Annotated in this window: 41 protein-coding genes; 11 read left to right on the top strand and 30 right to left on the bottom strand. The window is 64.0% G+C overall.

Features of this window, described 5'->3' with window-relative positions:
• On the bottom strand, nt 1–944 hold a 944-nt coding region (gene mltG / locus YH64_RS26325; protein ID WP_143215549.1), incomplete at its 3' end, for an endolytic transglycosylase MltG.
• Nucleotides 945–1,098: 154 nt separating this feature from the next.
• On the opposite strand from mltG, the gene YH64_RS26320 reads away from it, so the two are divergent.
• Nucleotides 1,099–2,127, top strand: a complete 1,029-nt coding sequence (locus YH64_RS26320; protein ID WP_046807160.1) for a folate-binding protein YgfZ — start codon at nt 1,099–1,101, stop codon at nt 2,125–2,127.
• A 211-nt stretch (nt 2,128–2,338) separates the two neighbouring features.
• Here the strand turns inward: YH64_RS26320 and YH64_RS26315 are convergent, their stop codons facing one another.
• The 7 genes from YH64_RS26315 to YH64_RS26285 all read right to left on the bottom strand — a co-directional run bounded on the left by YH64_RS26315 (nt 2,339) and on the right by YH64_RS26285 (nt 8,014).
• Complete coding sequence (locus YH64_RS26315) at nt 2,339–3,028, bottom strand: VIT family protein (RefSeq protein WP_046807161.1); 690 nt, start codon at nt 3,026–3,028, stop codon at nt 2,339–2,341.
• Between the two features lie 79 nt (nt 3,029–3,107).
• Nucleotides 3,108–3,545: a PaaI family thioesterase gene (locus tag YH64_RS26310; protein ID WP_046807162.1), complete on the bottom strand. Its 438-nt coding sequence runs from the start codon at nt 3,543–3,545 to the stop codon at nt 3,108–3,110.
• Between the two features lies 1 nt (nt 3,546).
• Nucleotides 3,547–4,437, bottom strand: a complete 891-nt coding sequence (mmsB, locus tag YH64_RS26305; RefSeq protein WP_046807163.1) for a 3-hydroxyisobutyrate dehydrogenase — start codon at nt 4,435–4,437, stop codon at nt 3,547–3,549.
• Between the two features lie 190 nt (nt 4,438–4,627).
• Entirely contained in the window at nt 4,628–5,803 is a 1,176-nt protein-coding gene (locus tag YH64_RS26300; RefSeq protein WP_046807164.1) for an enoyl-CoA hydratase/isomerase family protein, read from the bottom strand.
• A complete protein-coding gene (locus tag YH64_RS26295; protein ID WP_046807165.1) occupies nt 5,800–6,954 on the bottom strand; it encodes an acyl-CoA dehydrogenase family protein in 1,155 nt (384 codons plus the stop codon). The genes YH64_RS26300 and YH64_RS26295 overlap by 4 nt, the downstream gene beginning before the upstream one ends.
• 288 nt (nt 6,955–7,242) lie before the next feature.
• The gene (locus tag YH64_RS26290; protein WP_046807166.1) at nt 7,243–7,590 is read right to left on the bottom strand and encodes an RnfH family protein; all 348 of its coding nucleotides are present in this window, start codon (nt 7,588–7,590) and stop codon (nt 7,243–7,245) included.
• On the bottom strand, nt 7,580–8,014 hold the full coding sequence (locus YH64_RS26285; RefSeq protein WP_046807167.1) for a type II toxin-antitoxin system RatA family toxin: 435 nt from the start codon (nt 8,012–8,014) through the stop codon (nt 7,580–7,582). The genes YH64_RS26290 and YH64_RS26285 overlap by 11 nt, the downstream gene beginning before the upstream one ends.
• Before the next feature lie 69 nt (nt 8,015–8,083).
• On the opposite strand from YH64_RS26285, the gene smpB reads away from it, so the two are divergent.
• A complete protein-coding gene (smpB, locus tag YH64_RS26280) occupies nt 8,084–8,614 on the top strand; it encodes an SsrA-binding protein SmpB (protein WP_255444759.1) in 531 nt (176 codons plus the stop codon).
• Nucleotide 8,615: 1 nt separating this feature from the next.
• Here the strand turns inward: smpB and YH64_RS26275 are convergent, their stop codons facing one another.
• The 3 genes from YH64_RS26275 to YH64_RS26265 all read right to left on the bottom strand — a co-directional run bounded on the left by YH64_RS26275 (nt 8,616) and on the right by YH64_RS26265 (nt 11,280).
• Nucleotides 8,616–9,803 carry a GGDEF domain-containing protein gene (locus tag YH64_RS26275; RefSeq protein WP_046807168.1) on the bottom strand — a complete coding sequence of 396 codons (1,188 nt, stop codon included), beginning with the start codon at nt 9,801–9,803 and terminating at the stop codon, nt 8,616–8,618.
• A 25-nt stretch (nt 9,804–9,828) separates the two neighbouring features.
• Nucleotides 9,829–10,755, bottom strand: a complete 927-nt coding sequence (locus tag YH64_RS26270; RefSeq protein WP_046807169.1) for an SPFH domain-containing protein — start codon at nt 10,753–10,755, stop codon at nt 9,829–9,831.
• Between the two features lie 87 nt (nt 10,756–10,842).
• Complete coding sequence (locus tag YH64_RS26265) at nt 10,843–11,280, bottom strand: NfeD family protein (RefSeq protein ID WP_046807170.1); 438 nt, start codon at nt 11,278–11,280, stop codon at nt 10,843–10,845.
• A gap of 169 nt (nt 11,281–11,449) precedes the next feature.
• On the opposite strand from YH64_RS26265, the gene YH64_RS26260 reads away from it, so the two are divergent.
• Both YH64_RS26260 and YH64_RS26255 read left to right on the top strand, forming a co-directional pair.
• Nucleotides 11,450–12,187, top strand: coding sequence for a glutamine amidotransferase (locus tag YH64_RS26260; protein WP_046807171.1), 738 nt, complete (start codon nt 11,450–11,452; stop codon nt 12,185–12,187).
• A gap of 94 nt (nt 12,188–12,281) precedes the next feature.
• The gene (locus tag YH64_RS26255; protein ID WP_052946116.1) at nt 12,282–13,175 is read left to right on the top strand and encodes a bifunctional transcriptional activator/DNA repair enzyme AdaA; all 894 of its coding nucleotides are present in this window, start codon (nt 12,282–12,284) and stop codon (nt 13,173–13,175) included.
• Nucleotides 13,176–13,260: 85 nt separating this feature from the next.
• On the opposite strand, the gene ppsA is transcribed toward YH64_RS26255, so the two are convergent.
• Complete coding sequence (gene ppsA, locus YH64_RS26250; protein ID WP_046807172.1) at nt 13,261–15,627, bottom strand: phosphoenolpyruvate synthase; 2,367 nt, start codon at nt 15,625–15,627, stop codon at nt 13,261–13,263.
• A 181-nt stretch (nt 15,628–15,808) separates the two neighbouring features.
• Here ppsA and YH64_RS26245 point away from each other — a divergent pair, with 181 nt between their 5' ends.
• The gene (locus tag YH64_RS26245; RefSeq protein ID WP_046807173.1) at nt 15,809–16,636 is read left to right on the top strand and encodes a pyruvate, water dikinase regulatory protein; all 828 of its coding nucleotides are present in this window, start codon (nt 15,809–15,811) and stop codon (nt 16,634–16,636) included.
• A gap of 61 nt (nt 16,637–16,697) precedes the next feature.
• On the opposite strand, the gene YH64_RS26240 is transcribed toward YH64_RS26245, so the two are convergent.
• From YH64_RS26240 to rpsB, 18 genes are all read right to left on the bottom strand, one after another.
• Nucleotides 16,698–17,168: a DUF2846 domain-containing protein gene (locus YH64_RS26240; RefSeq protein WP_046807174.1), complete on the bottom strand. Its 471-nt coding sequence runs from the start codon at nt 17,166–17,168 to the stop codon at nt 16,698–16,700.
• On the bottom strand, nt 17,165–17,533 hold the full coding sequence (locus YH64_RS26235) for a hypothetical protein (protein WP_255444757.1): 369 nt from the start codon (nt 17,531–17,533) through the stop codon (nt 17,165–17,167). The genes YH64_RS26240 and YH64_RS26235 overlap by 4 nt, the downstream gene beginning before the upstream one ends.
• A gap of 387 nt (nt 17,534–17,920) precedes the next feature.
• Nucleotides 17,921–18,709, bottom strand: coding sequence for an RNA methyltransferase (locus YH64_RS26230; RefSeq protein ID WP_046807175.1), 789 nt, complete (start codon nt 18,707–18,709; stop codon nt 17,921–17,923).
• Entirely contained in the window at nt 18,706–19,314 is a 609-nt protein-coding gene (rnhB, locus tag YH64_RS26225; protein ID WP_046807176.1) for a ribonuclease HII, read from the bottom strand. The genes YH64_RS26230 and rnhB overlap by 4 nt, the downstream gene beginning before the upstream one ends.
• Nucleotides 19,301–20,497, bottom strand: coding sequence for a lipid-A-disaccharide synthase (gene lpxB, locus YH64_RS26220; protein WP_046807177.1), 1,197 nt, complete (start codon nt 20,495–20,497; stop codon nt 19,301–19,303). Before lpxB ends, rnhB begins: the two co-directional genes overlap by 14 nt.
• The gene (gene lpxA / locus YH64_RS26215; protein ID WP_046807178.1) at nt 20,494–21,288 is read right to left on the bottom strand and encodes an acyl-ACP--UDP-N-acetylglucosamine O-acyltransferase; all 795 of its coding nucleotides are present in this window, start codon (nt 21,286–21,288) and stop codon (nt 20,494–20,496) included. Before lpxA ends, lpxB begins: the two co-directional genes overlap by 4 nt.
• Nucleotides 21,289–21,744 (bottom strand): 3-hydroxyacyl-ACP dehydratase FabZ, encoded by a 456-nt coding sequence (gene fabZ / locus YH64_RS26210; protein ID WP_006219108.1) that lies wholly within the window; start codon nt 21,742–21,744, stop codon nt 21,289–21,291.
• Between the two features lie 67 nt (nt 21,745–21,811).
• Nucleotides 21,812–22,909 (bottom strand): UDP-3-O-(3-hydroxymyristoyl)glucosamine N-acyltransferase, encoded by a 1,098-nt coding sequence (gene lpxD, locus YH64_RS26205; protein ID WP_046807179.1) that lies wholly within the window; start codon nt 22,907–22,909, stop codon nt 21,812–21,814.
• 17 nt (nt 22,910–22,926) lie between these two features.
• Nucleotides 22,927–23,487: an OmpH family outer membrane protein gene (locus tag YH64_RS26200; protein WP_046807180.1), complete on the bottom strand. Its 561-nt coding sequence runs from the start codon at nt 23,485–23,487 to the stop codon at nt 22,927–22,929.
• A 109-nt stretch (nt 23,488–23,596) separates the two neighbouring features.
• Entirely contained in the window at nt 23,597–25,930 is a 2,334-nt protein-coding gene (gene bamA / locus YH64_RS26195) for an outer membrane protein assembly factor BamA (protein WP_046807181.1), read from the bottom strand.
• A 53-nt stretch (nt 25,931–25,983) separates the two neighbouring features.
• A complete protein-coding gene (gene rseP / locus YH64_RS26190) occupies nt 25,984–27,315 on the bottom strand; it encodes an RIP metalloprotease RseP (RefSeq protein WP_046807182.1) in 1,332 nt (443 codons plus the stop codon).
• A 43-nt stretch (nt 27,316–27,358) separates the two neighbouring features.
• Nucleotides 27,359–28,558 carry a 1-deoxy-D-xylulose-5-phosphate reductoisomerase gene (locus tag YH64_RS26185; protein WP_046807183.1) on the bottom strand — a complete coding sequence of 400 codons (1,200 nt, stop codon included), beginning with the start codon at nt 28,556–28,558 and terminating at the stop codon, nt 27,359–27,361.
• A complete protein-coding gene (locus YH64_RS26180; RefSeq protein WP_046807184.1) occupies nt 28,555–29,412 on the bottom strand; it encodes a phosphatidate cytidylyltransferase in 858 nt (285 codons plus the stop codon). Before YH64_RS26180 ends, YH64_RS26185 begins: the two co-directional genes overlap by 4 nt.
• A 52-nt stretch (nt 29,413–29,464) precedes the next feature.
• Nucleotides 29,465–30,229 (bottom strand): polyprenyl diphosphate synthase, encoded by a 765-nt coding sequence (gene uppS, locus YH64_RS26175; protein ID WP_046807185.1) that lies wholly within the window; start codon nt 30,227–30,229, stop codon nt 29,465–29,467.
• Nucleotides 30,230–30,408: 179 nt separating this feature from the next.
• A complete protein-coding gene (gene frr / locus YH64_RS26170) occupies nt 30,409–30,969 on the bottom strand; it encodes a ribosome recycling factor (RefSeq protein ID WP_046807186.1) in 561 nt (186 codons plus the stop codon).
• A 15-nt stretch (nt 30,970–30,984) separates the two neighbouring features.
• Entirely contained in the window at nt 30,985–31,701 is a 717-nt protein-coding gene (gene pyrH / locus YH64_RS26165) for a UMP kinase (protein WP_046807187.1), read from the bottom strand.
• 175 nt (nt 31,702–31,876) lie between these two features.
• A complete protein-coding gene (gene tsf / locus YH64_RS26160; RefSeq protein WP_046807188.1) occupies nt 31,877–32,755 on the bottom strand; it encodes a translation elongation factor Ts in 879 nt (292 codons plus the stop codon).
• A gap of 179 nt (nt 32,756–32,934) precedes the next feature.
• Complete coding sequence (rpsB, locus tag YH64_RS26155; RefSeq protein WP_046807189.1) at nt 32,935–33,684, bottom strand: 30S ribosomal protein S2; 750 nt, start codon at nt 33,682–33,684, stop codon at nt 32,935–32,937.
• A gap of 850 nt (nt 33,685–34,534) precedes the next feature.
• On the opposite strand from rpsB, the gene map reads away from it, so the two are divergent.
• The 6 genes from map to lldR form a co-directional block, all read left to right on the top strand.
• Nucleotides 34,535–35,356, top strand: a complete 822-nt coding sequence (gene map / locus YH64_RS26150; RefSeq protein ID WP_046807190.1) for a type I methionyl aminopeptidase — start codon at nt 34,535–34,537, stop codon at nt 35,354–35,356.
• 17 nt (nt 35,357–35,373) lie between these two features.
• Nucleotides 35,374–37,980, top strand: a complete 2,607-nt coding sequence (locus YH64_RS26145; RefSeq protein ID WP_046807191.1) for a [protein-PII] uridylyltransferase — start codon at nt 35,374–35,376, stop codon at nt 37,978–37,980.
• 80 nt (nt 37,981–38,060) lie between these two features.
• A complete protein-coding gene (locus tag YH64_RS26140) occupies nt 38,061–38,774 on the top strand; it encodes a MarC family protein (RefSeq protein ID WP_046807192.1) in 714 nt (237 codons plus the stop codon).
• Nucleotides 38,775–38,828: 54 nt separating this feature from the next.
• Nucleotides 38,829–39,323, top strand: a complete 495-nt coding sequence (locus tag YH64_RS26135) for a disulfide bond formation protein B (protein WP_046807197.1) — start codon at nt 38,829–38,831, stop codon at nt 39,321–39,323.
• Complete coding sequence (locus YH64_RS26130) at nt 39,320–39,841, top strand: M48 family metallopeptidase (RefSeq protein WP_046807193.1); 522 nt, start codon at nt 39,320–39,322, stop codon at nt 39,839–39,841. Before YH64_RS26135 ends, YH64_RS26130 begins: the two co-directional genes overlap by 4 nt.
• Before the next feature lie 179 nt (nt 39,842–40,020).
• The coding region (gene lldR, locus YH64_RS26125; protein WP_143215548.1) for a transcriptional regulator LldR at nt 40,021–40,703 on the top strand (683 nt) is incomplete at its 3' end.

The raw sequence follows: 40,703 nt of genomic DNA, 5'->3' as shown, positions 1-40,703 counted from the left end.
CTGGTGCCATTGCCGCGCGACACGAAGAACAGATACTTGTGTTGCTCGGGCTGCACCGCCGCCAGCAGCGCCGCCCTGCCCGCCGCCGCGATGGGCGTGGGCGGCAGGCCGGGTCGCGTGTAGGTATTCCACGGCGTATCGGTCTGCAAATCACGCTTGCGGATACGGCCCTGGTAGGCGTCGCCCATGCCGTAGATCACAGTGGGGTCGGTTTGCAACAGCATGCCGATCTTCAGGCGGTTGGTGAACACGCCGGACACACGGCGGCGGTCCGGCCCGTGCCCCGTTTCCTTTTCGATGATGGACGCCAGCACCAGGGCCTCGTAAGGCGTGGCGACCGGCAGGTCCGCCTGCCGCTTGGCCCAGGTGTCCTGCAAAATGCGCTGGCCTTCCTGATAGGAACGGCGCAGCAGGTCGTAGTCGGTGCTGCCCGGGGTAAAGATGTAGGTGTCGGGAAAGAACAGCCCTTCGGGATGCTTGATGTCGGAACCCAGGCGCGTCATCAACTCTTCGTCGCTGACTTCGCCCAGCGTCTGCTTGACGTCGGGGTGCTCGCGCAGCGCCTGGCGGATCTGGCGGAACGTCCAGCCCTCAAGAAAGGTGATCTGGCGCTGGGTCATGTCGCCCCGCGCCATGCGTTCCAGCAGTTGCCAGGGCGAGTCGCCATTGATGGCCTGATAGCCGCCGGCCTTCAGCAGTTTGTCCTGCTCGGACAGGCGCGCCATCCAGACAAAGCCGGGCTCCCAGATGGGCACGCCCACGGCGTTCAGCGCGCGCGCGACCGTGCGCGGGCTACTGCCCGGGTCCACCACAAAGTCGATTCTGTCGGCGGGTAGATGCATGGGTCGATGCATCCAGCTCCAGGCGGCGCCAACCGCTGCGGCGGCGGCGATCACGATCAGCAGGAATGACCACAAGACGTAAAAACGGAGTCGCTTCTTCATAAGTCCCAGAAGTTTAATGGATCGCGCGGACCTGTCGTGGCAAAACCGGGGCCAGACGTTACGGGGCGGCCCTTTGCGCGGCGTGGGCAAGGGGCCAATGACGCGGTGAAGGCGGCTATCATCTGCACTTTGATGACGTGATCACACCGCCGCCATGCACGCTTTCTATTCTTCGATTCCTGCCAGCGCCGAAGGTTGCGCGACGGGTGCCCCGTCCGCTCCGTGCGCGCCGCTGGATGATTTTCTGGTCTTCAGCGCGTCCGGCGCCGACGCACTTCCTTTCCTGCACGGCCAACTGACGCAAGACGTTACCGGCCTGCCGCTGGACACCGCCCGCCTGGCGGGCTACTGCACGGCCAAGGGCCGCCTTCTGGCCACCCTGGTCATGTGGCGCGCCGCCCCCGGCGCCGACGACGCCCCGCAACTGTATGGGCTGGTCCGCCGCGACCTTTCCGAAGCGTTGCTCAAGCGCCTGTCCATGTTCGTGCTGCGCGCCAAGGTCAAGCTGGCCGCAACCGCCTTGAACGTGGCGGGTGTGCAGGCCACCACCGAACAAGCTGCCGCCCTGGAAGCCGTAACTGGCGCCCTGCCGCGAGCGCCGTGGCAGCGCGTGGACCTGCCGTCGGGCACCTGGATCGCCGCCCCGTCGGCCGATACCCGCCTGCGCTGGTGGTGGATTGCTTCGGACGAACAACTGGCCCAGTCTTCGGCATTGGCCGGCGCGCTAAGCCTGGCGCCCGCTACGCATTGGCAGGTGGCTGATCTTGCCGCGGGCATTCCGTGGATTGCCTCGGCGACGCAGGACGTATTCATCCCGCAGACCGTCAACCTGGAGCTGGTTCAGGGCGTGAGCTTCACCAAGGGCTGTTACCCGGGCCAGGAAGTGGTGGCGCGCAGCCATTACCGTGGCACCGTGAAGCGGCGCATGGCGTACGGCACCATTGATCAGGCCGGCGAGCAAGCGGGCGGGCAAAGCGCGGCGCTGGCCGGCGTGGACGTGTTCGACGCCACCCAGCCGGGCGAGCCCATCGGCCGCGTCGTGGATGCCGCCAGCGAAGCCGGCGTGGCTTCAGTGCTGTTCGAAACCACGCTTGCCGCGCTGCCCCAGGGGGACCTGCGCCTGGGCGCCGAGGACGGCCCGCGCATCAACGTTGGGCCGCTGCCGTATTCCATTACGCCGTGAGTTAAGGCGGACGCGTTAAGGCGGACGCGGACGCGCGCCAGCGCCGGCGGCGCGTTGCTGCAATACGCCGTGGCAACCGGACGCGGGCGCGCTTTGCGCCGTGGCTACCGGAAGCGGGCGTGCTTTGCGCCGCAGCAACTGGACGCGGCGTGCTTTGCGCCGCGGGAACCGGACGCGGCGTGCTTTGCGCCGCCGCGTGTCCCACATAACGTCAGACCGCCACCCCAAACAGCGCGCCGACGCCTGCCGTTGCCGCCATTGCAAAAGCGCCCAACAGCGTCACGCGTAGCGCGGCGGGCCCCTTGGGCGCCCCGCCCGCCTGCGCGGCCAGCGTGCCCAAGCCGGCCAGACAGAGCACCGACGCGCCGATTACCCAGCCGATCAGTTGCGGCACCGGCGCCACCACGGCCACGACCAAGGGCAGCGCCGCGCCGCCCGCGAACGACGCGGCGGACGCCACGGCCGCCTGCACGGGCCGCGCGCGGTTATGAACGGAAATGCCTAGCTCATCGCGCGCATGCGCGTCCAGCGCGTCATGGCGGGTCAGTTGCCGCGCCACCTGCGTCGCCAGCTGCCGGGTCAAGCCCCGGTCCACATAGATATCGATCAGTTCGGCAAGCTCTTCTTCCGAGTTGCCCTTCAGCGAGCGCTGTTCCATCCGCAGGTCGGCCGCTTCGGTGTCGGCCTGTGACCGGACGGACACGTATTCGCCGGCCGCCATCGATAAGGCGCCGGCCACCAGCCCCGCCAGGCCCGACGTCAGGATCGCGCCATGCGAGGCCTGCGCGGCGGCCACCCCGGTGATCAGGCTGGCGGTGGACACGATGCCGTCATTGGCGCCCAGCACGGCGGCGCGCAGCCAGTTGCTGCGGAAAATTCGGTGATGTTCTTTGGCTGGCATTACCCGGTACCCATGCAACGTGTGACAAGCGCGACACGCACCTGCCCCATGAAAGGGCCAGGCGCGTGGCGCGCCGGAGTCATCGCGGTGTCACGCGCACCGCGGTGAGCAAGCCTATCACGCAAAGCGTGGCTTGCTCACCTTCGTAGGCATGTACTTCCACCTGGCAGATCGACAGACGTTTGCCCGGCTTGACCACGCGGCCGCTTGCCACGTAGCGGTCGCCCTTGGCGGGCGCCAGGAAGTTCATCTTGAACTCCGAGGTCAGTACGTCTTCACCCGGGCCAAACAGCGTGTAGGCGGCGTAACCGCCCGCGCTGTCGGCAATTGTGGTGGAAATGCCGGCGTGCAGAAAGCCGTTTTGCTGGCAAAGGTCGGCCCGGTAAGGCAGCCCGATGTCCACCCTGCCCGGCTCCACCACATCCAGCCGCGCGCCCAGCAGCCGCATGACGGTCTGCTGGTCGAAGCTGGCCTTGACCCGCGCGGCGGGATCAGCCGACGCTTGCGGCGCGACCATGTCAGTCTTGCTCGCGCTTGACCAGGTTGACGATGCTGGAGAAATCCAGCTTGCCCGAGCCGCCCGCGCTATGCAGCGAATACAGGTTGCGGGCCAGCTCGCCCAGCGGGATTGAGGCGCGCGTGGACAGCGCGGCCTCGGCGGCCAGGCCCAGGTCCTTCAGCATCAGGTCCACGCCGAAACCGCCGGCGTAGCCCTTGGACGCGGGCGCATGGTCCATCACGCCCGGCCAGGGGTTGTAGAGTTCGGTCGCCCAGTTGCGGCCCGAGCTCTTGGCGATGATGTCCGACAGCACCTTGGGGTCCAGCCCGTTGGCCACGCCCAGCGCCAGGGCCTCGGACGTACCGGCCATCAGGATGCCGAGCAGCATGTTGTTGCAGATCTTGGCCACCTGGCCCGCGCCGCCGGGGCCGGCATGAAAGATGTTCTTGCCCATTTTTTCCAGCACGGGCCGGGCGCGCTCCAGCGCGGCCGCGGGGCCGCCCACAATGAACGTCAACGTGCCCGCCGCCGCGCCCGCCGTGCCGCCGGAGACCGGCGCGTCGATCATGGCAATGCCACGCGCCTCGGCGGCCTGCGCCACCTTGCGGGCCGTGTCCGGCGCGATGGTGCTGCAATCGATGACCAGTGCGCTGGCCGAAATCTTGCCCAGCAGGTCGTGGTCCAGGTACAGCCCTTCGACGTGCTTGCTGGCGGGCAGCATGGTCACGACGACGTCCGCGCCCTTGACCGCTTCCGCCGCCGATGCCGCGGCGCTGGCGCCGGCATCGGTCAGCAGCTTCACCGCTGCCGGCACCAGGTCAAAGACCGTCAGGCTATGTCCGGCCTTGATCAGATTCAATGCCATGGGCGCGCCCATGTTGCCCAAACCGATAAACGCGATACTGCTCATGATGTTTTGTCTCCTGGTGCTATGGCTATGGCTATGGCTATGGCTTGCTATTGCTATTGCTATTGCTGTTGTTCTTGCTAGACGGGCGCGGCTCGTCTATCGGGATACGCGGGTACGCGAGGCTACGCGGAGGTTCCTCGGCGGGGTATGCGCGGCACGCCGACCCGCGCGTACGGGCCGGCCGAGGCAATCAGCGCCCTTCCTGTCCCAGGTCGGCCAAGGGATGCGGCTCGCCCTCGCGCCAGGGTTCCTCGAAAAACTTTTGCACCCAGGCGTCGGTTGCAACGTCGATCACTGCGGGGTTCCAGCGCGGCTTCTTGTCCTTGTCGATCAGCAAGGCGCGGATGCCCTCGGCAAAATCACCATGGGCTGTGCACGCCAGCGCCGCGATGTATTCGGCGCGGAACACGTCGTCCAGCGAGCGCAGGCGCATGCGCTGCTGCAAGGCGAAGGCCAGGCGTACCGAACCGGGGGAACCGGCCAACATGGTCGTCGCGGCGCGCGCCAGCCACGGGTCTTCATGGTCTTTCAGCAGCGCCAGCTCTTCGTAGATCTCGTCCAGCCGGTTGCCCGTGCACAGGTTGTTGATCAGGAACGAATGCTGGCGCAGGTGGCCGGGTTCCAGCGGCGTTTGCGGTTCCAGCGCGGTAAGCGCGCGGCGCAGCAGGCCGTCGTTGATGGAGCGCGGCGCCATGGCCTCGTCCGAGGCGCCGGCCGGCTTGCCCGCCCACGGCTGTTCTTCCAGCGACGCCAGCAGGCGCGGCCAGTCGGCGTGGTTCAGGCGGAAGTCCGCCAGGCCCGCAAAGAACGCGTCCGCCGTGTTCATCTGCGCGCCGGTCAGCGCCAGGAACAGGCCGATGCGGCCCGGCATGCGGTTCAGCAGCCAGCTGCCGCCCACGTCCGGGAACAGGCCGATCGAGACTTCCGGCATCGCCAGGCGCGAACTTTCGCTGACAACGCGATGGCTGGCGCCCATCATCAGGCCGATGCCGCCGCCCATGACGATGCCGTGGCCCCAGCACAGCACGGGTTTCGGATACGTGTGAATGCGGTAGTCCAGCCGGTATTCGTGCTCGAAGAAGCGGCGCGCGTAGGCGTTGCTCCAGCCGCTTTTACCCGCGTTTTCGGTCATGCTGCGGTACAGGCCGTGCAGGTCGCCGCCCGCGCAGAAGGCCTTTTCGCCCGCGCCTTGCAAGACCACCAGGGCCACGCCCGGATCGCGCGCCCATTGGTCCAGGCGCTCTGCCAGCAAGTCCACCATTTCCAGCGACAGGCCGTTCAGGGTCTGCGGCGCGTTCAGCGTCGCAATCCCGAACCGCATGCCGTTCGCCGCGCTTCTTTCTTCGAACAACACCGGTGCATTCATCTTATGTCGGCTCCTTTTTCCAACAATTGGCGGGCAATGATCACGCGCATGATCTCGTTGGTGCCCTCCAGAATCTGATGAACGCGAGTATCGCGCACCAGACGCTCCAAGGGATAGTCCTTCAAGTATCCGTAACCGCCATGAATCTGTTGCGCGTCCAGGCAGATCTGGAAGCCCATGTCGGTAGCGAAGCGCTTGGCCATGGCGCAATAGGTGGCCGCGTCCGGCGCGCCGCCGTCCAGCTTGCAGGCCGCCAGCCGCACCATCTGGCGTGCCGCCACCAGGTGGGTGGCCATGTCCGCCAGCTTGAATTGCAGCGCCTGGAATTCCGCCAGGCGGCGGTTGAACTGCCGGCGTTCGTCCATGTAGCGGCGGGCCGCGTCCAGCGCGCCCTGAGCCGCGCCCACCGAGCAAGTGCCAATATTGATGCGTCCGCCGTCCAGGCCCTTCATGGCGATCTTGAAGCCTTCGCCTTCCTGGCCCAGCAGGTTGGCGGCCGGCACGCGGACGTTTTCAAAAGTGATGGGGCGGGTGGACTGGCTGTTCCAACCCATTTTTTCTTCTTTGCGGCCGTAGCTGATGCCCGGGCTGTCGGCGGGCACGGCAAACGCGCTGATACCGCCCGCCCCCTCGCCGCCCGTGCGTGCCATGACGACCAGCAGGTCCGTGTCGCCTCCGCCCGAAATGAACGCCTTGGCGCCGTTCAGCACGTAGTCGTCACCCTGGCGTTGCGCGCGCGTGGACAGGGACGCGGCGTCCGATCCGGCGCCCGGTTCGGTCAGGCAGTAAGAAGCCAGTTTCTGGCCGCTGGCCAAGAGCGGGCCCCAAGCCTCCCGCAGGGCGGGCTGGCCCCATTTTCCGACCATCCAGGTGGCCATGTTGTGTATCGTCAGGAACGCAGTCGTGGACGGGTCCACGGCGGCCATTTCCTCGAACACCAGGGTGGCGTCCAGGCGCGGCAGGCCCAGGCCGCCAATTTCTTCGCTGGCGTAGATGGCGCAAAAGCCCATTTCGCCCGCCCGGGCGAAGGCCTCGCGCGGAAAAATGCCTTCAGCGTCCCAGCGCGCGGCGTGAGGGGCCAGTTCGCCCTCGGCGTAGTCGCGGGCGGCTTGCGCAAACGCGCGCTGCTCGTCGGTCAGTTCCAAGTCCACAGCCTGTCTCCTGTTGGTGTCGGTATTGTCTGTTGGCGTTGCGGGTCGTCTCGTGAACGCCCGCCCATCGCCGTGGCAAGATGGATTCTGGCATGACGTTAACGTAAACGTAAATATGAAACCGCGTTTATGTTACGCCGGATGCCGGGGCGGTATTTGTCTTGTTGGTGACAATGTCCGGCGGCGCCGGCCTGCCCCGAGAGCAGCCTGCGGAAGGTGGCCTGCACAAGGCGGCCTGCACAAGGGGCCTACAGAAGGGGCCTACAGAAGGGGCCTACAGAAAGCGGCCTACAGCAAGCCCGCGGGCCGAACCCGGCCGTTCTTGGCCGTCTTGGTCCGACGGTGTTCGGCGCGGCGGCGGCGCGATTCCTTGGGGTCGAAGCTCAGGCCCCGGTAGATTTCGACGCGGTCGCCCTCGGCCAGCCGGGATTGCGGTTCGGCGGCGCGGCCAAACACGCCCACCCCGCGTTCCCAGGGCTGCACCACCGGAAACGCCTGCGCAAACCCGCTAGCCGCCAGCGCGTCCGCTACCGTGGCACCGTCAGGCAGACGCAGTTCGCGCAGCCACACGTGGCCGGGCAAGGCATAGCAGACGCTGACGTTCAGCAACGCCGCCTCAGATGGCTCATTCGCCATATTTGGCCTGCGCCCGCTTGGTGAAGGAATCAATAAAGCTGGTCGCGATGCGGTTGAATACCGGCCCCACCACCATTTCCAGCGCGCGGTTCGAAAACGCGTATTCCATGGTGAACAGGACTTTGCAGGCATCTTCGGCCAGCGCCTGGAATTCCCAGTGCCCGACCAGGCTGGAGAACGGGCCATCCACCAGTTCCAGGTCGATCCGGTCGGGATAGACGTGGGTATTGCGCGTGGTGAAGCGCTGCTTCATGCCCGCGAAACTGATCAGGATAGAGGCCTGCATGCCATGTTCGTCGCGGCTTTGCACCTCGGCCCCGCCGCACCACGGCATGAACTCGGGGTACTTCTCCACGTCGGCAACCAGGTCGAACATCTGGGCGGCGCTGTAAGGCACCAGGACGGATCGTTGTACTTTGTGCATCGACTATCGCAAATGGCTAGAATGGCAAGATTTTACCGGCACCGCGCAACATGAGCCTAATGTGGCGCTTTGCAGCCCGCAAATTGCCGTTATGAGCAAAAAAGGCGTTATGCGCAAAAAGGCGTTATGAGCATTATCGACAACCGCAAGGCCACGCACGACTATTTCATCGAAGACCGCTATGAAGCCGGCCTTGTCCTGCAAGGCTGGGAAGTCAAAGCGATTCGCGACGGCCGCGTGCAGCTCAAGGAAAGCTACGTCATCGTACGCGATGGTGAACTGTACCTGCTGGGCATGCACGTCAGCCCGCTGCCCACGGCGTCCACCCACATCCACCCCGATGCCATGCGCACGCGCAAGCTGCTGCTCAAGGCCGAAGAAATCAGCAAGCTGATCGGCAAGGTCGAGCAGCGCGGCTACACGCTGGTGCCGCTGAACCTGCACTACAAGAATGGCCGCATCAAGCTGGACTTCGCGCTGGGCCGGGGTAAGAAGCTGTTCGACAAGCGCGACACCGCCCGCGAAAAAGACTGGCAGCGCGAGAAAGAACGCATCATGAAGCACGACACGCGCGCGCCCCGCAAAGACAAAGACGATTGATTCAGGCCGCGGCCGGCATGACCAGGCGCTCTGCCTGCTCGGCCGGCCCCACGATGCGGTTGCGCCCCGCCGCCTTGGCGGCATAGAGCTTGCGGTCGGCGCGTTCGAAAAACACTTGCAGGTTTTCGCCGGGCACCCATTCGGCCACGCCCGCGCTGAACGTGTACGAAATGGTGCTGCCGCCATGCGCGCAAGGCGTGCGCCGCACGGAATCGAGCAAGCGCGCCGCCACATCCAGCACGGCGTCGCCGCGCATATCCGGAAACAACACCCCGAACTCCTCACCGCCCACGCGCCCGACATGGTCGCCCGTGCGCAAGGTGGCGGTGGCCAGCAGGCCAAAATGGCGCAGCACGGCATCGCCCGCCACATGGCCATGCGTGTCGTTGATGCGCTTGAAATGGTCGATATCCAATAGCAGCAGGGTCAGCGGACGCCGCGTGCGCAGCGCCTGCGCGCAATAGCGTTCGGCCTGCAACCACCACGCCTTGCGCGACATCAGGCCCGTCAGGAAATCGGTGTTGGCCTCTTGCTCGCGGTCGGCCAGCATGCGGTCGTGGATGATCATGATGGTGCCCAGCGTCAGGCACGGCATGATCAGCACGCCCAGCGTCAGGAAGGCGATGTTCCAGACGTTTGGTTCCATCAAGGATTCGGGCAGCGCCAGGTCCAGCGCGTAGATCGCGGCCCGCAACGCACAGACGGCGGCCGAGATCAGCGCCACGGCCCACACGAAGCGATAGCTGTAGCGCGAACGATGCACCGGCATATTGCGCTGGACGGTGACCGCCACCGCAATCAGAAAGCCCATTTGCAGCAGCGACATCGCCACGATGCGAGGGTTGATGCGCCAGTCCACATACGTATAGGCCAGCAACACCACCAGCGCCACCAGGCATGCCAGCGTCATCAGGTGCTTGGGCACGCTAAGCCCCAGCAAGCGCCGCACGCCCGAGTAATACGAAAACAGCGCCAGGCCCACGGCCGCGTTGGGCACCACGACCGACACCAGCCAGGGCGCCGATGTGTTCTGAAGCGCAAACGTAAAAAACGCCAACAGCGTAAGCAAGTTGGCGCGTATGGTTTCGCGGATGCCGGCCATGCCGCTGCGAGCCAGCGACCCCAGCACGCAGAGCGATAGCACCCCCGCCAGTGCTGCTATCAGAAGCAAATTAACGGGAGCGATCATGGGCGGCGCGCCGCTAGGCGCGGTATCAGGTGTTGCGCGTGGACTTCACGATGGTCATGGCCGAGGCGATCATGCCGCCCACGTCGGACATGTTGGCCGGCAGGATCAGCGTGTTGCCTTCCTTGGCCACGTTGGCGAATGCCTCGACGTAGCGCTCGGCCACCTTCAGGTTCACCGCTTCCATGCCGCCCGGCTGACGCACGGCATCGGCCACTTGGGTAATGGCCTTGGCGGTGGCTTCGGCAATGGCCAGCACCGCGGCGGCCTCGCCCTGGGCCTGGTTGATCTGTGCCTGCTTCTCGCCTTCGGAGCGGGCAATGGCGGCTTCACGTTCGCCGGTGGCGATATTGATCTGTTCCTGGCGGCGGCCTTCCGAGGCCGCGATCAGCGCGCGCTTTTCACGTTCGGCGGTGATCTGCGCCTGCATCGAACGCAGGATTTCGTTGGGCGGCGTCAAATCCTTGATCTCGTAGCGCAGCACCTTCACGCCCCAGTTCAGCGCGGCTTCGTCCAGCGACGACACGATGTTGCTGTTGATCGAATCGCGTTCTTCGAACGTGCGGTCCAGTTCCATCTTGCCGATGACCGAGCGCAAGGTGGTCTGCGCCAGCTGCGTGATGGCCGAAATGTAGTTCGACGAACCATACGATGCGCGCATCGGGTCGGTCACCTGGAAATACAGCACGCCGTCCACTTGCAGCTGCGTGTTGTCACGCGTGATGCAGACCTGGCTGGGCACGTCCAGCGGGATTTCCTTTAGCGAATGCTTGTAGGACACGCGTTCGATGAAGGGGATGACAAAACCGGCACCCGGCGACAAGACACGGTCGAACTTGCCCAGGCGTTCGACCACCCAGGCGTGCTGTTGCGGCACGATGGCGATCGACTTGATGACGATCAGGATCGCCAGCGCGACGACGACGAGCAGGACGATAGTGGATGTATCGATCATGATTGAAACCTCTTCTGAGTTAATGCGATGGCGTCGGACAACAAGCCCCCGATGCCTGCTGCGGGCCGCGCGAGGCGCGAGCCGGTCTTACCTGGTTGAACCCGGCGCCCCCGTGGGCTTGAGCACCAGGGTCGAGCCACGCAGTTCGGTAATGGTGTGTTCTCCCGCGTGGGGCGCGTGCCCGGGGGCCAGTTCGGCCTGCCAGTGCGCGCCGCGATACCAGACACGCGCCGTGCGCTGTTCGGACCACGATTCCACGGAAACCGTCTGGCCGATGTCCAGGTTCACGTCGGCGTTGCGCGCCGAATTGACCTCGCGCTTTTTCAGCACGCGCGTCTTGCGCAGCGCCAACAGACCCAGCATCAAGACCACGCCGCACGCCACCAATTGCCATTCAAGCCCGGTGCCAAGCCACGCGGCAGCGCCGGCCGCTGCCAGCCCCAAGGCCACCAGCAGCAAATAGAAAGTACCCGTCGCCAACTCCCCGATAAGGGCCAGCGCGGCCAGTCCCAGCCAGATCCACATAGTCTTAACGTCGCCTGAAAGGATGATTCGTGAGCGGATTGTACGTATTTCCGGGACGTAACGGGAAAGCCCGTTGGCCTCGGTCCCGGCGGCGCTGGATTATGATGTGCGCCTGACGCGACGATCCCACCCGGATGGCCCGCGTCCGCCTTTTCAAGCACATCGATCCATGACCGCTGCAACACCTTCCGCCCTACCCGTCCTGATCCTGCATACCGGCGATCCGGACGACACGCTTAAAAGCCAGTTCGGCGGCTATGCCGAACAACTGACCCAGGCCGCCGGCCTGACGGCCGACGCGGTCGAAATCGTTGCCGTGCACGAAGGCCAACGCCCACAATCGCCGGCGCACTATCGCGCCGCCCTCATCACCGGATCGCCCGCCATGGTTACCGATAAGGAACCCTGGAGCGAAGACACGGCCGCCTGGCTGCGCGAGGCCGCCGCCGCCGAGCTGCCCATGTTCGGCGTGTGCTACGGCCACCAGTTGCTGGCTTATGCGCTGGGCGGCAAGGTGGGCTACAACCCGGCGGGCCGCGAAGTCGGCACGCAAACCGTCGAGCTGCTGCCGCCGGCCTCGGGCGACAAGTTGCTGGCCGGCCTGCCCGGCACGTTTCCCGCCCAGATGCTGCATGCCCAGACCGTGTTGCAGCCGCCGCCCGGCTCGGCCGTGCTGGCGCGCTCGGACCTGGACGAACACCAGATGATCCGCATCGGCCGCAATGTGTTTTCGACCCAGTTCCATCCCGAATTTGGCCCCGACTTCATTCGCGCCCACCTGGATCGCTATGGCCGTCGTTACGCGGCGGAAAACCTGGACCTTCCGGACCTGACCGCGAACGTGCGCGCCACGCCCGTGGCCGGGGGGCTGCTACGCCGCTTCCTGGACGCTTACGCGCCGGCCTGAACGGCGGCGCGCAACATCCGGAGTGCGGGGCGAGTCGGCAACTGAGACCATGAACCTAAAGCGCAATCCATTACGCGCATGTCAGGAGTCTTCGATGAGCCCCATCGCCGCCGCAAGCAAGCAGCCGCCCGCCGCAGCCGCAGCCGGTTTAAGCAAACAGCTAGTAAGCAAACAGCATGCCGCCGTCGTCGAACGCGCCTGCCGCGCCCTTGAGGCGGAGCAGCCGCCCGACCTGTCCACGCTGGCCGAACAAGCCGGCATGAGCCGCTTTCACTTTCACCGCGTATTCAAGGCAGCCACCGGCATCACGCCCAAGGCCTACGCCAACGCGCTGCGCGCCGCCCGCGCGCGCCAGCAACTGGAAAGCAGCGCCAGCGTCACCGACGCGATGTACGACGCCGGCTTCAACTCCAGCGGCCGGTTCTACGAAGCCGCCCCCGCCATCCTGGGCATGACGCCCACCGCCTTTCGCAAGAACGGCGCAGGCATCGACATCCGCTTCGCCGTGGCGCAGTGCTCGCTGGGCGCCTTGCTGGTGGCGGCCACCGGCACGGGCATCTGCGACATTTCGCTGGACGCCGACCCGGAACACCTGGTCCGCAACCTGCAAGACCGCTTCAAGGCCGCCCGCCTGATCGGGGCGGATGCCGAGTTTGAGACCTGGGTTGCCGCCGTGGTGAGCTTCGTCGAAGACCCGTCGCGCGGGCTGGACCTGCCGCTGGACGTGCGCGGCACCGCTTTTCAGCGCCGGGTATGGGAAGCACTGCGCGACATTCCGGTGGGCACCACGGTCACCTACACGCAAGTGGCCGAACGCATCGGTGCGCCCAGCGCCGTGCGGGCGGTGGCGCGCGCCTGCGCCACCAACTCCATTGCGCTGGCCATCCCGTGCCACCGCGTGGTGCGCACGGACGGGTCCATGGCGGGTTACCGCTGGGGCATCGACCGCAAGCGGGAATTGATCGCGCGCGAATTGAAAGCGGCGTAGCGCTCCCGCCCCCGCATCGTGCGCCAAAGAAAAAACCCCGCATCCTGATCGGACGCGGGGTTTTTTATTGGAACGGGCCAGGCGCTTATTGCTTGGCCAGACGCTGCCAGGTGTCGACAACCGTATCCGGGTTGAGCGACATCGACAGGATGCCTTCGTCCTTGAGCCATTGCGCGAAGTCGGGGTGGTCGCTGGGGCCTTGGCCGCAGATGCCCACGTACTTGTTGGCGGCCAGGCAAGCCTTGATCGCGCGGCGCAGCATGAACTTCACGGCTTCGTCGCGTTCGTCGAAGTCGGCAGCCAGGAGCTCCATGCCGGAATCGCGGTCCAGGCCCAACGTGAGCTGGGTCATGTCGTTGGAACCGATCGAGAAGCCGTCGAAGAATTGCAGGAATTCGTCGGCCAAGATGGCGTTGGACGGCACTTCGCACATCATGATCAGCTTCAGGCCGTTTTCACCGCGAGCCAGGCCATGCTTGGCCAGCAAGTTCACAACCTTTTCGGCCTGACCCAGCGTGCGCACGAACGGCACCATGATTTCAACGTTGGTCAGGCCCATGTCGTCGCGAACCTTCTTGAGCGCTTCGCATTCCATGCGGAAGCACTCGGCGAAGTCCTCGGCGATGTAGCGCGAAGCGCCACGGAAGCCCAGCATGGGGTTCTCTTCCTCGGGCTCGTAGCGCGAACCGCCCACCAGCTTGCGGTATTCGTTGGACTTGAAGTCCGACATGCGCACGATGACCGGCTTCGGGTAGAACGCGGCGGCAATCGTGGCCACGCCTTCGGCCATCTTTTCAACGAAGAACGCGCGCGGGCTGGCGTGCCCACGGGCAGCCGATTCAACGGCCTTCTTCAGTTCGCCGTCCACGTTCGGGTAGTCCAGGACTGCCTTCGGGTGGATGCCGATGTTGTTGTTGATGATGAATTCCAGACGCGCCAGGCCGACGCCGCCGTTGGGAATTTGCGCAAAGTCGAACGCCAGCTGGGGGTTGCCCACGTTCATCATGATCTTCAGATCGATGGCGGGCATTTCGCCACGGCGCACTTCTTCGACTTCGGTTTCGATCAGGCCGTCATAGATGCGGCCTTCGTCGCCTTCCGCGCAAGACACGGTCACGGCCTGGCCTTCCTTGAGCAGGTCGGTGGCGTTGCCGCAACCCACCACCGCCGGAATGCCCAGTTCGCGCGCGATGATCGCCGCGTGGCAGGTACGGCCGCCACGGTTCGTGACGATGGCCGAGGCGCGCTTCATCACGGGTTCCCAGTTGGGATCGGTCATGTCGGTGACCAGCACATCGCCCGGCTGGACCTTGTCCATGTCGGAGATGTCGCCCACCACGCGCACGGGGCCGGCGCCGATCTTCTGGCCGATCGCGCGGCCGGTAATCAGGACCTGGCCGGTGGCCTTCAGGCGGTAACGCTGCTGCACGTCGTTCACGCCCTGCTGCGACTTCACCGTTTCCGGGCGCGCTTGCAGGATGTAGATCTTGCCGTCAACGCCGTCACGGCCCCATTCGATGTCCATCGGGCGCTTGTAGTGCTGCTCGATGATGACGGCGTAGCGAGCCAGTTCGTTGACTTCGTCGTCGGTCAGCGAATAGCGGTTGCGCTCGGACACGGGCACGTCAACGGTACGCACCGCGCGGCCTTCCGGACGCTCGGGGTCGAATTCCATCTTGATCAGCTTGGAACCGATGCGGCGGCCGACGATGGGGAACTTGCCTTGGGCCAGCGTGGGCTTGAAGACGTAGAACTCGTCGGGGTTGACGGCGCCTTGCACGACGGTTTCGCCCAGGCCGTAGGACGAGGTGATGAACACCACGTCTTCAAAGCCCGATTCGGTATCGATGGTGAACATGACGCCGGCGCTGCCCTTGTCGGAACGCACCATGCGCTGGATGCCGGCCGACAAGGCCACATCGGCGTGGGCGTAGCCCTTGTGCACGCGATAGGAAATGGCGCGGTCGTTGTACAGCGAGGCGAACACGTGGCGGATCTTGTCCAGCACGTCGTCGATGCCCACAACGTTCAGGAAGGTTTCCTGCTGGCCGGCGAAGGACGCATCGGGCAGGTCTTCCGCCGTGGCGGACGAGCGCACGGCAAACGAGCCCTTGCCGTCAGCGTCGAGCTTGGCAAAGGCTGCACGGATTTGTGCTTCGAATTCGGCCGAGAACGGCGCTTCGACGATCCATTGGCGGATCTGCGCGCCGGCGGTGGCCAGCTCGCGCACGTCTTCGGGGTTCAGCGTGGTCAGGCGTTCAGCGATGCGCTTGTCCAGGCCCGAGGCCTTCAGAAAATCACGGAAGGCGTCGGCGGTCGTGGCAAAGCCGCCCGGCACGCGGACGCCCGCGCCAGACAGCTGGCTGATCATTTCGCCTAGTGATGCGTTCTTGCCTCCTACCGAGTCCACGTCCGTCATGCGGAGCTGCTCGAACAAAACAACATACGACATTGAAGTCACCTTTTACAATGGAATGAAAGCGAGTTAGGTCAAAGCACGAAACAAGCACAAAAACTGCTTTTTTCAGACGCTGACCAAACTGGCCTTGGACCGCCCTTGGGGTGACTTATAGGGGCCTGATTGTACTCGGTGGAGTACCCTGGGCTATCTGACTGGTTGGAATTTTTTACACATGACATCTACCCCGATCGCACGCACGGTATACATCGTTTCCGACAGTACCGGCATCACCGCCGAGACCTTCAGCCAGTCGGTGCTGTCCCAGTTCGAAGAGGTGGAATTCAAGCCGATTCGGCTGCCGTTCGTCGACACCCTGGAAAAGGCCGCCGAGGTCGCCATGCGCATCGACCGCAGCGCCCTGGAAGCCGGTGTGCCCCCGATTGTGTTCAGCACCTTGGTCAACCCCGAGATCCTGGCGCGTGTTCGTCAGGCGAACGGCATCTTCATGGACCTGTTCGGCACCTTCGTCAGCCATATCGAGCAAGCGCTGGGCCTGAAGTCCAGCCATTCGATCGGCCGGTCGCACATGCAGGCCAATTCCGAAAAGTACCGCAACCGTATCGACGCCATCAACTTCAGCCTGGCTCACGACGACGGCCAGTTCGTCAACCAGCTGGACCAGGCGGACGTCATCCTGGTGGGCGTGTCGCGCTGCGGCAAGACCCCCACCAGCCTGTACCTGGCGATGCAGTACGCCATCAAGGCCGCCAACTTCCCGCTGACGCCGGACGATTTCGAACGCGGCACCCTGCCCTCGACCATCGCCCCGCACCGCGCCAAGCTGTTCGGCCTGTCGATCCAGCCCGAGCGCCTGGCGGAAGTTCGCAACGAACGCCGCCCCAACAGCCGCTATTCCCAGCTGGAACAATGCCGCTACGAAGTGGCGGAAGCCGAACGGATGATGCGCCGTGAAGGCATTTCGTGGCTGTCCAGCACCACCAAATCGATTGAAGAAATCGCGACGACGGTGTTGCAGGAAGTGGGCCTGGATCGGGGCTGAAAAAAACTTGGGCGCACCCATGGTGCGCCCAAGCTTGGCCTATTCAAAAGATGGGCGTGGGTCAGAAGCCCGGCATCCGCTCGGGACTTGCCGCGCCCCAATACCGCAGGCCACGCATCTCGTTTTCGGCGAGTTCTGGCGGGTCGACCAGTTGCATCGACAACTTGCCTACGGCACCGGTGGCGCCGTACACCTCGGCCATGACGCGCACATATCGCGTCTGCCCCGGGTCCAGCATGAAGCTCACGCCGTCGCCCGTCCAATGCAGGTTGGTGACCACATAGCTGCCGGCGGGTCGGTCAACAAAGAAAAAGCTGCCCGGCTTGTTGCGGCCGACCACAACATCGTTGACGCGCAGTTTCTGCTGCGCCGCCGCCAGGTTGGTGGGCTGCGGCTGATAGAAATAGATCCGCCCATTGCCTTCGGCGATCGGGGGCAAGCGCCCATGCAATGCATCAAACTTCGGGCCCGCGCATCCGGCCAGCAACACGGCGACGGCAACTGCCGCCACACCCTTGATCCACGACTTCATTGACGCATCTCCACAGGCAAAGTGACGGGACGAGACAGCGCCATATAAGCGCTTTCGCCCGGCAGGTAAAAACCCAGCAGCTTGCCGGATGACGCCACCAGATAAGCCTCACCCTGCCGTCGGGTCTGAATGGTGAACAAGCCGCCCATCGAACGGTAGACGTCGCCTTGCGGCAACGCCCCGACGCGGCGCCACTGCGACGCCGCGGGCAAGGTCACGCTGCTGTCGTTCGGCAAGGCCGCGATGACGACGCGCGACAGCTGGATGGTGTGGACCGGGTCGGCAGAGGCCACGGGCGTCATGCCGACTTTCTGCGTGCTGACCGACATGCACGCGTTCAGTGCAAGCGCGCAGGTGGAAGCCAATAGCAGCGCCCGGCCGACGTGTGCCACACGTGTCACACCCGCCCGCGCCATCCATGCCTTCAGTTTCGGAACCGGCGATGCCGCCATAGCCATCTCGCAGAAATTTAAAGCGTGAAGTATATGAGTGCGACCGGATTTTACAAAACGTGCGGCTTCAAAAACGCACGGACTGGCGGTCGTGCCGGCCTGCGGTCCAAGAGCGCAGGCGACTTGAAATCACCTTCATGTTTGGGCCTGTTTGTTCGTCCGGTGGATTCTCCGCTGGATCGTCCGCGTGCCGTGGGTGCGACGTATGTGCGCCAGGTCCGCGTCTTAAGCAATGCGCGAGTATAAGCGGGGCCGGATCAACGAATCGGCTCAAAAAAAGGACGAAAAATGACGGCGTCGTCAGTATTCCGCGCGGGCAAGCGCTTGGCGCCGCTGCTCGAACAGGCAGATCGCGGCAGCCGCGCCGACGTTCAGGGACTCGACGGCGGCCATGTCGTGGGGGATGCAGACCTTGAGCCGGGCGGCGGCCAGCAAAGCGGGATCCACGCCTTGACCCTCGTGCCCGAAGACCCAGGCGCACCGGGCCGGCAACGCGCCTTCGTACAGGTTCTGTGCGCCGTCCAGCGCGGTCGCTACCAGCGGCACGCGTAGGCTGGGCAACAAGGCGGGCAGGTCAACGTGTTCGTGGATGGCCAGCGCGAAGTGCGCGCCTTGGCCGCTGCGCAACACCTTGGGCGACCACGCGGCGGCGGTACCCGTTGCCAGGAACACACGTTTCACGCCCGCCGCCGCGCAGGTGCGCAGCAGCGTGCCGACGTTGCCGGGATCTTGGATACGGTCGAACAGCACGCAGTTTTCGTCGATGTCGGCCGGCAATTCCAACGGCGTGGGAGTGACCAGAAAGGCCACGCCCTGCGCGCTTTCCACGCTGGCCAGCGACTGCATCAGGCGCGCGTCCAGCGCCAGGCAGCGGGCGTCGGGAACCGCGGCTGCCAATGCGGCGATATCGGGTTGCGCCAGGCGATCCACATCGAAGATGGCCTGGTCCGGCGCATCGTGGTGCTGCAACCAGGCCTGGCACAGGTGCACGCCGTCCAGCAACACGGGCGCGCCGCGCTTGCCGGCCGTGCCGGCCAGTTTGGCCAAGGCCTTGACCGCCGGATTGTCGCGGGAACTGATGTGCTTCATGACGCCAGGCCAAACGCCTTGATCGGAGCGAAGCTGCGGCGGTGTTCCGCGCAAGGGCCGTGTTCGCGCAGCATTTGCAGGTGCAGCGCGGTGCCGTAGCCCTTGTGCTGGTCAAAGGCGTATTGCGGATACAGGCTGTGCAGGCGCACCAGATCGGCATCGCGCGCGGTCTTGGCCAGGATGGAGGCAGCGGAAATTGCCGGCACCAGCGCATCGCCCTTGATGACCGTCTGCACGGTGCAACCCAGCTTGGGCGCCTGGTTGCCGTCCACCAAAGCCAGTTGCGCGGGCAAGGACAAGCCCTGCACCGCCCGTTGCATGGCCAGCATCGTGGCCCGCAGGATGTTCAGGGTATCGATTTCCTGCACGCTGGCACTGGCAACGCACCAGGCCAGGGCGTATTCCTGGATCTCAAGCGCCAGCGCCTCGCGGGTGGCGGCTTTAAGCACCTTGGAATCGGCCAGCCCATCGATGGGCCGCGCCGGGTTCAGGATCACCGCCGCGGCATAGACCGCGCCGGCAAGCGGGCCACGGCCCGCCTCGTCCACGCCCGCCGTCACCATGGCGGGTTGCACGGGGGCCGCGAACAATTCAGGCTGCTCCACCCGCCACCTCCAGAATCGCCTGGGCCGCCAGGGCCGGCGTGTCGCGCAGCAATTCCTGGTGCATGGCGGTAAAGCGGGCCTCGACGCGGGCGATCAGCGCATCGTCGGTCAAGGACGCCCAGGTCGCCTCGGCCAGCTTTTCGGGCGTTGCGTCGTCTTGCAGCAATTCAGGCACCGCGAAATCGCGCAACAGCACATTGGGCAGGCCCACCCACGGCAGGTAAGGCCGCTGCTGCCCCGACTTCCACGTCATGATGCGGCGCATCCAGGGCGACAACACGTACGAAATCACCATGGGGCGCTTGTACAGCGCCGTTTCCAACGTGGCCGTGCCGCTGGCCACCAACACCGCGTTGGCCGCTTCCATCACGGACCAGGCCACGGGCGCCTTGCGATCGCCGCCGGCGCCATGCAGGTCGTCGGCGGTAATGCAGCGAAGGCCGGGCACCGGGTGCTGAGCCAGAATCGCCTGGAATTCGGCGCGGCGCTGGTCGTTAACCATCGGCACGACGCACTGCAGGGCGGGATCTTTCTTCATCAACAGCTGGGCAGCCTGCAAAAAGCGCGGCGCCAGCAGGCGGATTTCGGACGAACGGCTACCGGGCAAAATCGCCAGCACGCGCGCGTTCGGGTCGATGCCCAGGCTTGCGCGCGCGGCGGCGCGGTCCGGCTGCATCGGGATGGCGCCGGCAAGCGGGTGGCCCACGTAGGTGACCGGAATGTTTTCCTTGCGGTAGATCTCTTCCTCGAACGGGAAAAGCACCAGCATGTGCGACACGGATTCACGGATCTTATGAATGCGTTCGTAGCGCCACGCCCAGATGGACGGGCCGACGAAATGCACCGTAGGGGTACCGGCCAGGCGTAGCTGATGTTCCAGCCGCAGGTTGAAGTCGGGGGCATCGATGCCCACGAAGACCTTGGGCGGCTCGGCCAGCCAGCGGCGCTTGACGTCGCGATAGGTGCTCAGCAAGCTGGGCAGGCGCTTGAGCGCATCGACGTAGCCGAACACGGTCAGCGCGTGCATGGGATGCCAGGCGTCAAATTCGCGGGCCTGCATTTGCGGGCCGCCGATGCCTTCGCACTGCACGCTGGCATCGCGGGCTTGCAGACCGGCAATGATCCGACCGGCCAGCAAGTCGCCCGAAGGCTCGCCGGCCACCATGCCGATCCGAGTGTTCATGGGCGAATGATGCCGCGCGAGGCGACGTCCAGGAAATCCAGCAGCGTTTGCAGATGCTCGGCCGCTTCGGGAATTTCTTGTTGGCGCTTGTGCAATTCAGCGCGCGCCGCGTCCAGCGGCAAACCACGGCGGTAGATGATCTTGTAGGCTTCGCGCAGGGCCGAAATCATCACGGGGGTAAAACCGCGACGCTTCAGGCCTTCGACGTTGATGCCCACCGGCCGGCACGGGTTGCCCGACGCCAGCACGAACGGCGGCGTATCCTGCATCAACGAGCTGTTGCCGCCCGTCATGGTGTGCGCGCCCACGCGTGCAAACTGGTGCACGCCGGTCAGGCCGCCGATGATGGCCCAGTCGCCCACATGCACGTGGCCGCCCAGTTGCACCGAGTTGGCCAGAATGGTGTGGCTGCCAACGTGGCAATCATGCGCCACGTGCACATACGCCATGATCCAGTTGTCACTGCCCAGCGTCGTTTCGCCGCCATCTTGGACGGTGCCCGTGTTCAGCGTGACAAATTCGCGCACGGTATTGCGGTCGCCGATCGTCAGGCGCGTCTTTTCACCGGCGTACTTCTTGTCTTGCGGCATGCCGCCGATCGAGCAGTAGCGGTAAAAACGGTTGTCGCGCCCGATGGTCGTGACGCCGTCAACCATGCAGTAGGGGCCGATTTCGGTCCCTGCTCCGATGGTGACGTCTGGCCCCACCATTGCGAACGGGCCGATTACGGCGCTCGGGTCAATTTTTGCCGCCGGATCAACGACTGCGGTGGGATGGATGTTTCCTGCCATTTACTCTTCCAGGCTGCGAATCGCGCACATCAGCTTGGCGGACGCCACTTCTTGTCCGTCGACCGTCGCGCGCGCGGCGTACTTACAGATGCTGCGGCTCAGACGTTCGGCTTCGACTTCGATGCGCAGTTGATCACCCGGCACCACGGGGCGGCGGAAGCGCGCGCCGTCGACGCCGACCAGATAGTAGGCCGTCTTGGAGCTATCGCATTTGAGGCCGCCGTTTTCGTCCGTGAACGAGAACAGTGCCGAAGCTTGCGCCATGGCTTCCACGATGAGCACGCCCGGCATCACCGGATGGTGGGGGAAGTGGCCGTTGAAAAACGGTTCATTGATCGAGACATTCTTGATGGCGACAATAGACTTGCCGGGCACCATTTCGACGACGCGATCAATCAGCAGCATCGGATAACGATGCGGCAGCCTCTCCATGATCCCCTTGATGTCGAGTTCCATTTTTCTATGCTTTCCTGCGAGATGAAATAATTTTGGCGCGTGCACGCCCAGGCGGCAATTGCGCGCTCTAGTCTTTTTCCAGCGTGCGCACGCGGCGGCGCAGTTGCGCCAACTGTTGTATCACGGCGGCGTTGCGCTGCCAGTCGCCATGCTCGGCATACGGGAACACCCCGGTATAGCGGCCTGGCTTGGTGATGCTGGAGGTGACCGCCGTGCCACCTGAGATGTGCACGTCGTCGCCCAAGGTCAAATGGCCCGATAGCATCGCGGCGCCGCCGATGGTGCAGCGTTCGCCAATGGTGGTGGAGCCGGCGATGCCGACGCACGCCGCCACGGCGGTATGCGCGCCGATGCGCACGTTGTGCGCCACCATGATCTGGTTGTCCAGCTTGACGCCGTCCGACACCACGGTGTCGTCCAAGGCGCCACGGTCGACGGTGGTGTTGGCCCCGATTTCGACATCGTTGCCCACGGACACGCCGCCCAGCTGGGGAATCTTGCCCCAGGCGCCCTGCCCCAGCGTCGGGTCCGGCGCAAAGCCGAAACCGTCGGCGCCCAGCACGGCGCCGCTGTGAATGATGGCCCGCTCGCCCACTTTCACGCCTTCGTAAAGGGTGACATGTGCGTGCAGGCGGCTGCCCGCGCCAATGGACGAGCCCGCCCCGACCACGCAGCCCGGTCCCAGGACCGTGTCGCGACCGATGCGGGCGCCCGCCTCGACCACGCAATTGGGGCCGATACGCACGCCCTCTTCAAGGACGGCGTCGGGCGCAACAACGGCGGACGGATGCGTGGAACCCGGCAACGCAGGACGACGCGCCGCGTCGAACCATTGGGCCACACGGGCATACAGCAGATAGGGATGTTTGCAGACGACCAGCGCAAAGGGCGGCCGATCGGCGCCCTGGGCTTCCAGCGCCTCGGCCACGTCGGCCGAGACGATGACCGCCCCGGCTTGCGTGGTGGTCAGTTGGCTCTGGTAGCGGGGGTTGGCCAGGAACGTGATTTCCTGGCTACCCGCCGAAGACAGCGTCCCGATACCGCAGACCTTGAAAGGTTCTGCGCCCTGGGGCGCGCTGATGCGCCAGTCCATACCCTGGGTATTGGCGGCGCTCAACAGTGCTTCAAGAGTCGGCGCGCGAGCAAGATCCAGTAAAACCGGCATGGTGTGACGGGTGCTGCTTACTTGCCCAGGCTCTGAATCACCTTGTCGGTGATGTCGATGCGCGGGTTGACCGTCACGGCGTCCTGGATGATCAGGTCGTAGCTTTCTTGCTCGGCGATGCGCTTGATGGCCTCGTTGGCCTTCGTGACGATGCCCGAGAACTCTTCATTGCGGCGGCGGTTGAAGTCTTCCTGGAATTCACGACGCTTGCGTTGCAGGTCGGTATCCAGGTTGGACAGTTCGCGCTGGCGCTTGACGCGGTCGGATTCCGACAGAACCGGAGCGTCCTTGTCGAACTTTTCGGCTTGCGAACGCAGGCTGTTGTTCAGGCGCTGGAGCTCGTCGTCGCGCTTCTTGAATTCCGCTTCGATCTTGCTTTGCGCCGTCTTGGCCGGGCCCGATTCACGCAGGATCCGCTCGGTGTTGACGAAGCCGATCTTGGTGTTTTGAGCCTGCGCGGGAATCGCAGCAGCCGAACCGAGAATGAGAGCACCCACCAGGGCAATGGAGCCGCCCAGCTTGCCACGGCGCTTGGCGCGCGGCGTATTCGATGATTTAAGTGCGAAATCAGACATCATGAAAATCTCACCTTCCAGTAAGGCAAAGCCAAAGTGTGTATTGTGCCACTAAACAGCAAGGGAGCCGGGCCATGGGGCCCCTCCCTTGTTTTCAAGCGTAACGGCGCGCTTAGAAACCGGTACCGATCTGGAACTGGAAGCTTTGCTTGTCGTCACCCTGCTTGGAGTTCAGCGGACGCGCGTAAGACAGCTGCAACGGTCCCATCGGCGACTGCCACGACAGGCCGACACCCGCCGAGAAACGCCAGCCGCAAGGATCCTCGACCTCGGTGTTGTTGCGGCCACGGGTGCAGCTCAGACCACTGCCGGCAGCGACCTGGCCTGCATCGCTGAAGATGAACCAACGCAGCGTGCGGTCCTTGGTGGCGCCCGGGAACGGCAGATACAACTGCGCGTTGGCCACGACACGACGCGTACCGCCCAGGTAATCGCCGGTCAGCGTATCGCGCGGACCCAGCGACGACCCTTCATACCCGCGAACGGTGCCGATACCGCCGGCATACACGTTCTTGATGACGGGGTAATTCTTGCTGCCGTAGCTGTTGCCCCAATCGACCATGCCGTTCAAGGCCAGCGTGTACGAGCCACCCAGCGGCACGAAGTACTGCTGTTGGCCGGTCAACATCGTGTATTGCAGGTCGACGGTGGATACGTCGGCCTTCAGGCGCGTGTACGAGCCCTTGGTCGGCGCCAGCGCGCTGTCACGCGTGTCCTTGGACCAGCCGGTGCTGAAGATGACCGCGTTCGTCGAATCGCCGTACTGACTTACGAAGTCGCGGTAGGCCTGCGGCGAGTTCGTGAACAGGTCGATCTGGTTGTGTTCGTAGTTGGCACCCAGGAAGATCCGGTCGTATTCCGAAATGGGAATGCCGAAGTTCATGCCCAGGCCGAGCGCCTTGACGCGGTAGTCGCCGTCGTTGTTGTTCCAGGGCTCGGTCACGCGGTAGTACGCGGACGTCGTGCGGCTGATGCCTTCCTTGGTCCAGTACGGGTCGGTGTGCGACAGCACGACCGCGCGGTTCGTCTTGCTGGTGTTCAATTGCAGCGTCAGGTTGGTGCCGCTGCCGAAAACGTTGTCTTCGCTGATACCGGCCGACAGAATCGCCTTTTCGGACGAACCGTAGCCCACGCCCAGGTTGATCATGCCGGTGGGCTTTTCTTTCACGTCCACGTTCACATCGACCTGGTCGGGCGAACCGGGGACGGGATCGGTCTTGACGTTGACGTCGCTGAAATAACCCAGGCGGTCGACGCGGTCGCGGGACGTCTTGATGTCCTTGGCGTCGTACCAGGCGGCTTCCTGCTGGCGCATTTCGCGGCGCACGACTTCGTCGCGCGTGCGGGTGTTGCCACCGATCTGGATGCGGCGCACGTACACACGGCGGCTCGGGTCGACGTAGAACGTCAGGTCGGCTTCGTGCTTGGCGCGGTCCAGCTGCGGATTCGGGTTGACGTTGGCGAACGCGTAGCCCAATTCGCCCAGGTAGTCGGTAATGGCCTTGGCCGAGTCGTTGGCCTTGGCGGCCGAGAACGTCTCGTTGGGCTTGGTCTGCACCAGGGCGTTGATTTCCTTATCCAGGCCCAGCAGATTGCCGGCCAGCTTCACGCTGCGCACCTTGTAGGGCTCGCCTTCGTGAACGGTAATCGTAATGCGGATGTCTTTGCGGTCAGGCGAAATGGTGACCTGCGGGGGCTCGACCGTGAACTCCAGGTAACCCTGGTCCAGGTAGAACGAACGCAGGCGCTCAAGGTCGCCTTCCAGCTTTTCGCGGGAATACTTGTCGGTATCGGTGTACCAGGTCAACCAGCCCGGCGTCGTCAGCTTGAACTCGTCAAGCAGGTCGCTTTCCGAGAAGGCCTTGTTGCCGACGAAGCGGATTTCCTGGATGCGGGCAACCGACCCTTCAAACACGTCGAAGCTCACGCCCACGCGGTTACGCGGCAGCGGCGTCACGGTAGAGGTGACTTCAACGCCGTACTTGCCCTTGGACAGGTATTGCTGCTTCAGTTCGTATTCCGCGCGCTCGAGCATCGAGCGATCGAAAATGCGGCCTTCGGCGAAACCGACCTGCCCCAGCGACGTGGTGATCGCCTTGGAGTCGAATTCACGCATGCCGTTGAAGTTGACGGAGGCGATGGTCGGGCGCTCTTGCACGACGACCACCACGACGTTGTTGTCCGTCTGGATTTGCACGTCGGTGAAAAAGCCCGTGCCGTACAGGCGACGGATGGCTTCGGTGGCCTCTTCTTCGGTGAATTTCTCGCCCACCTTGACGGGGAGATAACCGAAGACGGTGCCGGCGTCAGTCCGTTGAATACCCTCTACGCGGATATCCCGCACGACAAAAGGGTCGAAGGCTTGGGCCATGGCCGGCAGCATTAATGCGGCGATGAGACCCGGCAGTACACCCTTTTTGTGATGAAACATCCGGCGAAAAGACATCCTTGAGTATCCTCGGTCGTGCAAATGGCGGGGGATTTTATGCTAAATCGCGTTTACGTGAATAAACGCGTGAAATCGTTGAACAGCGCAAGGCCCATCAGGCCTGCCAATAAACCTATGCCGGCGCGCTGTCCGATATCGATCCACCTCGCTGGCGGCGGGCTACCCCGCACAATTTCGACGAGATAGTACAGCAGATGGCCGCCGTCCAGCATAGGAATGGGCAGCAAATTTAGTACGCCCAGGCTGATACTGATCAAGGCAATATAGGCGATATACGCAACAATGCCGATCCGGGCGGTCTGGCCGGCGTAGTCGGCGATGGTGACCGGGCCGCTGACGTTGCGCCACGAGACATCGCCGGTGACCATGCGGCCCATCATGCGCAGCGAGAACCAGGCGGTATCCCAGGTGCGGACGGCACCGCGCCATACGCTTTCGAACAGGCCATAGCGAACGGTGACCATCGGCACGTCGCCGCCCAGTTGCACGCCCAAGCGGCCGATTTCCTGGCCGTTGACCGTTTCAGCGCGCGGCGTCACGTTCAGCGAAATATTGGCGCCATCGCGCAGCAGGGTCAGCGTCAGCGTCTGCCCGGCGCTTTGCTGGATTTGCTTGATGACCGAGCCCGTTTCCGGCGTGGGCTGGCCGTTGATGGCCACGATCAGGTCACCGGTACGCATGCCCGCCGCCTGCCCTTCGCCGCCGTCGTTCACGGCGCGCACGCCGGGCTTGGGCTGGGCCAGGCGGATACCGGCAGCTGCAAGGGGATCGCCCGAGGACGGGTCCATGGCGTTGGGCGGCAGATTGAGCTCGCGTTGCTGGACGGCGCCAGACGGGGTGCTGACTTCGATCAGCGCGCGGCCGCCGGTGGACATGACGTCCATCAGGCGCCAGCGCGCGTCGGACCACGAAGCAATTTCCTGGCCATCCACGGCCAGGATGCGGTCGCCCGCAAGCAGGCCGGCATTTGCAGCGGGCGTCTCGGCAGCGGGTTGGGCGATGATGGCCTGCGGTTCGTCCGTGCCGGCCATGTTCAGGCCGGCGTACAGGAAGACCGCCAGGATCAGGTTGAAGATGGGGCCCGCGGCAACGATGGCAATGCGCTTGCCCACGGATTTGTTGTTGAAGGCGCTGGCGGCCTCGGCTGGGCTGGCCCCGGCGGGCGCGTCGTCCTGCATTTTGACGTAGCCGCCCAGCGGCAACGCCGAAACGGCCCATTCGGTGCCGTTTTTATCCGTGCGACGCAAGATGACCTTGCCAAAGCCCAGCGAAAACCGCAGCACCTTGACGCCGCAAAGCCGAGCCACCCAATAGTGCCCCAGCTCATGGAAGGTGATCAGGGAGCCAAGCGCTACCGCAAAGGCCAGCAGGGTGAAAAGCATCGGGATCGGGATCTAGGGAATCAGAAGCAAGCGGGGCCAGCCATCAGGCCAGCCCAAGGTTACCGGCGAAGATGCGCGCGTCGGCATCCAGCGCCAGCACTTCGTCAAGACTGTTGAGCGTAACAGATGCCCGGGCGGCTTGCCACTCCAGGGTGGCTTCAATGACGCGCGCGATCCAGGTGTAGGGAAGGCGGCCATCCAGGAATGCCGCCACGGCGACTTCGTTGGCGGCGTTCAGCGCCACGCAGGCGCCCTGCCCGGCCCGCAGCGCGGCAAAAGACAGCGCCAGGCAGGGAAAGCGGGCCAGATCGGGCTTTTCGAAATCCAGCCGGCCCAGACGCGTCAGGTCCAGCGGGCCCACGCCGCTGGCCAGGCGGTCGGGAAAGCCCAGCCCGTAGGCGATGGGCGTGCGCATGTCGGGCTGCCCCAGCTGCGCCAGCACCGAACCGTCGTCGTATTCGACCATCGAATGCACGACGCTTTGCGGGTGCACCACGACTTCGATGCGATCGGCCGGCATGGCGAACAGCCAATGCGCCTCGATCACTTCCAGGCCTTTGTTCAGCATGGTGGCCGAGTCCACCGAGATCTTGCGGCCCATGCTCCAGTTGGGATGGGCGCATGCCTGGGCGGGCGTCACATCGTGCAGGTCTTCAAGGTCGCGCCCGCGGAACGGGCCGCCAGAGGCCGTCAGAAGCAGACGGCGCACGCCCGGGGCGGGCGCATCGGGCGCTTGCGCCCGCCCGCCGTGGGGCAGGCATTGGAAAATGGCGTTGTGCTCGCTGTCGATGGGCAGCAGCTCGGCGCCGTGGTCGCGGATGGCCTGCATGAACAAGGACCCGGCAGCGACCAGGGCTTCCTTGTTGGCCAGCAACACGCGCTTGCCGCTACGGGCAGCCGCCAGCGCGGCGGGCAAACCGGCAGCGCCGACGATGGCGGCCATGACGGAATCGCATTCCGGGTCGGCCGCGGTGTCCGCCAGCGCCTGGGCGCCGACGCGGATTTCGGGCATCGGCTGCTTGCCTGTCCAGGCGGCGGTGAATTGCCTGCGGGCCGCGTCATCCGGCACCACGACAACAGCGGCGCGGCAGGCCTGGGCCTGTTGCGCCAAGCGTTCCATCCGGCTGTACGCGGACAGCGCATAAACCGCCAGCCGATCGGGGTGGCGGGCAATCACATCCAGCGTGCTTTCACCGATCGACCCGGTCGACCCCAGCACGACGACGCGTTGAAAAGCCGTCAAAACAACACTCCAGACAAAAGTAGCGCAAAGGGGGCCACCGGAAGAATCGCATCGATGCGGTCATAGACCCCGCCGTGGCCGGGCAGCAGCGTGCTGGAATCCTTGCGGCCGGCGCGGCGCTTGAGCAGCGATTCGAACAGGTCGCCAACAATGGACACCACGCCCAGCAAGGCGGCAATAGGCAGCGCCAGCCAGAAGCTCCAGCGTTCAACCAGCGCATGTCCGAACGAGCCGTCCCACAGGCTGGACAAGCCGATCCAGATCACGGCGCCCAACACGCCGGCAACGGCGCCCTCGATGGTCTTGCCCGGGCTGACCCGAGGAGCCAGTTTACGCTTGCCGAATGCACGGCCGGCGAAATAAGCGGCAATGTCGGCCACCCAAACCAGCGCCAGCAGCGACACCACGAACCCCGCGCCGCGCGCGATGAACATCTGCGCCAGCACCGCCCAGGCCGCAAACGCGGCGGGCACCGAGAAGACGGACCAGCCCAGGCTGGCAGGCGATGCGTCGGAACGGCCCTGGATTACGGCCGTGAAGCCGCCCAACAACCAGACGGCCGCCACGGCCGGCACCACATAGCGCAACACCCAAGTAGGGTCGCGCCAGCCCACGCCGTTGCCCGCCAGCCAGGCCGACGCCAGCGCCAGCATGCCGCAAAACAGCAGCACGGCGACGCCGATGGCAATCAGGGGGGACGGGGGCTGGGGCAGCGTCAAGCGCAGCCATTCCCAGTTGGCGCACGCGGCGGCCAGGGCCAGCAAGGCAACAAACCACCAGGGATTCGCGCTGATCATCGCGGCGGCCAGAATGGCCAACAGGATGACGGCGGTAACGATACGCTGGCCCAACATATGACGGTCTCCTCGTGTGCTGCTCTGGAAAGACACGCTTGTCGCGGTCTGCTTACTGCGCGCCGGTTTCGCTGACTTGCGCGCTGGTGCGGCCGAAGCGGCGTTCGCGGGTGCGATACCAGTCAAACGCCGCCTGCAATTCGGCGGCGCCGAAATCCGGCCAATAGCGATCCGTGAAGTAGAACTCCGCGTAGGCCATCTGCCAGATCAGGAAATTGGAAATGCGCTGCTCGCCGCCGGTGCGGATGAACAGGTCGGGCTCGGGCGCCCAGGACATCGACAGGTGCCGGGCCAGCCGCTCTTCGTCGACCCGCTCGGGGTGGGCGGCCAGCTCGGGCTCGGCCGCGAGCATGGCGCGCGTGGCTTGAAGAATGTCCCAGCGGCCGCCGTAGTTGGCCGCCACCGTCAAGTGCAAGCGGTCGTTGTGGGCGGTGCGCGCCTGCGCGGCCAGGATCAGCTCTTGCAAGCGGGGTTCGAACGCGCTCAGGTCGCCGATGACGTGCAAGCGCACGCCCTGCTCGTCGAGCTTGCCGATTTCGCGTTCAAGCGCCTGCACGAACAGGCGCATCAGCAGCGAGACTTCCTCGGCGGGCCGGCGCCAGTTTTCAGAGCTGAACGCAAACAGCGTCAGATAGCGCACGCCCGCACGACCGCAAGCTTCAACCACTCGGCGTACCGCCTGCACGCCCTTGGCGTGGCCGGCCGTGCGAGGCAGCAGCCGTCGCGTGGCCCATCGCCCGTTGCCGTCCATGATGATGGCCACGTGTTCTGGGATGTCGCGAGTATCGGGAACCGCCTGGGTCGAACTGGTTGCCATGGATGTGGGACTTAAGCGCGGAAAGCCGGCCAATATCGAAACTACGGGAGAAAAACCTGCGCCGTCGTTCCATTGCTGCGTAAGGGTGCTGCGAAGCAATGGTAAGGACGGCGCATGGGCAAGAAAATCCTGACGCCGGGGCGATACGGCCAAGCCGCTCGCCCCGAAGTAATCACGGATTATACGGTCATGATTTCCGCTTCTTTCTGGACGACCATCTTGTCGATGTCGGCCACAGCGCGATCGGTCAGCTTCTGGACATCGTCCTGCGCACGACGTTCGTCGTCCTCGGAGATTTCCTTGTCCTTGACCAGCTTCTTCAGGGCTTCGTTCGCTTCACGACGCAGGTTGCGCACGGCGATCTTGGCGTCTTCGCCTTCGCTGCGCACAACCTTGGTCAGGTCGCGGCGGCGCTCTTCGGTCAGGGCGGGCATCGGCACGCGGATGGTATCGCCCATCGAGATCGGGTTCAGGCCCAGATCCGATTCACGGATGGCCTTTTCGATCGGGCCGGCCATGTGCTTTTCGTAGGGCTGCACGCTGATGGTGCGGGCGTCCACGAGGTTCACGTTGGCGACCTGGCCGACCGGAACCGGCGAGCCGTAGTACTCGACCTGCACGTGGTCCAGGATGCCGGTGTGGGCGCGGCCCGTCCGGATCTTGCCCAGGTTGATCTTGAGCGTATCAAGCGACTTGGCCATCCTGGCTTCGGCGGATTTGCGAATTTCTGCTGCGCTCATGGAATTTCCTTTTCTTTAAACGTGTACCAACGTGCCTTCGTCTTCACCGCTGACCACTCGCTTGAGCGCGCCGGACTTATTGATCGAAAACACTTTGATCGGCAGTTTCTGGTCACGGCACAGTGCGAAGGCCGTGGCGTCCATGACTTCCAGACGGCGCACGATCGCTTCATCGAAGCTGATCCGCGAATAACGCGTCGCGGTGGGATCCTTGTTGGGATCCGCACTGTAGATGCCGTCCACTTTAGTGGCTTTCAACACGATCTCCGCGCCGATTTCCGCGCCACGCAAGGCGGCGGCGGTGTCGGTCGTGAAGAAGGGGTTGCCCGTGCCCGCGGCGAAGATGACGACCTTGCCCTCTTCGAGGTAGCGCAAAGCCTTCGGGCGGATGTAGGGTTCGACGACCTGATCGATGTTCAGGGCGGATTGTACGCGGGTGTCGATGCCCTTGTGCTTCAGCGCGTCTTGCAGGGCAAGCGCGTTCATGATGGTGGCCATCATGCCCATGTAGTCGGCGGTGGCGCGGTCCATGCCCTGCGCACCCGGGGCGACGCCACGGAAAATGTTACCTCCGCCAATGACGATGGCCAGTTCGACGCCCGTGGCGGCGACTTCGGCGATCTCATCGGTCATGCGGACGATGGTGGAACGATTGATGCCAAAAGCATCCTCGCCCATCAGCGCCTCGCCGGAAAGTTTGAGAAGAACCCGTTTGTATGCTCTGCTGCTCATAGGTGATATCCCGAAGAACAATCCGACGAAAGTGTATGACAAGAATGAGGGTGACCCTCAAAGCCCCAGGGCCGGCTATCTGCCGGGCGCTGCTGCACCCGACCCGGCCCCTCGGCGTAAAAAGGCCGGACTAGAATTTAATCTAGTGCCGGCCTTTAAGCACTACCCCAGAAGGTTAGGCGGCGCCGGCGGCGGCGGCGGCAACCTCAGCGGCGAAGTCGCTGGTCTTCTTCTCAATACCTTCGCCGACAACGAACAGCACGAACTTGCTGATCGAAGCGCCATTGGCCTTCAGATGCTGTTCGACCGTGTGCTTGTCGTTCTTGACGAAAGGTTGCGACAACAAGGTCACTTCCTTCAAGAACTTGGCGACCGAACCTTCAACCATCTTGGCGACGATGTCAGCCGGCTTGCCGGATTCGGCGGCCTTCTGCTCGGCAACCGAACGCTCGGCAGCGATGTCGGCCGGATTCACGCCGTCGGCGTTCAGGGCCTTGGGCTTGGTGGCGGCGATGTGCATCGCCAGGTCCTTGCCCACTTCTTCGGCGCCGGTGTATTCCACCAGCACGCCGATCTTGCCACCGTGCACGTAGCTGGCCAGCGAGTTCGGCGTTTCGATGCGCTCGAAGCGGCGGATCGAGATGTTTTCGCCGATCTTGCCGATCAGGGCGGTACGGGTCGTTTCAACGGTGCCTTCACCGAACGGCAGGGCCGACAGAGCGGCGACGTCGGCCGGGTTCTGCGTGGCAACCAGTTCAGCCAGCTTGTTCACAAAGCCGACGAAGTCGTCGTTCTTGGCAACGAAGTCGGTTTCGCAGTTGATTTCAACCACGGCGCCTTGCTTGGCGTCGGCGGAGATGAACAGACCGATCAGGCCCTCGGCGGTGACGCGGGCAGCGGCCTTGCTGGCCTTGTTGCCCAGCTTGACGCGCAGGATTTCCTCGGCACGAGCCAGGTCGCCTTCGGCTTCCGTCAAGGCCTTCTTGCACTCCATCATGGGCGCGTCGGTCTTCTCGCGCAGTTCCTTGACCAGGGCAGCGGTAATTTCAGCCATGTTTGCTCCAATTTTGCTAAGACACGCCCCGGCTCGCCGGGGCAGTGATTTGATTCGATGGGACGCCCGCCAGTGGCGGGCCAGGAAGATGGGAGCCCACCTTCGCAGTGCCGGCGAGGCGGGAGCGGTTCTGTTTCAAAGCCGCTCCCGGACACTAACCGCCGGACATGACAACAGGCTTAGGCCTGGTTGTCCTGCACTTCAACGAACTCTTCCTGACCTTCGCCTTGCTCTTCGACCAGACCATTGATGTTCTGTTCGCGGCCTTCCAGCACGGCGTCGGCGATGCCCTTGGCGTACAGCGCGATGGCCTTGGCCGAGTCATCGTTACCGGGGATGACGTAGTCGATGCCGTCCGGCGAGTGGTTGGTATCAACCACGGCGACGACGGGGATACCCAGCGTCTTGGCTTCGGCGATGGCGATCTTGTGGTAGCCGACGTCGATGACGAACATGGCGTCAGGCAGACCGTTCATGTCCTTGATGCCGCCGATCGACTTGTTCAGCTTGTCCAGTTCGCGTTGGAACAGCAGGCCTTCCTTCTTGATCATGCGCTCGGCGCCGCCTTCGGCGACGACGACTTCCATGTCCTTCAGGCGCTTGACCGAGGTCTTGACCGTCTTGAAGTTGGTCAGCATGCCGCCGAGCCAGCGGGCGTCGACGAAGGGCATGCCGCAACGAGCGGCTTCAGAGGCGACCAGCTCGCGAGCAGCGCGCTTGGTGCCGACAAACAGGATGTTGCCGCCGCGAGCAGCGATCTGCTTCACGAACTTGGTGGCTTCCTGGTACTTATCAACCGTCTTTTCCAGGTTGATGATGTGAATCTTGTTGCGGTGACCGAAGATGTACGGAGCCATCTTGGGGTTCCAGTAACGGGTCTGGTGACCAAAGTGGACACCCGCTTCCAGCATTTCGCGCATCAAAGACATGTAATTCTCCAAGGGTTGGTTTCTTGCGCCGCACCTGCATCAGCATCTGGCTGACACCCTGGGTGGTGAGACGCGCGATTTCCCGCAACATGCGGGATGGACAAAATTTTAACCGGGCCGACCGATCACTGTCGCAATAAAACTACTGCTTCCGCGATAAACCCAGACGACCGACACGACCAGAGCCTTGCACTACACACTTGTTCCCGCTTGTTCTGCACAAGCAGGCGCTGAGCCAGACCCTCCGGGAAATTCCTGGAAGTTTCCGGGGTTCAGCGCACCCGGACTTGTTTTGTTGGCAGCGAAATCCAGCTCTTCGCAGTCAGGCTCAACGCCATCTTGCGCATCAGACCACCAGGGCATTTCTTAAAAAAACTCGAAGGTTTTCAAGAACTTAATCTGGCGTCCATACCGAACCTGCATCGCCGCTCAAAAACATGACCGGGCGTACAAGCACGCCGTGCCCCGGTTTTGCTGATTTCAAATACCCACACAAATCCTGCGTGGCCCCTTTCGCACCTTGCGCTCTTTCAGTACCTGGCAACCTGCCCGATTTCGCTCCACAACCTTCGCTTGCGGTGAAACTTCAGGGCATGCTGCCGATCTCATGAAAGATCGTTCGGGGCAAAGAGACTGGCAAAACTCATGCGGCGCATCTTCGACCACCGCTGCCAGGATCGGCTCTTGCCGTTACCCAGTTACGGTAACAGTACTGTTACCAGCACTACTACCACTACTACCACTGCTACTACCGGTATCACTACCGATGGCTCCCCAAAATTTTAGGGAAGCCTATAATTCTACTATTCTTTCAAGCAGACATTCAAGCGAGAGATCGTCAAGTTACTCCATGGGCACAATTACCAATCCGGCCGACCTGGCCAAGATGCGCGCCGCCTGCCAGGACGCCGCCAAAGTCCTCGACTTCATCACCCCCTACGTCAAGCCGGGGGTCACCACCGGCGAGCTGGATCGCCTGTGCCTGGAATACCTGACTGACGAATTGAAGGTCAAGTCCGCCACGGTAGGCTACGCCCCGCCCGGCTACCCGCCCTTCACCGGCGCCATCTGTACGTCCGTGAACCACCAGGTGTGCCACGGCATCCCGGGCGACAAGGTGCTGAAAAATGGGGACTCTCTCAATATTGACGTCACCATCATCAAAGACGGCTGGTTCGGCGACACCAGCCGCATGTACCCCGTGGGCGAACAGTCCATCTTGTCGCGCCGCCTGACCGAAATCACCTTCGAATGCATGTGGAAGGGAATTCAGCAGGTCAAGAACGGCGCCACCCTGGGCGACGTAGGCAACGCCATCCAGAAGCATGCGGAATCCAACGGCTTTTCGGTGGTGCGTGAATTCTGCGGCCACGGCATCGGCCAGCGCTTCCATGAAGATCCGCAAGTGCTGCATTATGGCAAGCCCGGCACCGGCGTGAAACTGGAAACGGGCATGTTGTTCACCATTGAACCCATGATCAATGCCGGCCGCCGCGAAATCCGCCAGCTGGCCGATGGCTGGACGGTGGTCACGCGCGACCATAGCCTGTCCGCTCAATGGGAACACGCGGTCTGCGTCACGGAAACCGGCTATGAAGTGCTGACGCTATCGCCCGGCATGCCGCCCCCGCCGGCGTTCATCACCGAGCCCATCGTCATCCCCGCCGTGTAACGCATCGCCGCCCGCCCATGACCGCCGAATTCCTGAGCTCCCTGCGCGAACGCATCCAGCAGTCCCGACGCGCCGCGGTGGCGCAGTTTCGCGAACACGAGCGCCCGGACACCCTGCTGTCTGAATTGCGGCGCATCGTGGACGCCGCGCTGCGAGACCTGGTCAAGCACTATCCGCTGCCGCTGGGTGCCACGCTGGCCGCGGTGGGCGGTTATGGCCGGGGCGAACTGTATCCGCATTCCGACGTCGACCTGCTGATTCTGTTGCCGCACGCCCCCACGCGGGAAGAAGAAACGGCGATTGAACGGCTGGTGGCGTCGCTGTGGGACTTGGGCCTGGAGCCCGGCCACAGCGTGCGCACCATTGAAGACTGCGAGCGCGAGGCCGACGCTGACATCACCGTGGAAACGGCGCTGCTGGAATCGCGCTGGCTGGCGGGCAGCCGCATCCTGATGCGCAAGTTCGACGCGGCCACCAAGTCGCGGCTGGATCCGCGCGCCTTCTTCCAGGCCAAGCGGGTCGAGATGCAGCAGCGCCATGCGCGCTATCACGACACGCCCTACGCGCTGGAACCGAATTGCAAGGAATCGCCCGGCGGCCTGCGCGACTTGCAAGTGATTCTGTGGATGGCGCGCGCGGCGGGTTTTGGCGACAGCTGGCGGTCGGTTGCGCAAGCGGGCCTGTTGACCTCATCCGAGGCGCGCGACCTGCGCAAGGCCGAACAGGCGTTCAAACGCCTGCGCATTGAATTGCATCTGCTGTCGAACCGCCGCGAGGACCGCGTGCTGTTCGACTTGCAGCCGGCGCTGGCCGAGGTCTACGGCATTCATGCCACCGCCACGCGTCGCGGCAGCGAACTGCTGATGCAGCGCTACTACTGGGCAGCGCGCCTGGTAACGCAGCTGAACGGCATCCTGGTGCAGAACATCGAAGAACGGCTGTTTCCGCGCCCCGATAGCGACGCGCGCGATATCGACGACGATTTCCGCAACCTGCGCGACCGCCTGGACATCATTCGCGACGACGGTTTCGAACGCAACCCCACCCTGCTGCTGCGCGCCTTCCTGGTGATGCAGCAGCACCCCGAACTGACCGGCATGTCGGCGCGCACGCTGCGCGCCATCTGGCATTCGCGCCATCGCATCGACGCGCAGTTCCGACGCAACCCGGTCAACCGCAAGCTGTTCCTGCAAATTCTTCAGCAGCCGCGCGGCATCGTGCACGAGCTGCGGCGCATGACGATGCTGAACATCCTGCCCCGCTACCTGCCGGTGTTTCGCCGCATTGTGGGCCAGATGCAGCACGACCTTTTCCACGCCTACACGGTGGACCAGCACACGCTGGCCGTGGTGCGCAACCTGCGCCGCTTCACCATGCCCGAGCATGCGCAGGAATATCCGCTGGCCAGCCAGCTGATTGCCGGGCTGGACCGGCACTGGCTGCTGTACGTGGCCGCGCTGTTTCACGACATCGCCAAAGGCCGGGGCGGCGACCACTCCGAATTGGGCGCCCGCGAAGTGCGCAAGTTTGCGCAAGACCATGGCATGGATCCGGAAGACGCCAAGCTGGTGGAATTCCTGGTGCGCCACCACCTGCTGATGTCGGCCGTGGCGCAAAAGCGTGACCTTTCCGACCCGGCGGTGGTGCAGGAATTTGCCAGCACGGTCAAAGACGAACGCCATCTGACGGCGCTCTATCTGCTGACGGTGGCCGACATCCGGGGCACCAGCCCCAAGGTGTGGAACGCCTGGAAGGGCAAGCTGCTGGAAGACCTGTACAAGTTGACGCTGGCCGCATTGGGCGGCGCCCACGCGGACGCGCACACGGTGCTGACCGAACGCAAGGAAGAAGCGGCCCGCCTGACGCGCCGGGCTGGCCTGCGCGACGACGCCCGCGAGGCCTTCTGGAACCAGCTGGACGTGGCCTATTTCCTGCGCCACGACGCTTCCGACATTGCCTGGCACACGCGCCACCTGTATCACCAGGTGGCGCCGGCGCAAGCCGTGGTCAAAGCGCGCCCCACCGAGCAAGGCGAAGGTTTGCAGATCATGGTCTACACGCGCGATGCGCCGGACCTGTTCGTGGCGATCTGCGGGTACTTCGACGCGAAGAGCCTGTCTATTCAGGACGCGCGCATCCACACCACTCGCCATGGCTGGGCGCTGGACAGCTTTATCGTGCTGCTGCCCGAAGGTGCCAGCGACCTGCGCGCGCAAGCCACGCTGGTGGAACACGAACTGGCCGAACGTCTGAAAGACCCACAGGCGGCCGCGCAAGCGCAGCCCAACCGGGGCGGCTATTACGGCCGCAACCGGCAATCGCGCGTGTCGCGGGTATTTCCCGTCATGCCGCAGGCTGAACTGCAACCGGACGAGCGCAGCACATCGTGGCGCCTGTCCGTCACGGCCACCGACCGCCCTGGCCTGCTGCACGCTTTGGCGCGCGTGTTCGCACGGCACGAAATCAACCTCTTGATGGCCAAGATCATGACGCTGGGTGACCGCGTGGAAGACGTCTTCATCGTGGACGGATCCACTTTGGCCCGCCCCCGCAGCCAGATGCAGTTTGAACGCGACATCCTGGATGCGCTGGCCGGCGACGAGGCGCAACAGCGGGTCGCTTGATCTGACCGCAGCCGCGGCATCGCCAGACGGCACCCGGACCGCATACAATCCGGGTTTTCGGCCACGCGATGCCCGCCCTCATGCAGCTCAACGACTATCTGCGCGTCTTTGGCAGCAGCTTCTTTTTTGCGCTGGCCACGCTCTTGCCCTTCCTGAACCCGCCCGCCATCGCGCCAATCTTCCTGTCGCTGACCGAAGGCGCCTCGTCGGCCACGCGCGTGGTGCTGGCCAAGCGCGTGGCTATCAACGTGTGCCTGATGCTGGTCGTGGCCATGGTGGCCGGCAACGTGCTGCTCAGTTTCTTCGGCATTTCGTTGTCGATCGTGCGCGTGGGTGGCGGCATGCTGGTGATTGCCAGCGCCTGGCGGCTGGTGAATTCGCCGGATGCCGATACCGAGCGCGTGGCCCGCATGGCCGAATCGTTTACGCCTGAAATGGCCAAGGCGCGCGCGTTCTACCCGTTAACCTTCCCCATCAGCTGCGGCCCGGGCTCGATTGCCGCCGCCATTACCGTGGGCGTGTCGCTGCGCGACCAGAACCATGTGCTGAGCCTGGTACGCCTGGGCGGCTCGATTCCCGGCATCATCGCCGTGTCGCTGACCCTGTATATCTGCCTGCGCTTTGCCGCCCAGATGCTGCACCGGCTGGGCGACAACGGCACGGCCGTGTTCATGCGGCTGTCCGCCTTCATCATGCTGTGCCTGGGCGTACAGATCTTCTGGGAAGGCGCGCGCGACCTGATGCTGGGTTTGTTGACACAGGTGATGCAACCAATTCCGGTTCCCAAAGCCTAAGCGTTGGCCGGGCCGCGTGCCCGCATCGACCAATCTCAAGACAAGCTAAAAAAAATGACTACCCGCTCTGAACGCCTGCTACGCCTGATTGCCCTGTTTTGCTTCGGCGCCGTTGGCGTGGCCCTGATTTCACAACACGTCTTTGACATGCCGCCCTGCGCCTGGTGCGTGCTGCAACGCCTGATCTATCTGGTGATCGGGGTGGTGGCGCTGGTGGGCGGTTTTGGTGGCGGCCGGGCGCTGACCCGCATTGCCGGCGCGCTGGCGGCGCTGTTGTCGTTGTCCGGCGTGGTGGCGGCCTGGTACCAGTACACCGTGGCGGCCAACATGCTGTCGTGCGACCAGACGTTTGCCGACCGCTTCATGACGGGCATCGGCCTGGAAGGCAACGTGCCCTGGGTGTTCGGCATTTTCGCCACCTGCATGGACGCCAAGGTGCCGGTGCTGGGCATCGAATACGCCCTGTGGAGCCTGGCGCTTTTCGTGATCCTTTTCTTCATGGCGCTGCCGGTGGTCTTCGGGCGCGCGCCTGCTCGCTCGGCGCTGTGACTACCCTGAAATTTCTTACCGGCTATCCGGAACCCCTGCTCGTCCAGGCCCAGACGCTGCTTGAGCGCGGCAAGCTGGGCGACGCCCTGCTTGCGCGCTACCCGGATGGGCCGCACGACATCCGCACCGACCGCGCGCTATACCAGTACGTGACCGACCTGAAGAACACGTATCTGCGCAATGGCGACCAGATCAACAAGGTGGCGTACGACAGCAAGATTCATGTGATCCAGCACGCGCTGGGCCAGCACACGTACATCTCGCGCGTGCAGGGCGGGAAATTGCGCGCCAAGCACGAGATCCGGGTGGCGACGCTATTCAAGACCGTGCCCGCGCAGTTCCTGAAAATGATCACCGTGCATGAGTTGGCGCACTTGAAAGAGAAGGACCATAACAAGGCCTTCTACAACTTGTGCCTGCGCATGGAACCGCACTACCACCAATACGAATTTGATCTGCGGCTGTATCTGACGCATCTGGAAGCCACCCGCGAAACGCTGTGGGCGCCGGTTGGCTGAAGGTCGGGCAGCGTCGCTTTACAACAAATTGGTCGTACCAGTTTTGCTTGGCAATATCGCGAATTAAACGAATCTTCCCGCGAGATTGAGCGGCGATTCTTGGGTATCATTACCTCCGGCGCGTGATTGGCATGCGCCGCCGCCCGCAAGGGACGGCAAATTGGTCGTACCAATATCCCATGCGCCTGTCAGACCAAGTCGCTGAAAAGCTGTTATCCCTGATCCAGGCCCGCAACATCGCGCCGGGTGGAAGGCTGCCGGCCGAGCGCGGCTTGGCGCAAAGCCTGGGCGTGTCACGAACCGCCTTGCGTGAGGCCATCCAGAAGCTGTCCAGCCACGGCATCCTGATCAGCCGCGTCGGCGCCGGCACGTTTTTGACGGCCGACGCGCATCAATGGCCGCAGGAATCGATGTCGCCGTTGGCCGCGCTGATGCAGCACGACCCGCAGTACCGCTATGACGTGCTGGAAACGCGCTGCGCGCTGGAAACCAGCACCGCCAGCTACGCGGCGCAACGCGCCACCGACGCGGACAAAGCCAAGATCCAGCGCTGCTTCGATCAGATGGTCGACTACCAGCAACGCGGCAATGCCGAGCTCTCGGCCCACGCCGACGCGCAGTTTCACCTGGCCATTGCCGAAGCCTCGCACAACCTGGTGCTGCTGCAAGTCATGCGCGGGCTGTTCGACCTGATGCTGTCCACCGTGGCGCAAAACCGCCGCATCATGGTCATCCAGGACAGCCCGTCCTCGCACGACAAGCTGACCCATCAGCACCAGGCGCTGATGCAAAGCATCCTTGACGGCGACGCCGACCAGGCGCGCGCCGTCATCGGCCAGCACCTGGACTACATCCGCGCCAC

It is taken from the genome of Achromobacter sp. LC458 (genome assembly GCF_001005835.2).
GTDB lineage: Bacteria > Pseudomonadota > Gammaproteobacteria > Burkholderiales > Burkholderiaceae_B > Achromobacter > Achromobacter spanius_B.
This window is presented reverse-complemented; position numbering and strand designations above follow the sequence as displayed.

Excerpts from the sequence above, each read along its gene's own strand:
- rpsB (WP_046807189.1), bottom strand. The coding sequence starts at position 33,684 with ATGTCTTTGATGCGCGAAATGCTGGAAGCGGGTGTCCACTTTGGTCAC.
- YH64_RS26290 (WP_046807166.1), bottom strand. The coding sequence starts at position 7,590 with ATGGCGAATGAGCCATCTGAGGCGGCGTTGCTGAACGTCAGCGTCTGC.
- YH64_RS26245 (WP_046807173.1), top strand. The coding sequence starts at position 15,809 with ATGACATCTACCCCGATCGCACGCACGGTATACATCGTTTCCGACAGT.
- YH64_RS26300 (WP_046807164.1), bottom strand. The coding sequence starts at position 5,803 with ATGAATGCACCGGTGTTGTTCGAAGAAAGAAGCGCGGCGAACGGCATG.
- YH64_RS26315 (WP_046807161.1), bottom strand. The coding sequence starts at position 3,028 with ATGCCAGCCAAAGAACATCACCGAATTTTCCGCAGCAACTGGCTGCGC.
- lpxB (WP_046807177.1), bottom strand. The coding sequence starts at position 20,497 with ATGAACACTCGGATCGGCATGGTGGCCGGCGAGCCTTCGGGCGACTTG.
- YH64_RS26265 (WP_046807170.1), bottom strand. The coding sequence starts at position 11,280 with ATGTGGATCTGGCTGGGACTGGCCGCGCTGGCCCTTATCGGGGAGTTG.
- ppsA (WP_046807172.1), bottom strand. The coding sequence starts at position 15,627 with ATGTCGTATGTTGTTTTGTTCGAGCAGCTCCGCATGACGGACGTGGAC.
- map (WP_046807190.1), top strand. The coding sequence starts at position 34,535 with ATGGGCACAATTACCAATCCGGCCGACCTGGCCAAGATGCGCGCCGCC.
- YH64_RS26270 (WP_046807169.1), bottom strand. The coding sequence starts at position 10,755 with ATGATCGATACATCCACTATCGTCCTGCTCGTCGTCGTCGCGCTGGCG.
- YH64_RS26180 (WP_046807184.1), bottom strand. The coding sequence starts at position 29,412 with ATGTTGGGCCAGCGTATCGTTACCGCCGTCATCCTGTTGGCCATTCTG.
- YH64_RS26320 (WP_046807160.1), top strand. The coding sequence starts at position 1,099 with ATGCACGCTTTCTATTCTTCGATTCCTGCCAGCGCCGAAGGTTGCGCG.
- fabZ (WP_006219108.1), bottom strand. The coding sequence starts at position 21,744 with ATGGAACTCGACATCAAGGGGATCATGGAGAGGCTGCCGCATCGTTAT.
- pyrH (WP_046807187.1), bottom strand. The coding sequence starts at position 31,701 with ATGAGCAGCAGAGCATACAAACGGGTTCTTCTCAAACTTTCCGGCGAG.
- YH64_RS26275 (WP_046807168.1), bottom strand. The coding sequence starts at position 9,803 with ATGATCGCTCCCGTTAATTTGCTTCTGATAGCAGCACTGGCGGGGGTG.
- YH64_RS26310 (WP_046807162.1), bottom strand. The coding sequence starts at position 3,545 with ATGGTCGCGCCGCAAGCGTCGGCTGATCCCGCCGCGCGGGTCAAGGCC.
- YH64_RS26260 (WP_046807171.1), top strand. The coding sequence starts at position 11,450 with ATGACCGCTGCAACACCTTCCGCCCTACCCGTCCTGATCCTGCATACC.
- YH64_RS26200 (WP_046807180.1), bottom strand. The coding sequence starts at position 23,487 with ATGATGTCTGATTTCGCACTTAAATCATCGAATACGCCGCGCGCCAAG.
- YH64_RS26230 (WP_046807175.1), bottom strand. The coding sequence starts at position 18,709 with ATGAAGCACATCAGTTCCCGCGACAATCCGGCGGTCAAGGCCTTGGCC.
- lpxD (WP_046807179.1), bottom strand. The coding sequence starts at position 22,909 with ATGCCGGTTTTACTGGATCTTGCTCGCGCGCCGACTCTTGAAGCACTG.
- lpxA (WP_046807178.1), bottom strand. The coding sequence starts at position 21,288 with ATGGCAGGAAACATCCATCCCACCGCAGTCGTTGATCCGGCGGCAAAA.
- YH64_RS26140 (WP_046807192.1), top strand. The coding sequence starts at position 38,061 with ATGCAGCTCAACGACTATCTGCGCGTCTTTGGCAGCAGCTTCTTTTTT.
- YH64_RS26135 (WP_046807197.1), top strand. The coding sequence starts at position 38,829 with ATGACTACCCGCTCTGAACGCCTGCTACGCCTGATTGCCCTGTTTTGC.
- YH64_RS26285 (WP_046807167.1), bottom strand. The coding sequence starts at position 8,014 with ATGCACAAAGTACAACGATCCGTCCTGGTGCCTTACAGCGCCGCCCAG.
- mmsB (WP_046807163.1), bottom strand. The coding sequence starts at position 4,437 with ATGAGCAGTATCGCGTTTATCGGTTTGGGCAACATGGGCGCGCCCATG.
- tsf (WP_046807188.1), bottom strand. The coding sequence starts at position 32,755 with ATGGCTGAAATTACCGCTGCCCTGGTCAAGGAACTGCGCGAGAAGACC.
- YH64_RS26240 (WP_046807174.1), bottom strand. The coding sequence starts at position 17,168 with ATGAAGTCGTGGATCAAGGGTGTGGCGGCAGTTGCCGTCGCCGTGTTG.
- YH64_RS26145 (WP_046807191.1), top strand. The coding sequence starts at position 35,374 with ATGACCGCCGAATTCCTGAGCTCCCTGCGCGAACGCATCCAGCAGTCC.
- YH64_RS26255 (WP_052946116.1), top strand. The coding sequence starts at position 12,282 with ATGAGCCCCATCGCCGCCGCAAGCAAGCAGCCGCCCGCCGCAGCCGCA.
- frr (WP_046807186.1), bottom strand. The coding sequence starts at position 30,969 with ATGAGCGCAGCAGAAATTCGCAAATCCGCCGAAGCCAGGATGGCCAAG.
- bamA (WP_046807181.1), bottom strand. The coding sequence starts at position 25,930 with ATGTCTTTTCGCCGGATGTTTCATCACAAAAAGGGTGTACTGCCGGGT.
- rseP (WP_046807182.1), bottom strand. The coding sequence starts at position 27,315 with ATGCTTTTCACCCTGCTGGCCTTTGCGGTAGCGCTTGGCTCCCTGATC.
- uppS (WP_046807185.1), bottom strand. The coding sequence starts at position 30,229 with ATGGCAACCAGTTCGACCCAGGCGGTTCCCGATACTCGCGACATCCCA.